Source organism: Hyphomonas sp., assembly GCF_041398385.1.
Classification (GTDB): domain Bacteria; phylum Pseudomonadota; class Alphaproteobacteria; order Caulobacterales; family Hyphomonadaceae; genus Hyphomonas.
Genome location: NZ_JAWKUW010000005.1, coordinates 168,375 through 212,628 on the forward strand (window position 1 = coordinate 168,375; position 44,254 = coordinate 212,628).

Below are 44,254 nucleotides of genomic sequence, written 5' to 3' on the forward strand. Positions count from 1 at the left end.
TCCTGCAGGCCGGCACGCGCGCGGCGCACGGCATTCGACACGGCTTCGAGCGCCGGGTCCTGGCCGACAACGCGCTTGCGCAGGGCGTCTTCCATCTTCAGCAGCTTTTCGCGCTCGCCTTCCATCATCTTGTCGACGGGAATGCCCGTCCACTTGGAGACGACACCGGCGATATGCTCGGGCCGCACGACTTCGGAGACGAGACCGCCGGCCCCATCCTCGCTGCCTTCGGTATCCCGGATCAGCTTTTCGAGCGACGGAATGGTCGAGAATTTCAGCTCCGACGCTTTCGCCAGGTCGCCCTGACGCTGCGCCTCGGCCATGTCGGCATAGGCGCGGTCGAGCTGTTCCTTGGCCGTGGCGGCGCCTTTCAGCTTGTCCTTCTCGGCGCTCCAGGCGGTGGTGAGTTCGTCCGAATGCGCCTGCAATTCGCCGATTTCCTCTTCGACGCCCTTCAGGCGTTCGATGGAAGCGGCGTCCTTTTCCTTCTTGAGCGCTTCGGCCTCGATCTTCAGCTGCAGGAGGCGCCGGTCGATCTCGTCCAGCTCCTCGGGCTTCGAATCCACCTGCATGCGCAGGCGCGAGGCAGCCTCGTCCATCAGGTCGATGGCCTTGTCCGGCAGGAAGCGGTCGGTGATGTAGCGGTTCGCCAGAGTGGCCGCCGAGACGATGGCGGCGTCCGACACGCGCACGCCATGGTGCGCCTCGTAGCGGCCCTTCAGGCCACGGAGGATCGAGATCGTGTCTTCGACCGTCGGCTCATCGACAAAGACGGCCATGAAGCGGCGGGCGAGCGCGGCATCGCCTTCGACATATTTGCGGTACTCGTCCAGCGTGGTGGCACCGACGCAGTGGAGTTCGCCACGCGCCAGCGCGGGCTTCAGCAGGTTCGACGCGTCCATCGCGCCGTCCGACTTGCCTGCCCCGACCAACGTGTGCATCTCGTCGATAAAGAGGATGACGCCGCCTTCGGCCTGCTGCACTTCGTTGAGCACGGCTTTCAGGCGCTCCTCGAACTCGCCGCGGAATTTCGCGCCGGCGATCAGCGCGCCCATGTCGAGCGCCAGAAGTTTCTTGCCCTTCAGGCTTTCGGGCACGTCGCCATTGACGATGCGCAGGGCAAGCCCCTCGGCAATGGCCGTCTTGCCGACGCCCGGCTCACCGATGAGGACGGGATTGTTCTTGGTACGGCGCGACAGGACCTGGATGGTACGGCGGATTTCCTCGTCGCGGCCGATGACCGGATCGAGCTTGCCGTCGCGCGCGTCCTTGGTCAGGTCGCGGGCATATTTCTTGAGCGCCTCGTAGCCTTCCTCGGCATTGGCGCTGTCGGCGGTGCGGCCCTGGCGCAGCTGGGCGATCGCGCCTTCGAGGGCTTTCGCAGTCACGCCGGCATTCTTGAGGACGTCCGAAGCCGGATCGCCGGAGAGGCCGGCAATGGCAAGCAGGAGGCGTTCCGTCGTGACGAACGAGTCGCCGGCCTTCTTGGCCTGCGCTTCGGCGTCCTGGAACAGTTTGGCGCCAGATTGCTCAAGGCGCAGGCCCGAGCCGGAGCCTGAGACTTTCGGAAGTTTCGCAAGCGCTGCATCGACGCCCTGCACAGCGAGTTCCGGCCGGCCGCCGCTCGCACGGATGAGGTTCACGGCCATCTGGTCGCGATCCTCCAGCATTTCTTTCAGGATGTGGGCCGGCGTCAGAACCTGGTGACCGGCGGCGAGCGCTGCGGTCTGTGCGCCCTGGATGATCGCACGGGCGCGCTCGGTATATTGCTCAATATTCATCGTTATCCCCTTTCGAAGGCAGATCGGTCATGGGAGGCCTCGCCCCGCTCAGCGGCAGCACCCTCCCGGCTTGACCCTCATGTGGGAAGCATGTGGCGGGGATGCAACTCCCCTGCGGCGCGATGGCCATAGCCAAAAAAAAGCCCGGCGGGCCAGAGGCGCGCCGGGTCATAATTACGGATATAAGAAGCCGCTTATTCGGTCGCTTCGGCCGAGGTTTCGGCGCCTTCGTCAGCGGCCTTGCGGCGGCCACGTGACAGGGTCTTCATCACGCCTTCGGCCGGATCGGAGGAATCGGCAGCAGCCGTCTCGTCCTTGTCGCGGCGGGTGTATTGCTTGCGGCGGCCACGGCCCCGGCGGGACTCGTCCTTGCCGCCCTTGTCGCCATCGTCGGAAGCTTCAGCCTCGGGCTCGTCGGCATCGATGACGCGCATGGCGTCATCGCCACCTTCGGACGAAGCGTCTTCAGCCTCACGGCGCTCGACGCGAGCTTCCGTCTCGGCTTCTTCGCCGCCATCGGCAGACTCGTCATCGCTGTCGTTGCGGGACGTGTCGCGGTCGTCGCGGCGGGACTGGTCGCGATCGTCGCGGCCGCCGCGCTGTTGCTGCTGCTGGCGGTCACGCGTTTCCTGCTGTTTGGCAACGATACGCTGGTAATGTTCGGCAAACTGAAAATAGGCTTCCGACAAGACCCGGTCGCCGCTGGTCTGGGCGTCCCGGGCATATTGCAGGTATTTTTCGAGAACCTGCTGGGCCGAGCCGCGAATCTTCACGTCCGGGCCGACCGATTCAAAATGCCGGTTCGGATTGTTAAAATTGTTCTGGTTGTTACCGCCTGACCGGCGGTTGCGCCCGCGTGAGCGTTTCATGAAGTCAGTCCCATGTTCATGCGCCTGCTGTTTCTGGCAGGCAGTTCCCGTCGCGCTGGCCGTTTCAATTTAGCTGGCCCAAGCCCCGAATTTGCGCGAGTGTCTGACCGAGAAGTGGCTCCATCCGGAGACGCTTTTATCGATTCACGTAATTCTTCTAGCCTGTAATGCCTTGGCCGCCAAGCGGAAATGTAAGTATCAACCGGCCGGCCGACGGCCCCAGACGACACGGTCGTTGCGGCCCAGATCCTGCGCCGCCCCGATCATGGTATATCCCGCGCCGCTCATCAGCTTGCGGACCGCTGCATCCTGGTCATGGCCAATTTCAAAGACCAGCCAGGCCCCCGGTTTCATGTGCCGGGCCGCCAGCGAGACGATCTCCCGATAGGCGTCGAGGCCATCGGCCCCGCCATCGAGGGCCGACAGCGGATCGTGCGCCCGCACTTCCGGGGCGAGCGTGGCAATTTCCGCCGCCGCGATGTAGGGCGGATTGGACATGACGAGGTCTGCCGACGGCCAGCCGTCCCACTCCGTCCACGAACCTTCGAACAGGCTCGCCCGGCCGGAGAGGCCAAGGCGTGCGAAATTCTCGCGTGCGAGACTTGCAGCGGCGGGGCTTGCCTCCACCCCCTCCCCGCGCGCCATCGGGCGGTGCGCAAGCAGCGCTGCCAGCAGGCACCCGCTGCCGGTGCCGAGGTCTGCAACACGCAGCGGCACACCTGCCGGCAGGAGGTGCAGCGCGGCCTCGACAACGCATTCGCTGTCCGGACGCGGAACAAGGGCGCGCCCATCACACAGGAATTCGAGACCGTAGAAAGATGTCGTGCCGAGAATGTGTTGGAGCGGGCGCCGGGCGCAGCGCTCTGCCAGCATCGCCTCAAAGCGCTCAGCATCCTCAGCAGGCATCGGATCACGCTCGATGGCGATGTATGCCGCCGCGGACAGACCCGTCGCGCCGAGCACCAGCAGGCGCGCTTCCTGCGCCGCGCCATCGATGCCCGCAGCGCGCAAACGCTGCGCGCCGGCGCGTACAGCATCAGCATAGGTTGGAAGGCCGGAGGCGTTGGTCATGCCGGACAGGTAAACGATGGCCGGGCCGCTGAACAGGCACGCGATGCGGCAAAATCGGTCACTGCAAGGGTGTCGGTACGGTGACTTACTGATATGGGCTGTTGTGGAGCTTTTCTAAACTCCAGGTGCATCAACCATGGAGGGGGTCCATGCACGCAATTGAACACCTGACACTGATCTGGGCCGGGGTGTTCGTCGCTGTGTTCCTGGCGCGGCTGACGCGCCTCACGCCGGTACTTTACTACCTGGCGGTCGGCTGCCTGTTCGTGAACATCGGCCTGTTGCCGAAAGAGGAAAGCGATTTCATCCGCGGCTTCTCGGATGTCGGCATCGTGCTCATCATGTTCGCGCTGGGATTTGAGGAGAATGCGAGCCACTTCCTCGCCAGCATCAAGCGCAGCTGGGGCATCGCCTTCTTCGGCGCGGTGGCACCCTTCCTCGCCGCGTTCGGATCGGTCTGGTTCTTCACCCACAATTTCAATGTCGCCCTGATTTCCGGCCTCGCCATGACGGCGACGGCGGTGTCGCTGACCATGGTGTCGCTGAAGAGCGAAGGCCTCAGCCAGACCGAGGCGGCGACCGGCATCATGACCTCCGCAATTCTGGACGACATCGCCTCGCTGGCGCTGGTCGCCATCCTGATCCCGGTGGCGGCCGGGGATACAGCGCCGTCGCTGCTGGAACTCGCCGCCATTGTCGGCAAGGCGATCCTGTTCTTCCTGCTGGTCGTTGTGATCGCTGTCTGGGTGCTGCCGCACCAGATTGCCGGCCTGTGGCGGGGCCTGCGCTTCCTCGATCGCTGGGGCATCAAGCAGCTCCTCTCCTATGATAGCGGGCAGCACGCCGTTCTGGCGGTCCTTCTGTTTGCGGCGCTACTCGGCCTTGCCGCGCATGTGCTGGGCTTTCATCCGGCGGTCGGCGCCTACATGGCCGGCCTGATCCTCAAGGAAGACTATTTCGAGGGTAAAGGCGCGCCGGGCCAACAGGAGTTCCAACGCGTCGGCCGGATCGTCGAGAATGTCGCCTTCTCATGGATCGGGCCGGTGTTCTTTGTGTCGCTCGGCACCAAGATCGTGCTCGACTGGGACCTGCTCGTTTCCGTCATTCCGGAAGTCGCGATCCTCACTGCTGCCGTCTTCCTTGCACAGATCTTTTCGGCGGGGATTGCCGCGCGCTATACAGGCGCCTTCCCCTGGCGCGACAGCGTGATGATCGGCTTCGGCATGCTCGGCCGGGCGGAGCTTTGCTTCGTGGTGCTGGACATCGCCTATGTCCAGTCGAACATCATCTCGACGGAAGTGTTCTACATCCTGATGCTGACCGCGTTCTGGCTGAACGTCGCCGTGCCGGTCACGATCAGCTGGTGGAAGCCTTATTATACGGGCGAGAAACCGCTCGGCGGCAAAGCCTGACAGGTCAGGCCGCGTCCATCGCGGCGAGCTTGCGGGCCTGGTCCTCGGTGATCAGCGCCTCGATCACATCCTGCAGCTTGTCGCCGGAGACGATGCGGTCGAGCGAATAGAGCGTCAGGCCGATGCGGTGATCGGTGACGCGGTTTTCGGGATAGTTGTAGGTGCGCACTTTCTGGCTGCGATCGCCGGAGCCGATCTGACTGGCGCGCGCTTCGGCACGGGCGGCGTCCTTCTCGGCGCGCTCGCGCTCGTAGAGGCGGATCTTCAGCTGTTCCATCGCCTTCTCGCGGTTGACGTGCTGGGACTTCTCCGAGCTGGTCACCACGATGCCGGTCGCGAGGTGGGTGATGCGGACGGCCGAGTCGGTCGTGTTAACGTGCTGGCCGCCTGCCCCGGACGAGCGCATCGTGTCGATGCGGATGTCTTCGGGCTTCACGTCGATCTCGATATTCTCCGGGGCCGGAAGAACGGCAACCGTCGCGGCGGAGGTGTGAATGCGGCCCTGCGTCTCCGTCGCCGGCACGCGCTGCACGCGGTGGACGCCGCTTTCCCATTTCATGTGGCCGAACACGCCGTCACCGGAAACATTGGCGACGATTTCCTTGTAGCCGCCTGCGTCGCCGGGCGAGGCATCGACCACTTCGACTTTCCAGCCCATCAGCTGGGCATAGCGGGAATACATGCGGAAGAGGTCGCCGGCAAAGATGGCCGCCTCGTCGCCGCCGGTGCCGGCGCGCACTTCCAGCACGATGTCGGCGGCATCGTCGACATCCTTGGGAAGGAGGAGGATCTGCATTTCCTGTTCGAGACCGGGCAGCTTGTCCTTCAGGTCCTCGATTTCCAGTTCGGCGAGTTCCGCCATTTCCTTGTCGCTGCCATGGACCAGCGCTTCGGCCTCTTTCAGGCCGCGGCGCGCTGCGACCAGTTCGCGGGCCTTGGTGACGACGGGCTTCAGCTCCGCATGTTCCTTCGACAGGGCGATGATCTCGGCGGTGTCGCTGGCCGCGCCCATGCGCGCCTCGACTTCGTCGAAACGATCGATCACCTGTTCGAGGCGGGAATCTGAAATGCTTGCCATGGGGCGCCTCTTTAGAGGCGTTCCGGCGCGCTGATAAGCCCCCAGCCGCCGTTGCACCTTGCAATTGGGTTAACCATGAACGGAGGATTTTCCGCTCGGATTAGCGTCAAATTTCATCGGTCCCGGTAGATTAGGCTGAATCTGACTCCATGCGCCAACAAGGGACCACGGCATGAAAGCGGAACTGGGCATGCTTGCGATCAGCCTCGTCGTCGGGATGAGCACCTGTTCGTTTTCCGTCTGGTCTTTCGACAAGGCCAGTCCTGAGGAGCGCGTGGCCTTCATCGGGAAGGAAGCCCTGAAGCTTGCCGGCAAGGCTTCGATCCGCCAGCAGGATTTCGCCCGGATCGTGCAGGTGAACCCGCATGGCAATGCCCGCTCGGTGGATGTGCAGGTGCTCCTGCCGGCCGGGCTGAGCGGTGCCGGCAATGGCCAGAGCCGGGATGAGCGCCTGCGCAAGGCCTGCGCGGATTACGTCCGCACGCCGCTGAAGAAAAACGATGTCGAAGTTGGCGTCGTGCTGCGCACGGCCCGTGGCGTGCTCAGCACCTCCGACATGCAGAACCCGCAAAAGGTCATCGGCAACAGCTCTGCAGTCGCCTCGTTCAAGCTGACGCCCGATGCCTGCGAGCGGGTTCTGGCGGCCGGCAACTAGAGCAGTATCCGCAGCACTTCCTTGCCCGCCAACACAAACAGGGCGAGCGAAGCCAGCACGAACACACCGAACCGCAGCGTCACCTTCGGCGACAGGATCTGCACGAAGGAATGGAGGATCCGCAGGCCGACATAGGCCCAGGCGATCATCGTGGCTGTATTGTCGCCACCGCCGGTCAGCGCTGCAAAGAAGACCAGCGCATAGAAAACGGTCGGCTGCTCATGCAGGTGATTGTAGTTGTCGGCCACAGCCCGGATGTTCGGCGGTATCCTGTCATTGTAGCCGCTGCCGGGATGACGGGCATCGTCCGGATTGATCTGCGCTTTCTGCATCGCGGGAATGCGCGTCGCATACATCCACAGCCACATCACCAGCGTCCACACGACCAGCGCGAGCACGGGGTACAGGAATTCGACATTGATCGGCATTGGCTTGGCCCTCCCTTCAGCCTTTTGTGCAGACGCTAGAGCGCAATCCGGGCTTTGGCCAGAAGCGAGTCCGCCCCCTGCCGCGAGGTCAGGATGCCGGTTTTATGAGGCTCAATGGCGGCTGGCCGCTATGTCTGCACGATCGGCCGGACCAGCCGGATAAAAATGCGCATCGAGGAACGAGATGAAGGCGTCGATGTCTTTGGAGACAAGGCTGTGCCCACCCGGACGTAACCACCATGCAAGCCCGGCCGAAGGGTCAAACGCACGCATATCGGACGACGTCAGCCCTGCGACGCCGTCGGCTTCATAGACCGGACTCGCCGCCTCGGCCGCGCGGAAAGAGGAATTGGGATCGGACCAGACGTCCCGGCGCCCATTGCCGAGCAGGACCGGGGTGGGCGCGACGAGCGCCAGCAGCTCGTGCTGGTCGACCGGGATCTCGTCGAGCTTGTCCAGCCAGTCCTGAACCTCTGGTGCGAGCCAGTGCGGATAGGTCCGCGCCATGCGGTCAAGCCGCTCGCCGGTGTGCGAGCGCGACAGTGACGCGCCGGCAAATCCGGCCTGATGCGCAACGACCGCGCCGATGCGCCGGTCCCAGGCTGCCGCAATGAGGGCGGATTTTCCGTGCCGGGAATGGCCCATCACGGCGACCTTCTTCGGGTCGATGCGCGGATCAGCGTCCAGTACGTCGGTGGCGGCGGAGAAACTGTAGGCCCAGGCCATAAGGGCAGACGTCGGATTGATCGGCCCGCCGAGCTGCGCCATGGCCGCGGGGCCGGCTTCCTTCCGGTCGGGGATGAAATCCGAGGCGTAGAAGCTGGCATAGGCGAGACCCGCATCGAAATAGCGTTCCACCGGGGCGAGGGCGATATAGGTGCCGAAGATCTGCGTCGCCACCCAGCCGGGAAAGCCGTCCATCATGCCGCCATCGCAGATGTTGCCGTCGGCATCAGTTACGGGCTCGTCGGGAAACACGGAACACGTGTCTGCAAAGGTCTGGCTGATGACGACCGGAACGGGGCCGGCGGCGTTCGGAAAGGCTGTGACCATGTGGAAGGTGCGGGCGCCCTCGCCGCTGCCGATGGTGATGGCGACCTCTTCCAGCGTGCCGCGGCCGTCGAGGTATTCCGGGTCGATCATGGTCCAGTCGCCGAAGCTGACCGGCATATTGTAGGGCCACGGGCCGTAGAGCACTTCCTCGAATGTGTGCATCAGGCGGTTGCGCTCGCGCCCGTCCGGATTGTTGAGCGCCGACACATCGATGGGGGGAATGGCGGCCGGCTTGTTGTCTACTTCGAGGCTCGCATAGTTCATGCCCAGCATGGTGCAGCTCGACATCATCAGCGCGACCACGAAGATCAGGACCAGCAGCGGCAGCCGGGCGAGGAACCAGAGTACCTGACGATGCATGTGAGCTTTCCGATCAGTTGCAGACCGGGCGGAACCTAGCCCGATTTCGGCGTGAAGCCAGTCCCCTCACGGGAATGTGGCCGGCCGGGAAGGTCAGGCGGCCGGCGCGAAGCGGTCGCGGTAACGGCGCGAGCCGGGTACGGTCTCGCCTGTATCGAGTTCGATCACGGCGTCCCCTTCCCCGGTCGGAGAGATCGCGCGCACCCGGTCGAGATTGACGATGTGCGAGCGGTGGACGCGGGCATGGGACGAAATCGAGCTGCATTCCGCAGCAGCAAGGCCGTTCCTGTCTGACGGCCAGAGGCAGCAGCTGCAGGATTGGTGGCTGGTGAATAAGCGTGGCGCCGGCACGCCGGTCTGGGATGGCGTTGTTTCCGCCGAGATCCAAGGGCGGCCCGGCCTCATCCTGATTGAAGCCAAGGCGCATTCCAAAGAGCTGCATCGGGACGGAAAGACGCGCGGTGATCCGGCAAACCATCAGCGCATCGGGGATGCCATACACGAAGCGTCGGAGGGACTGAATGAATCCTGTCCCGGCTTTGCGCTCAGCCGCGACAGCCATTACCAGCTGGCCAACCGCTTTGCGTGGGGATGGAAACTCGCCAGTATTGGGTGTGCCGGTCGTGCTGGTTTACCTCGGATTTCTGGAAGCGGCAGAAATGAAGAGCAACACCAGCGACCCGATCCGCGATGGCGCGCACTGGAACGGCATTCTTAAGGAGTATTGCGCCGGTCAGGTTCCGGAAGAAGCCTGGGACAGGGAATTCGACATCGACGGAACCCCCTTCTTCGCGCTTCGCCGCACCCTGCGGATCGACCTGCCCGACTGATCTCCAGCAGCAATCACCTCTTGCGAATGCGTCTCATTTAAGCAAGACAGGGCGCAGCAATGGAGGCACTGGCTCATGGAATTCCGTATCAGGCACTGGACTCATCTCGGACTTGGCGCTGCGCTCGCGGCCGGGTCGCTGGCGGCCTGCAGCAAGCCAGCCCCCGCTGAAACCGCGCCTGCTGGCGAGGTCAGCGCGCCGGCCGAGACGGCTCCGGCGGCTGAAGTGACCGACACGACCGAAGTCGCGGCCGGGCTGGCCAGTTCCGGCGGTGAAGGCGAAGGCGGCGTCGCCATCGAAGTCGCAGCGACCGATCCGGTAATCTATAACGTCGCCCTCGCCGTTGCCGAGGCGCATGTGCGCGCGGCACGCGATGCATTTGCCGCCGGCGAGACCGACGCAGCCGGCGAAATGTTTGCGCACCCGGTCTCGGAAGTCCTGTTCGACATGGGGCCGGTGTTCGAAGCGCGCGGCGTAGCCGATTTCACCGACCTGCTGACCGCGGCATCCGCAGCGGTCTATGCCGGCGAAAGCACCGAACAGATCGACATTCGCACCGACACGATCCTGTCGGCCCTGAAGGATGCCGCAACCAAGGCACCGGACAATGGCACCGACAGTGCCGGCATCGCACTGGGCGTCATTTCCGACATGATCGACCGCGCCTCGAAAATGTATCGCGGCGCAGCCAGCACCGACCTGTATGAGCCCTATCTCGACGGGTACGGCTTTGCCCGCACCGCCGAAGCGACATTCGTGCGCAGCGAAGACCTGCTCGGCGCGGAACACGCCAGCGCGGCGGTCGCGATCCGGGAGGCGCTGCGCCAGCTGAATGTCGCCTATCCAACCGCGACCCGCCCGGATGTGCTGGACGCCGATCAGGCCCGCCTGACGGTTGCCGCATCGAACGTGATGCTGGCCCTGAACGAATAGGCCGCCGGCCGAGGCCGCCTGGCATTGGTTTCAAATAAAATCAGGCTGCTTGTGCCCCGTTACGGGGTGCGACAGCCTGTCTTGCTTGCTTTTTGTTTGCACTACAAACATAATGGCTATGCAAACGGAGTTTGTTATGTCGTCAGGTACACTGGAATCCCGCCTGTTCCGCCGGAGCTTCGATGATGGCTGGCTTGATGTTCTGGTTGGCACCGGAATCGCCCTGACCGGGCTTTTCTGGATCCTCGATTGGATCGCACCGAGCGCGGCGATCCCGGCGGTGCTGATTCCCTTCTGGAAAATCGGACGCGACCGCATTGTCGAGCCTCGTCTCGGGCACGTTGCTTTCACGGCGGAACGCAAGGCAGAGACACGCCGGTCCCTGACCGGATGGGCGGCATTTGGCGTGGGCGTCCTCGCCCTCGAAATCTGTCTGATTTTCCTGCTTCCGCGTCAGGGCGGCGTGAGGACCGACCTGCTCTCGAATGCGGCCGTAGCGATCCCGGTCCTGCTGATTGCCGTTGGCCTGCTCGCAGGCCTTATGATCGGCGCCCGGCGGTTCGCAGTCTATGCGGTGCTGGCCGGAGCTGTCGGGTTCATTGGCGCGCTTCTGGGCATTGGGGAACCGGGTTATCTGATCCTTTCCGTCGGCCTTGTCATTCTCGCTGCGGGATGCGGGAGGTTGTTCCGCTTCCTGCAGACGCATCCGGCGACTATCGAGGCCGGCCGTGGATAAGCTGACCAGACTGCCGGAGATTGCCCGCGCGCTGGACCTCGACCGGACGATCCATGAGCCGGCCCGGCTTGTGATCCTGTCGATCCTTCATTCGGTCGAAAGCGCGGACTTTTCTTATCTCATGGCCGAGACGGGACTGACACAGGGAAACCTGTCGACGCACCTGACCAAGCTGGAGGATGCCGGCCTTGTGGACATCCTCAAGGAGTTCCAAGGCAAACGCCCGCGCACCGTCCTGAAAATCACGGCAGCGGGGCGCACAGGCCTCGCGGCGCACGGCAAGGCGCTGACTCAGTTGTTCCGTATGCTGGGAATTGGTTGATACGGCCTATTTCGGACGTATCCGGACTTTCTGGTAGGCTTGAAGGCCGAAATCCCGCTCACCCTGTTTCTGGTTGGCAGCGCGGTATTCGCCCGCTGGCGTCGCTGTGAAGCCTTCGGCTTCAAGCCGTGCGGCCACGGCCTGCGCCCGACGGAATGCGAGGGAGCGGTTGTCGAACCGTTGCAGTTCGCCCGATGTCGACGCATGGCCGACGGCCTCAACCTCCTGGGTGCCCCAGCGGCGCAGGGCCCAGACGCAATCGGCCAGAACGCGGCCGGCATTCTCATCCAACTCTTCCGAACCATCCGAGAAGGGAATGGGCGGCAATTCCCCGACCGGCGGAACGACGGCGATCTTCCAATCCCCGAAATTCTCCGACATACGCGCCTCCATCGATCTGTAGGCGGAGATTGAAAAGGCCGGATCGGATGCCGCGAACAGTGTGGCGGTCATGGTGTCTGCGTCGATGTCCGACCCGGCAAGCGCAAACGTCGCAGCGGCTTTCACATCTGCCTCCTGGCGGCGCTTGTCTGCCATGACTTCGATGCGCGAGATTTCCTCCCGCAGCGGCGCACCGAGGGAAGATTCCGCGAGGTCGAGGATCTTTGCGGTTTCGAGATCCTTGTCTTCGTCGATCAGCACCTGGGACAGCGTTACCTCGACATTGCGTTCGAGCTTTTGCGACAGGAGCTGCTGCACCTGCGCTTCGGCATCCGGCGTGCGGGTGCGGGTGAGGATGGTCGCCTCGACCTGCACGGGACGGCCGCGCGGGAAGGACACGAAATAATCGGACACGCGGGCCTGCACGCCGTCGAATGGCGCAAGCAGGTTCTCGCGCACGAGATTTGTGGCGCGCGTCTCGTAGGCGATGTCGCGCAAGGCAAGGCCGAGCGGAATCGAGAGCGCTGCAAACACGGCAACGATCAGCGCCGACTGGAGATAGCCGCGCCTCGGACCATAGCCGGTCCCGAAGCCATAGACCCGGGCAAGGACTGTCACCGACAGCGCGATCGCCAAGAGGTTCGTCATGAACAGGAAGAAGGCCCCGCCCGCCACCGGCATCGATCCGACGGCAAGACCGAAGCCCGTCACCGCGAGCGGCGGCATCAGGGCGGTGGCGATGGCGACGCCGACAATCGTGCCGCCCTTGCCGGTGATCACGGCATAGCCGCCGGCAAGCCCGGAAAAGATCGCGACCAGAAGGTCAAAGAAATTCGGCCGCGTGCGCGCGAGGATTTCCGGGGTCGCATCGTTCAGCGGCGACAGTTTCACGATCAGAAAAGAAATGATCAGTGCGCCGGCGGCGCCTGCCGCAAGCGTCACGATCGCGCGGCGGAGCGAATGGAGGTCCAGGATGGTGAGCGAAAATCCCATCAGCATGATGGGCCCCATGAGCGGAGAAATAAGCATGGCGCCGATGATCACGGCCGGAGACGACAGGAGCAGGCCGAGCGTCGCAATGGCGCACGCCATCACGATCATGAAGATGTAGCGGCCGGACAGAACGCCATCCTCGCGCACGGATTTGACCACGGCGGCGTGATCGATCTTGGACGAAATCAGGAACTGGAATGCGAGCAAACGGCGCATCGCTCGCTTCGCGATCCGCTTCGCCATCGCGGCGGGCGTCTCTCGCGGGGAAATATCTTCGGTCAAGTCAGTATCCGGATCGGGGCTCGAGCGGCGCGAACCTCACATACTTCGGCAAACGGAACGCTAAGGAAACCGCATTCACCTGCAGGATGTGCCCGGCGCCGGGGCTGTCCTAGACGGGCGAGCGCGGCAGGGAAAGCTTGAACACGATGGCCAGCGCCCGAAGGACGAAAGCGGAGACCAGGCCCGTGCCGAACGCAAGCATCTCGTCGCCAGTCCGCACGCGCACGACAAAATAGACGCCGGAGCCGAGCAGCGCGGCGGTCGCGTAGATTTCAGACTTCATCAGCAGGAGCGGCTCTTCATTCGCCACCACATCGCGAAGCAGGCCGCCGGCACTCGCCGTCATCGTGCCCATGATCAGCACGACCGGCCAACCAAAGCCGAGCGCGGCCGCCTTGGCCGCCCCTGTGACGGCGAACAATGCCATGCCGAATGCATCGGCCCAGCGCAGCGGCCGGAAATTCTCCAGCCATTTGTGGAAGAAAAAGGCCGTGAGCCCGCCTGCAACGGCAAGGCCCAGTGCCTGCGTATCTTCCAGCCAGAACACCGGCTGGGACAGGATCACATCGCGCAGCGTACCACCGCCGATCGCGGGCAGGAAGGCGAGCACGATGACACCGAACAGGTCCATCTGCTTGCGCACGGCCATGATGCCGCCGGAGATGGCGAAGACGAACACGCCGGCGCGGTCTGCAAAGAGAAGCAGGAGGTCAGGAGTCATGAAACGCCTTCGCCGGCCTACTCGGCCGCAACGCCCTCGGCCGCCTCGCGCTCTGCTTTCAGGCGCTCGGCCTTGGCTTCCACCAGGGCCACGATGTGCTCGATCATGTCGGCATTCGAGACATTGTGGTCGGGCCGTCCGGCCACGAACATCTTGCCGCTTTCCTTGCCGCCGCCGGTGAAGCCGAGATCGGTCAGTGCCGCCTCCCCCGGTCCGTTGACGACGCAGCCGATGATGGACAGCGAGATCGGCTCATGGATGTGCGCAAGGCGCTGTTCGAGGATTTCGACGGTCCTGATGACGTCGAAGCCCTGCCGCGCGCAGCTCGGGCAAGCGACGATGTTCACGCCCCGGGTGCGCAGGCCCAGCGACTTCAGCATCTCGAAGCCGACCTTCACCTCTTCGACCGGATCGGCCGAGAGCGACACACGGATCGTGTCGCCGATGCCGGCCCAAAGCAGTGCGCCCATGCCGATGGAGGATTTGACCGTCCCCGTCCGCAGGCCACCCGCCTCGGTAATGCCGAGATGCAGCGGCGCGTCGGTCGCCTCGGCGAGCTGCTGGTAAGCCGCCACAGTGAGGAACATGTCCGAGGCCTTCACCGAGATCTTGTATTCGTGGAAGCCGAGGTCATCGAGGATGCGCGCATGGTCCAGCGCGCTTTCCACCATCGCGTCCGGGCATGGCTCGCCGTATTTTTCGAGCAGGTGCTTTTCAAGGCTGCCGCCATTGACGCCAATCCGGATGGAACAGCCATTGGCGCGCGCGGCTGCAACGACTTCCTTCACGCGTGCTGCAGAGCCGATATTGCCGGGATTGATGCGCAGGCAGGCGGCTCCGGCGTCGGCCGCCTCGATACCCCGCTTGTAGTGGAAATGGATGTCCGCAACGATCGGCACCGGCGAGGCCTTGCAGATGGCCGGCATGGCAGCCGTCGACTCTTCCGTCGGGCAGGACACGCGCACAATGTCGGCCCCGGCCTCGGCCGCGCGGAGGATCTGCGCGATGGTCGCGTCAGCGTCCTCGGTCGGCGTGTTGGTCATGGTCTGCACGGCAATCGGCGCATCGCCGCCAACGAGAATATTGCCCACGCGGATCTGGCGGGACTTTCGCCGCGTGATGTCGCGCCAGGGACGGATCGCATTGTGGCTCATCGGGAGTGCCTTTGCCGTTTCACCGCCCTAGATGGCGCGTCCGGGCCGCCGGGGCAATGCGTCAACGCTGCTGAGGCCTCTTAGCGAGTGGCTTTCGATCCGCCATTCGCGGCAACGGTCGGCGCGGCGGCTTCGGCGGCGCGGACGAGTTGTTCGTCGACGCTGACCGAGAAGACCTGCGCACCATCAGGGCCGAGCGGGCCGACCGCGATGTCGCCGACGCGCCACTTGAAGGCGCCGCCATCGCGGGCCGAGACGGTCCAGCCGGCGTTGAGGCGCGGGAAGTAGGACTCGCCTTCGACCATGGTACGGTTGCGGAAGATGGTGCCGTCGGCGCCGCGCACTTCCAGCCAGCCCTGACGGACCGCCACGAGTTCAAGCGGCAGGGATTCCGGCACCGGATGGTCGTCGGAGTCGGCAAACAGGCTGTCGCGCGCGCCGTTCACCGCCACAATGGCCGGGCCATCGATGGCTTCTGGGGCCGGCCGCAGCATCTGCGACACGCCGATGGCGCTCGCCGCGAGGACGACCAGCGCAGCCGCCGAGGCCAGCATCAGCGGCCAGCGGGCGCGTTCAGGCCCGATCCGGCCGATCTTCTCGACCGGGGCAGCCTCTTTCACTTCGTCGACGGCGCCACACTCCTTGGTGTAGATCGCGATGACGTCTTTCTTGGGCAGGCCCAGATAGGTGGCATAGGTGCCGAGAATGGCGGTGAGGTAGCCGCCCTTCGGCAGCTCGCCCACTTCCATCCGCTCCACCCACATCAGGAATTCCTTGCGCAGGCGCGTGTCGGCGCTGATCTTGTCGAGATCCAGCCCGCGCGCCTCGCGCACGCGGCGCAGCACCTGGCCCATCCGCAGCTCTTCGCCCTCGAAGGAGCGGGTGCGGAAGATTTCGCTGGCCAGCGCGAAGCGCTCACCCTCAGACATGGCTCGTCCGTCCGTCTCAGGGGCAGAGTCGGTCGTTTCGGGAGGGTTGGTCTCGTCGTGTGCCATGTTTGTCCAGTTCCGCCCGTTTCCGGCGGTCATATGAGCGACTGCGCAAGATTTAGTCCGACAGAGAGGTTAACCCAACGGGCCGATCCATCAACCTTCCGGCAGCTCGACGGCATGTTGTGCCGCAAGCCCTAACAACTGGTTACGGAACGATCCGTTCGGAGCATCAAGCGCAGCCAGAAAATCGGCCTGAAACGCCGACATATCAAGGCTTCTTATCATGCGTTTGACAGGACCGATGGACCCCGCCGACATCGACAGGTTGGTAAACCCGAGCGCAACGAAACAGAGCGCCGAAAGGGCCGACCCGGTCGCCTCACCGCAGGCAGAGAGGCGGATTCCATATCTGGCACAGTCTTCGGCAACGTCCTTCAGGAATCTAAGGGCGCTTGGAAAAACAAGGTCGTACCGATCAGAGACATGCGGGGTCATCCGGTCGGCAGCATAAAAGAACTGCATCAGGTCATTGGTGCCGACGGACAGGAATTCCGCCGCGCCAGCCAGTTCCTTCAGGCTGTAGGCGAGCGCCGGCGTCTCCAACATGACACCGATTTCAAGTTTCGAGGGGCGTTTTCCGGTCCTTTCGGCGGTCCATTCGACCTCTTTCAGGAGCAGGTCGCGCGCCTCGAAAAATTCTTCCGGAACCGTAACCATCGGGAACATGACGGTCAGCGGGTTGTTCCCGGCCGCCCGGACGAGCGCCCGCAGCTGGCGCCGGAAGAGGCCTTTATGGTCGAGCGCGAAGCGGATGGAGCGCCAGCCGAGTGCCGGATTCTCCTCGCGCTGGAGATTGAGCGCCGGCAGCACCTTGTCGCCGCCAAGGTCCAGCGTACGGAATATCACCGGCTTACCTGCCGCCTTGTCCAGCACACGACGGTACAGCGTGATCTGATCCTCCATGCTAGGCAGGGTCTCGGAGACAAGAAACTGGAATTCAGTACGGAACAGGCCGACGCCATCCGCCCCGGCGGGAGCCAGCATGTCGAGATCGAGGTCGAGGCCGGCATTCAGCATCAGGCGGACGGTGTGGCCGTCCTTGGTCTTGGCCGGCAGGTCGCGCAGCGCGGCATAGGCGGCCTGCCGCTCCGACCGGAGCGCGACGCGGGCCTTGTAGGCGTCATACAGGCTGTCATCGGGGCGCACATGCAGCACCCCCTCTTCCGCATCAACGATCAGCCAGTCGCCCTGGTCGATCCGCGTGGTCAGGCCTTCGATGCCCCCCAGCGTCGGGATACCGAGGGCGCGCGCCACGATGGCAGCATGGGACGAAGCCGCCGCCTCTTCCATCAGGATGCCGCGCAGGCCCGCATTGGCGTATTCCAGCAGTTCTGCCGGGCCGAGGCGGCGGGCGACGAGCACGCTGCGCTCCTCGCTGATCTGCGGCTTGCCTTCGTCGCCACCGAGAATGCGCAGGAGGCGGTTGTCGAGGTCTTCGAGGTCGTGCAGGCGCTCACGGAGATAGGGATCGCGCGCACTTTGCAGGCGGGCGCGGTGCTCGCGCCGGGCCCGGTCGACCGAAGCCTCCGCCGAAAGGCCCGAGCGCACGCCTTCCTGCAGCTTTTCGGCCCATGACGGATCGTGGGCCAGCAGACGGTAGGTTTCCATCACATCCCGCGGGTCTTCCCCAAGGGCAGCGCCGTCAATCGCCATCATCCGGTCGATGGAAGCCCTCAGGCCCACCAGCGCCTGGGTGAGGCGGCGGGCCTCGATTTCCTGGTCTCCGGCGAAGAATTTGGCCGCGGGGACCACCGGGTCGTACAGCACGGCGCGGCCATAGCCGAGGCCTTCGCAGAACACCCGGCCCTTCAGCGTCGCAAGGTTGCGGGCGCGCCTCTGGACGTCGCCGCTGCCGAGATGTTCCGGATCGATCCGGTCGACGATCTCGGCCAGCACCATGGCAATGGTCTGCAGCGTGTCGATTTCCTCGTCGCCGTAGAGGCGCTCGGTCCGGTTCTGGACCGTCAGGACACCGATAACCCGCCCACCGCGCAGGACCGGCACACCGAGAAAGGCGTGGAACGGGTCTTCCCCCGTCTCCGGGCGATATGAGAAGGCCGGATGACGCGGCGCATCCTGGATCGCCATGGGCTCGGCCCTCCGGGCGACGAGACCGACCAGGCCCTCATTTGCGGAAAGGCGCGTATTGCCGACGGCTTCCGGCTTCAGGCCCTCCGTGGCGAGCAGGATAAGCGTGCCGCCGCGATGGCGCAGGTAGATGGAGCACACATCCGCCACCATGGTGGAGGCGATCAGCTGTACCACACTATCGAGCCGGGAACGTGTTTCACCATCCTCCGCCATCATCTGGCGCAGGCGGTTCATCAACAGGCGAGTGGCAGGCAGGTTGTAGGCCATCTAGACCCTGACTGTGGCAAGCGCCCTCACTCGGCGTCAAGGCCGAAGGCTGTATGCAGCGCCCGCACGGCCAGTTCGGTATAGGATGCCTCAATCAAAACCGAAATCTTGATCTCCGAGGTCGAAATCACGTCAATGTTGATGTTCTTTTCGGCAAGCGCCCGGAACATGGTTTCGGCAACGCCGGTATGGCTCTTCATGCCGACGCCGACGATCGAGACCTTGGACACGTCTCGCGTCACGTCCATCGATTCAAAGCCGATCTCGTCCTTCAGCTTTTCCAGCGTTTCGCGGGCGAACGGGCTGTCCCGGTCGGTGCAGGTGAACACCATGTTGGCGCGCTCGGGCCCGCGGGCGTTGGCCTGGACGATCATGTCGACATTGATCCCCGCCTGGGCCAGCGCCGAGAAGATCTTGGCCGACACGCCCGGCTTGTCCGGCATGCCATAGAGCGTGACCTTTGCCTCGTCGCGCGAATAGGCGACACCGCTGACAACCTGCTTTTCCACGATTTCTTCCTCTGCGCAGACTAGGGTTCCGGGGCTTTCCTCGCCGGGCTTCACGAAGCTGGAGAGGACGCGCACCGGCACGTTGTGGTTCATGGCCATTTCCACCGAGCGGGTCTGGAGGACCTTGGCGCCCAGCGAGGCCAGTTCGAGCATCTCCTCGAACGAAATCTTGTCGATCCGGCGCGCCTTGGGAACGATGCGCGGATCGGTCGTGTAAACGCCGTCGACGTCGGTATAGATGTCGCAGACCTTGGCATTCAGCGCGGCCGCGACCGCGACAGCGCTGGTATCGGAGCCGCCCCGGCCGAGCGTGGTGACCCGCTCGTCATCGGTCACGCCCTGGAAGCCGGCGATCACGGCGATTTCGCCAGCATCGATGGAATCCGGCAGCTTGGAATCGTCGAACCCGGCGATGCGTGCGCGGCCATGGCTGGCATTGGTCTTCAGGCGCAGCTGCCAGCCGAGCCAGGAACGTGCCTTGAGGCCGCGCTTGCGCAGCGCCAGCGCCAGAAGGCCGGCCGTCACCTGCTCACCCGAGGCCACGACGACGTCGTACTCGTCGTCGAACTTCTCGCGGGCCATGCCCTCTCCGGCGGCCCCTTCTGCCAGCGCGACCAGCTTGTTGGTCTCGCCCGCCATGGCGGACACCACGACCGCCAGATGCTCGCCCTTCGCCGCGCGGGCGGCGACAATGTCGGCCACGTTCGCAATACGATCGAGGTCTTTCACCGAAGTGCCGCCAAACTTGAGTACCGTGCGCGCCATTTCGCCCTATATCCTGTCCGTGAGGGGTGTGCCCCCATTCAGAGCGCCCTATTAGGGGCAGATGTCGCGCGGATCAAACGAGATTAAGTCGCATGGTGAAAACAATTGAAGGATCCTCCGGCGCGCCGAAGACGCCGAGCATCGATCCGGACGAGGTTGCAAAATTTTCGGCCATGGCGGCCGACTGGTGGGATCCGAAAGGCAAGTTCCGGCCCCTGCACCGGTTCAACCCGACGCGCCTGAAATTCATCCGCGAGACGGCGGAGCGCCATTTCGGCATCGAAGCCGGCAAGGTGAAGCCGCTGGAAGGCCTGAAGATGCTGGATATCGGCTGTGGCGGCGGGCTGGTCAGCGAGCCGATGGCCCGACTTGGCGCTGCAGTGACCGGAGTCGATGCCTCCGAGGCCAATATCAAGACGGCCCTAACCCATGCCCGTGAGCAGGGTTTGGAGATCGATTACCGGGCCGGTACGGCCGAAGGCCTGATCGATGCTGGTGAAGGCCCGTTCGACCTCGTCCTGAACATGGAAGTCGTCGAACATGTCGCAGACCCGTCCCAGTTCCTGAAGGATTGCGCCAGCCTCGTGCGCCCCGGCGGCCTGATGATTGTGGCGACGCTGAACAAGACGGCGAAGGCGCTGGCGACGGCGGTCATCGGCGCGGAATATGTGCTGCGCTGGCTGCCGCCCGGCACGCATGACTGGTCGAAATTCCTTCCTCCGGAAGACGTCAGCGGCCCGCTATCGGATGCGGGGCTGAACCCGGAACCTGCGGTCGGCGTGTCCTTCTCGCCCCTGTCCGGCAGCTGGAGCCTAAGCGACGATGTCTCGGTCAACTACATGATCGTGGCGGCGAGGCCGGCGTCATGAGCGGCCTGCCCACCCCCGAAGACGTGCTCGGCTACTGGATCGGCGCAGCCGCGGAGTCCGCAGAAGCTGCAGGCGAAAAGAACAAGCTCTGGTTCGGCAAGTCCGAGGCCACCGACGCGGACATCCGCGAGCGGTTCCTGCCGCTGCTGGAAGTCCTGTCGCACTTGCCCGCCGCCGAGGACTGGGCCGCAAGGGGGCCACGCGGGCGGCTGGCCGCGATCATCGTGTTGGACCAATTCAGCCGCAACCTGTTCCGCGGCGAGCCGCGTGCCTTCCACCAGGACGATCTCGCGCTCCTCCTCTGCAAGGACGGCCTGGCGCTGGGTGAGGACAAGGAATTGTCCGAATGCGAACGGATCTTCTTCTATCTGCCGCTGGAGCATTCCGAGGCGCCTGAGGACCAGACCGAATCTGTCGCCCGGTTTACCGATCTCCTCGCCAGCTCGCGTGAGCCCTTCCGCAGCCTGATCGAGAGCACGCTCCGATATGCCCACGCACATAAGGACGTGATCGACCAGTTTGGCCGGTTCCCTCATCGCAACGAGGCGCTTGGCCGTGCGTCGACCGAAGCTGAAATGGAATGGCTGGCTGAAGGTGGCGGTTTCTAGTCCAGCGGTTCAGTCCAGTGGCTCTGGCCCGCGCGGGTCGAGGCTGCGGCTGACTTCCTGTTGCATGGCACGCGTGAAGGGATAACGGCTGGAGACCAGCGCGGCGGCGAGATACAGCAGCCCCGGCAAGAGGCAGAAGACGACCAGAAGGCCATGAATGGTCTCGGGCGAGTTTTCCTGGCTCGGATGGAACCCGGCCACCTGCCCGACAATGAAATAGCCGACGCCAAAAGCGAGACTGTTGCCGATCTTGTAGGCGCTGGTGATCAGCGAATAGTAGATGCCGGACCGGTTCTCGCCGGTCTGGGCCGCCTGCCACTCTACCACATCCGCCGTCATCGATCGGGTCAGCACGATGGGCGCACTGAATGCGGCGCCATTGAGCAAGGCCCCGATCATCAACGGCCAGAAGCCGCCAATCTGCCCAGCAATGTAATAGATGACGAAGCTCGCCATGGAGGTCAGCACGGCGGCGCGGAAGGCGATATTCTTCTCCGTCCGCTTGGCGAGATTGAGCCAGAACGGCAGCGCCAGCACCGCCATCAGGAAAAAGATCATCAGCACCAGACTGGACAGGCCGTCCGAGAGGCCGAACACGAATTCAGCAACGAACAGGTAATTCGCCGCGGTTACCGCGATCGCCGTCCCGGTCAGCAGCTCCATGACCAGGACGCGCCCGAGATACTTGTTCTTCAGCGCCGCCAGGAACGGTCCGAACCGGAACCGCATCCCTGCGCCCGTGTCGCCGCGCATCGGATCGTCCGGCACGAACAGGCAGGCGAGCGCGGCAGTCACCGGAAGCGAAAGCAAGAGCAGCCAGCCCATCACGGCCACCTGCATGAACCGCCCGGTTGCGATGCCTGTCAGATCCAGGATGGCTGGGATCGCCAGCAAGACGAGCATGAACAGCGTACTGACGATTTCCGACCACTGGAAAAACCGGGACCGGTCGTCATAGTCCGCCGCGATGGCCGGCACCCAGGCCGACCGCGCGGTCTGCAACAGGGTAAAACCGACATAGAAGAGCAGCATCCAGCCGATGAAATATCCGGGCCCCGCCCCCTTGCTCGGCATGTAGACGAAGAAGGTGGCGAGGCCGAGGATCGGCACCGACAGCACGACCCAGTGGCGCACCCGCCCCCAGGGCGAGCGGTAGCTGTCGACGAGATATCCCATCACCGGATCGGTGAAAATGTCCCAGAAGCGGAGGAGCATGAACAGGAGGCCGGTCAGCTCCAGGCCAAGGCCGACATCGCGCGCATAGAGTGGCGCAAGGTAAACCCCGACAGGCAGGCCAACGCCAGCCAGCGGCACGCTCAGCGACGAGAATGCAAGCACTCTTGGAAAGGACAGGCGCTTGGCCGGGGCGTCGGTCATTGCGCCACCTTGTCGCGCAAAATCGTGACGGGCAAGTCATTTTTTTGCTGCGCTGCGGCTTGACGAAGCGGAAGCGAGCCGCAACCGTCGCGTCAGGATGCGCGGTATCGCGCGCAAGAGGGCTTCGTCATGTTCAGGAAACTTCTGTTGGGTCTTCTGGCCCTGATCGTGGTCATCGCCGCTGTGGTGCTCTATCGTACCTTCACCTATGGCGGCGCCCCGGTCGGCGCACGCATCGACCTGCCGGCAGCGCCTGCAATTTCGGCCGATGAGGCTGCGCAGCACCTCTCCGAAGCCATCCAGTTCCGGACCATCACGCTGGCGAACGGCGACCCCCGCCCCGGCACGGAAGGCCCATGGCTGGAGCTGCATGACTGGCTGGCGACGACCTATCCCGCGTCCCATGCCGCAATGACGCGCGAACTCGTGCCGGGCACGCTGACATTGCTCTACACATGGCAGGGATCTGATCCTTCCCTGAAGCCCCTGATGCTGATGGCCCACCAGGATGTGGTTCCGGTGAATATCGGCACGGAAGGCGACTGGACCGGCGCGCCGTTCGCCGGTGAAATTATCGACGGCTATATCTATGGCCGCGGAGCGCTGGACGATAAAAGCAACCTCATCGGCATCATGGAAGCAGTCGAGGCACTGGCAAAATCCGGCTTCCAGCCGAAACGCACGATCATCCTGCAATTCGGACATGACGAGGAAGTCCTCGGTTCCGGCGCGCATGCGGGAATCGCGCTGCTCAAATCCCGCGGCATCGAACCCGTCATGGCCGTCGATGAAGGCTTTGCCGTGCTCGACCCCTCCCCAATGACGGGCAAGCGCATGGGCATGATCGGTGTCTCCGAGAAAGGCTATGTCACGCTCAGTGTCACTGCGATCGGCGAAGGCGGGCATTCTTCCATGCCGCCACGCGATTCCGCGAACGTCAGGCTCGCGAAGGCCATCATCGCCCTCGACGAAAACCAGATGCCGGCCGATTTCTCGAAACCTCCGGTGTCGGATCTTTTCCGCGCAGCCGCGCCGGACATGCCCTTCATGCAGCGTATGGCGCTCTCCAATCTCTGGCTGTTCGGCGGCATGGTGGAAAGCTCCACGGCGAAATCCGGCCCGGGGAATGCGATGATCCGCACAACCACGGCGCCGACCATGCTGACAGGCTCGGTGAAGGAAAACGTGCTACCGCAGCGGGCTATCGCAACGGTCAATTTCCGCGTTCATCCCAACGACACGGTTGCCGATGTTGTTGAGCATGTGAAGAAGGTCACCGCGAACATTGAAGGCATCGAAGTCCTGCCGCCACCGGAGGGCGAAGGCAATGCCTCCCCCGTTTCGCCCACCGACGGGCGGCCCTATGCCGTGCTGGCAAGCGTCGCGGAAGCCACGGGCGAAGGCGCCCCGGTTGCCCCGGCACTTGTGGTCGGCGCAACAGATGCCCGCTACGCCACCGCGATCACGCCGAATGTCTACCGCTTCTCGCCGGCCATTCTGACCCCGGACGATTTCAAGGGCTTCCACGGCACCAATGAGCGCATGAGCGTCGCAAACATGGGCCGCATCTCGACCGGCTTCGCCCAGATCATCCTCGGCATGGATGAGGGGGATTGATCAGCCCCCATTGAAATGCCCGTGGATGCGTTCGGCGAGGGCTTCGTTGACGCCTTCGACTTCCATCAGGTCCGCCACCTTGGCGCGGGAGACGCCCCTGGCGGATCCGAAATGGTGGAGCAGCGCTTTCTTGCGCGCAGGGCCAATGCCTTCGATTTCGTCGAGCGGTGATTTCGCGATGTCGGCCGAGCGCTTCTGGCGGTGCGCACCGATGGCCCAGCGGTGGGCCTCGTCGCGCAGGCGCTGGAGATAGTAGAGCACCGGCGCGGTTTCCGGCAGCTTGAACGGCGCAAGGCCGGGGCGGAAGAACTGCTCGCGCCCCGCATTCCGGTCGACACCCTTGGCGATTGAGACGAGCGTCACATCCTCCGGGGTCAGACCTATTTCGGCAAGCGCCTCGATTACGGCATTTAGCTGGCCGAGGCCGCCATCGATCAGAACGAGGTCCGGCCAGTTGGAGGCGTCTCCCTCTTCCCGTTCCTTCTTGGCGCGGGAAAAGCGCCGCCGCATGACTTCGCGCATCATGCCGTAATCGTCGCCGGGCTCCAGCTTGGAATCCTTGATGTTGAACTTGCGATAGGCGTTCTTCAGGAAGCCGTCAGGGCCCGCGACGACCATGCCGCCTACGGCATTCGAGCCCTGGATGTGGGAGTTATCGTAGATCTCGATACGCTCCGGCGGCTTCGGCAGGTCGAACACCTTGGCCACTTCGCCGAGGAGGCGCGCCTGGCTCGCGGACTCGGCGAGCTTGCGCGTGACCGCCTCGCTGGCATTGCGCGCCGCCTGTGCCACAAGATCTTTCTTGCTGCCGCGCTCCGGCCTGCGGATCTCGACTTTCCGGCCGGCCTTCATGCTCAGCGCTTCGGCAATCAGGTCGGCCTGTTCAGGCTCGTGCGAGACAAGGATCAGGCGCGGCGGCGGGCGTTTGTCATAGAACTGAGCGAGGAAGGCGGCGAGCACTTCCTCCGTCGTCTGATCGCGCTCATGGCGCGGATAATGCGCGGTCGCGCCCCAGTTCTGCCCGGCACGGATAAAGAAGACCTGTACGCACGATACGCCGCCTTCCATGGCGATGGCGAAGATGTCAGCTTCCTCGATGTCTTCGGGGTTCACATCCTGGCTGCCGCGCACATGCGCGATCGCGCGGATCCGGTCGCGCAGGGCGGCGGCGCGTTCAAAGTCCATCGCGTTGGAGGCCTCTTCCATCTCCGCCGCGAGGCGCTTTTGCAGGTCGGCCCCCTTGCCGCGCAGGAAGTCCGCCGCTTCATCGGCCAGCTCCTGATAATCCGGAATTGAAATCAGGCCGACGCACGGCGCCGCACAGCGCTTGATCTGATGCAGCATGCAGGGACGTGTGCGGACATTGTATACGCTGTCCTCGCAAGTGCGCAGCAGGAAAGCCTTTTGCAGCGTGTCGAGTGTGCGCATCACCGCCCCGGCGCTGGCGAAGGGGCCGAAATAGTCACCTTCGTCATGTTTCGAGCCGCGATATTTCCGGATCTGCGGCGCCTCGTGCGTGCGGCGGATCAGGATGTAGGGGAAGGATTTGTCGTCCCGCAGCAGAACGTTGAAGCGGGGCTTCAGGCTCTTGATGAGGCTCGCTTCCAGCAATAGCGCCTCGGTCTCGCTTTCGGTAACGACGAATTCCATCCGCCGCGTCATCGAGATCATGCGGGCGATGCGCTGGGTGTGACCACCGAGGCGGGCATAGTTCGACACCCGCGCCTTCAGGTTCCGAGCCTTGCCCACATACAGGACTTCGTCGACGTCCCCGAACATGCGGTAGACGCCGGGCTTCGCCGGCAGGCGGGTCAGATTGTCCTTGATGACGTCGACGCCCCGGAGGGGGGCCGCGCCGGGCGATTCGGTCTCCATCGCCTCAAAATAGGCGAGGCCGGCGCCTTATGCGAGCGCTACAGGAAGTTCCGGGGGTCGTAGGGGCTGTCGATCAGCAGGCCGGCGACGAAGCTGAACGTAACGATCAACAGGAAGGCGCCGGTGAAACTGCGCGCCTTGCCGGGTTCCTGCTCTCTCTTGGAAGAGTTCACAATCGTCAGAAGGAACAGCAGCAGAATGAAGATGCATAGGCCCATCAGGCGCTCGACATCCGTGAGACCGTTCAGCCAATCCGTTGTGTCATCGACGAAATCCTGTGCCACAATCAGGAATTCGTCCCATGTCGTCTCATAAAATGAGCCGCCCTGCCTGGTGCTCATTGTTGCCTCCCTTCCCGTCCTGGGAAGATCCAGATGCGCCCCCGCGCCATCCGCTTTTTTCGCATTTCCGGCTGAAAACTCCCCGAAGCACTGGCCGGAAACTTTCGGGCGGCTGCCAACGCTCCATTAACCACCGGATTGTCCGAAATGCCGCGGGTTTCGCCCTTGCGAAGCAGGCGCCTGAAGCGTAAGGCGGGCGCGGCCCCGGCGCTGGTGCCGGGTCGGTTGCAAGGAATGCCCCATGGCCGCTGACCTCCGCCTGTCGGACGCGCTTGAGCGCGTCAAACCCTCCGCTACGATCGCCGTCACCACCAAGGCTGCCGAGCTGAAACGTGCAGGCCATGACGTGATCGGCCTCGGCGCAGGCGAGCCTGATTTCGACACGCCGGACAATATCAAGGACGCTGCCATCAAGGCGATCCGCGACGGCAAGACCAAGTACACGCCGGCCGACGGCATTCCGGAACTGAAGGAAGCGATCTGCGCCAAATTCAAGCGCGAGAACGGCCTGACCTACACGCCTGCGCAGATCCACGTTGCCCCCGGCGGCAAGCCGGTCATCTACAATGCCCTCGTCGCAACACTGAACCCCGGCGACGAAGTAATCTGCCCTGCCCCGTATTGGGTGTCCTACCCGGAAATGGTGCTGATGGCGGGCGGCGAACCGGTGAAGGTCGAATGCGGCCAGAACACGGCTTACAAGCTGACGCCGGAAGCGCTGGAAGCCGCCATCACGCCGAAGACCAAATGGCTGATCCTCAACTCACCGTCGAACCCGACCGGCGCCGCCTATACGCGCGCCGAGCTGAAGGCGCTGGCCGATGTGCTGCTGCGCCATCCACAGGTCTGGGTGATGACCGACGACATGTACGAGCATCTCGTCTATGACGATTTCGAGTTCACCACGATCGCCCAGGTCGAGCCCGCCCTGTGGGACCGGACGCTGACTATCAATGGCGTATCAAAGGCTTATGCCATGACCGGCTGGCGCATCGGCTATGCCGGCGGGCCGGACAAGATCATCAAGGCGATGGGAAAAGTCATTTCCCAGACCACTTCCAACCCCTGCTCGATCAGCCAGTGGGCCAGCGTCGAGGCCCTAAACGGCCCGCAGGATTTCCTTCCCGTTATGCGCGCGGCCTACAAGAAGCGCCGCGACATGGTGGTCGCGGGCCTCAACAAATGCCCCGGCCTGCACTGTCCGATGCCGGAAGGCGCCTTCTATGTTTATCCCTCCTGTGCGGGCGTGCTCGGCAAGACAGCCCCGTCCGGCAATGTGATCGAGACGGACGAGGATTTTGCCCGTGAACTTCTGGAAACGGAAAAAGTTGCGGTCGTCTTCGGTGCTGCCTTTGGCCTGTCGCCGGCCTTCCGCGTATCCTACGCCACGTCGGATGCCGCACTGGAAGAGGCCCTTGTCCGCATCCAGCGCTTCTGTGAGGCTTTGAGATAGATTTTTCCTATAGGTCGGCCGGGGCCTTTCAATTGGCGCCGGCGGCAACGGGGGCCCATCTCTTGGGCATAACCAAGAGAGAGGATATTCCCATGCCTATGGATATCGGACTGACTGATGCCCAGCGCGAAAGCTCGGTCGAAGCACTGCGCAAGCTGCTGGGCGAAACCTACGCACTCTATGCCAAGACGCACGGCTACCACTGGAACGTGACAGGCCCCAGCTTCAACAGCCTGCACGCCATGTTCATGACCCAGTACACCGAACTCTGGGCCGCGCTCGACGAGATCGCGGAGCGTATCCGCGCCCTCGGCCATTTCGCCCCCGGCTCGCCCGGCGAAATGATGGACCTCGCCACGATCAAGCCCGACAACGGCATCCCCGATGCCCAGGACATGATCGGCAACCTGGCCAAGGGCCATGAAGCGGTCAGCCGCGCCGCCAAGGAAGGCATCAAGGTCGCCGAGGCGAACGGCGATGCCGTGACGGTCGACCTGATGACCCAGCGGGCCACGATTGCCGAGAAGACGGCCTGGATGCTGCGCGCCAGCATCTGAACCGCCGTCCGGCACGCCGCTCACCGGAACAAGTTGACACTGTCTGGCCGTCAGTCATCACTGGCGGCCATGACGTCCGACCTTGAAGATGACCGCACCAGGCCTGCCGGCCCCGGCCTTGTCGCGCGCTATATCGAGCGCGCCGAAAGCCCCTGGCTGCCGGCCTTCTTTGCCGCCTATGACGCGGCCTTTATCCTGGAAGACGAGAAGGAAGACCTTGAAGGCTTCCGCGCCTGCCTGCGGCTGAACCAGGGCTCTGCCCACGAGACCCTGAGCGCACGGTACGGCGACTACCGGGAACTTATCATCGCCCTGTTCGAAGACGGCGCCATCCGGCCGGTTGCGGCGGCGAATTTCATTGTCTTCGCCGGCACGGGCGGACCGGTGACGGTGTCGCTCAGCTACATCTTCGTCGAAAAGAGCCAGCGGCGGCGGGGCCTGTTCGGCAAGCTGCTGCACCTCGTCCGCGAGGAAGCCGAGGCCTTGTATGGCACAGGCCGCACCGGCCCGCTCATCTTCATCGAAATTAACGACCCGGTCGAAATGAGTGCGGAGGACTATGAGCGCGACAGCGGGCATGCCGGGCTGGATCAGGTCGAGCGCCTGAGGATCTGGGACCGGCGCGGCGCCCGGCTTGTCGCCTTCCCCTACCGCCAGCCGCCGCTGTCCGACAGCCAGTCATCGGAGTCGGACCTGCTGCTCGGCGTCATGGGCGCCGCATCGAACGCCCTGCCCGCCTGCGAATTTCTCGCGCATCTTGAGCGATTCTTTGCCGTCACGGTGCTGAAGGGAAACGACCCTGACGACGTGCCCGTCGCGGCGCACCAGCTGGACCTCCTGCGCGAAGCCTGCCGCAACGGGCAAGAGATCCCGCTCAGGGGATTTGACGATGTCTTTGCCCGCGCAGCCACGCTGAAGACAGCCCCATGAGCGAGGACTCCTACTCCATGCAGAACGGCGCCGCACTGCTAGACGACGACGGCAACGAGCGATGCGAGGACAGGTCGCTCTACATCACGCTGTCGATGTATATTTCAGAGGCAAAGGTGGCCGCGACACTCGGATCACGGCTGACGCCAAGGAGCGTGGAACAGTTCCAGCCAGGCTATCTCAATTCGGCGAAGCTGCGCGATGCCGTCGATCCGCTGTTCAACGATATTGCCGACCGGGAGCGGCGCGGACGCATCGACGATTTCCTGCTTGGCGCGCTCGGCGGCCAGAGACCGGAATTTGTCACCGTTGACGTGCCGGACACGATCATCTGGAAAACCGAAGGCGCCCAGTCGGTCAATTCGCTCGAAGGGCTCAACCGGAAACGGTCCCTGCGGGTGCGCCGGTTCTGGTATGCCCATGTCAACGGCGCGCTCTCGTACCACCTGTCCATCCGGTACGACTACACCCATTCGATTGCTGACCTCTATTTCCTGTCGCTCCTGCAGAAGGTCGCTGCGCCAAAGGAGTTCCCGTTCGCTGCAGATGCGCCGGCACATGACGGCCCCGCACGGGTCACAAACAGCAGGACCGGAATCCAGGCGATCGACGCGGTCACAATTTCAACGGACGGCAAAGACATGCCATTCTGGCATTATGTCCGGACCTGTTTCGATACAGATGCAGCGCATCTCTTTGCTGCGCTCAGCCGCCATGTCGCCAGGCCCGCCGGAGGCAAGGCGAAAGGCTCGCCGAAGAAGGCCTTGCCGGCGGCCAGTTTCGACACCCTGATCCAGCAGGCCCCCTTCATCGAAGTTCCGGGCCTCGAAATGCCGGTCTCGCGCCTGCTCTTCTTCTTCCAGGACAAGACCTTCTTCGACCAGCTTCTGCCCGTTGACCCGACAACGCTTATGCCGGTCCAGCGTGGCACGCGCATGGACGAGGAATTTGGCGCCCATTGCGGCGCTTGCCTGGAAGACGCCCTGCAAAGCGCTCCGAATACCGACCAGACCTACCGGCTCGATGCCGCGTTCTGGTCGAAACTCCTGTCCTACAAGCTGCCGGATGGCACGCCCCTCTCCGCGACCGCGGACGCGCCCGAAGCGCTGCGCTACATGTTCCTCGCCGGCTTCAACCAGAACATCATCGACTTTCTTAACCAGGATGCCTCGGAAGTCCTGGACTCGCTCGATCCAATCTATCCCGAGAACGAAGCACAGGAAGCCGAACGCAAGTTCATCCGGTATGCCAATCCGCGCGCGATGATCACTTATGTCCAGTCGTCGCGCAGCCTGGAGACGGCGAACGACTATATCGGCACCTGCCCCTACGCCTTCCTCATCCACATCCTGTCGATGCACAATGAGTTCCTGACCCGCGAATATGAGGATGCCGCGCTGCAGCTGGTCAGCGATGTGCGGGCGGATAACGCTTCCAGCCTGCGCGAGGCCGCCCGGCACTTCTACGATTTCCGCACTGGCCCCTACGAGGCCTATTACCGGGACCGCTACATGAACATCTTTCGGTACGATACCGAGGGCGATGTGTTTGAGAAGATGACCCAGCTACGCGGTATCGCCCGGCGTAACGACTACGTGGAACGCCTCGTTTCTAATGTCGAAAGCCAGACGCGGGACCGGGAAGCGCGCATGTCCAAGCGGGACGAGTCGGCGATGAGTGTCCTGCTCGGCGCGCTCGGTGTGTTTGGCCTGTTCCAGCTGATGTTCAACTGGGCCGACGTGCTGAACAACAAGCTGTCGCTTGCGAATCCGGGTGACTGGATGGCCCTGTTCGCCTTCGGCATTTCGGCCCTAACGGCCCTGGTCCTGGTCGTCGGGTTTTCGGTCTGGTTCTTCTTCTTCCGAAACCGCGGCTGAACAATTGGCAGAAAAAAAGCCCGGCTGCGTAGACCGCGCCGGGCTTTGAGTATCGGGTCCCGAAGGGGGAGGAAACGCCCAATCGGAGGAAGGATCGGGTTAATGCCCGGGACCCTTGGCATGACTGAAATGTAGTCTCTTTTCGCAGGTGCACAACACCCAGTGCGTCAGATCACCTATGCAATTATGCAGGATGAACACTTGTTAAGTGGCGGATTGTCGCATGGCTGACCGGCGCAGGGACTCGGTTTCCGCCGTCACGAAATCCCGGAAAGCGGCAACCCGCTTCGAACGGCGCAGGTCGCTGGGGTAGATGAAGTAAAGATCGAAGACCGGGCCGACATTCTCCGGCAGCACTTTGACGAGCCGCGGCATGGTCGAGGCCATGTAGTCCGGCACGTCGGCGATGCCGAGCCCTGCATCCACCGCACGCAGCATGGCAAATACGTTATTGACCTTCAGCGTCGCCGGGCGCGGCGGGGCATCGTCCCGGCCGACGCGGCAGGCAAAGCTCATCTCATGCAGCGGCGAGGACTCGTCGCCATAGGCAATGATCCGGTGATTATCGAGATCCTGCGGCGTGCGGGGCATGCCGTTGGCCTTGAGGTATTCCGGCGCCGCATAGAGGTTCGTCGCAACGGTGCCGAGCTTGCGCTGGATCAGGTCCGCCTTGTCGGCCGCCCAGAGGCGGATGGCGCACTCTGCCTCCAGTTTCAGGAGGTCATAATCGCGCTGGTCGTCGAGGCGGAGGTCCAGGTGCAGGTCCGGATGCTTGCGCACAAACCCACCAAGGCGCGGCACCAGCCAGGTAGACCCAAACGCGACCGGCGCCGAAACGATCAGCTCGCCCTGTGGGGTTTCCTGCTGGTCGCGAAGGGCGGTGTTGGCGGACTGGGCTGCCTGCGCCATTTCCATGGTCGAGCGGAACAGGGTGTGGCCGCTGTCGGTCAGCACAAGGCCGCGCGCATGGCGCTGGAACAGGGAGACCCCGAGCTGTTCCTCCAGCGCCGCGATCTGGCGCGAGACGGCCGATTGCGAAATGCCAAGCCGGTCCCCGGCAGAGGTCAGGCTGCCGGCTTCAGCGGCGGCGTGAAAGGATCTCAGTTTGCCCCAATCCATGGCGGAGACTTGTGACGCTTTCTTGCCGGTGCGGCAAGCGGAGTCTCGCCCCTTACTGCTGCACGGCCTTCAATGCCTCATCCTTCACAGCCGCCACCTCATCGGACGCCGCGATGCGGATGACTTCCTGCAACAGGATGTCGAGGTCACGCCGCGCGGTGCGGTGGTTGGTGATGTTGACCCGGATGGCGAGCCGGCCCTTGAGGCGCGTGGTGGATGGCGCGGCGATCCCCTGCTCCTGCAGCTGGATAACGATCTCGTCGTTCATCGCATCGAGCACGGCATCCGGCAGGCCCGGTTCGACATGGCGGAAGCAGCAGATGTTGAGTGCGACGGGCGCCATCAGTTCAAGGCCCGGCGTCTGCTCAACCTGCTCACCGAGATAAGACGCCTGATAACAGTTGCGGGTTATCATGCGGCCGAGGCGATCGACACCGAACTCGGCGAACTGCGCCCAGACCTTCAGCGCACGGAACCCCCGGCTGAGCTCAGGACCGTATTCCACCGGCCACGGATTGCCGCCGGCAAGGCCGCGCTCCTTGGCTTTCAGATAGTCGGGACGATCCGTAAAGGCGGCGCGGTGCAGCGTCTCGTCGCGGATGAGGGCGAAGCCGGCATCATAGTTCACATGCAGCCATTTGTGGAAATCGAAGGCGAGCGAGTCGGCCCGCTTCACCCCGGTCAGGCGGCCTGCCACCCGTTCGCTCAGGACACCCAGCGCGCCAAAGGCCCCGTCAATGTGGAACCACATGTTTTCTTCCGCACAAAGATCGGCCAGGTCTTCCAGCGGGTCGATCGCGCCGACATTCACCGTGCCGGCCGTACCGATGACGACAAAGGGCGTAAGGCCCGCTTCGCGGTCTTTCGCGATGGCGACCTTGAGGGCATCCATGTCGATCTCGAACCGGTCATCGGCCGGGATGCGGCGCAGGGCATTGGTGCCGAGGCCGATCAGGTCGAAAGCGCGGGCGACGCAGGAATGCGTCTCGGTCGAGGTGTAGCCGACGAGGCCGTGGCCGCAGACGCCGTCCTTGCGGCTTGCAAAGTTCAGCCGCGCGTCACGGGCGACTTTCATCGCAATGACAGTGGCCATGGAGGTGCCGGAGACGACGATGCCGCTGGCGGTCTCGGGGAAGTCGAACAGTTCGCGGCACCAGCGGATGACCTGCTTTTCGACATAGATCGCACCATGGTCGCGGCCGCCGACATTGGCGTTCATGGCGGAGGCGGCGATGTCGGCGAGCAGGTTCGACGGGGTGCCAGAGCCGTGGACCCAGCCGAAGAAGCGCGGATTGGTGTTCCCGGCCCCATAAGGCAGCAGGGTTTCCATCCGCTCCATCACGTCCTCGGTGCCCCAGCCCTCATGCGGCAAGGGGGATTTCAGCTGGTCCTTGATGCCCTCCGGCAGCTCGGTCCAGACCCGGCCCTGCCGGCTGCCCTGCATCCGGTCGATTGCGGCGTCCAGCATGCGGCGGGCCTGGGCGCGGAATTCTTCCCAGTTTTCCGGGTCGAGGGATTCCTGCGGGGTGGGTTCGTCGTAAGGCTTGTCAGTCATGCTCGCGTATTCGCCCGGTTTTGCAGACTTTGCAAAGCATGATGTGTCATAGGGATGTCAACAAAGTCTATTGGCTGGCCCAGAGGATGCGGGCGATCCAGGCGATCTCGTTCGGACGGAACTCCCGTGTGGGATAGTCGGGATTGAGCGAAGCGAGGGCGACGAGGCGGGAATTGCGCCGGGCGAGCACCTTGGCCATGACTTCGCCGCCCACGGTTTTGGCGACGACGCGGTCGCCGGGTTTCACCTCGGCGCCGGGGGCGACGATGATGCGGTCGCCCGCGCGGTAGGCGGGCTCCATGGAATCGCCGCTGATTTCAAGGGCATAGACGGTCTCAGTGCCGAGGCCGGGGAAGCGGACTTCGTCCCAGCCGCCGCCGACGGGGAAGCCGGCATCATCGAAAAAGCCGTCCTGCCCGGCCTGGGCGAAGCCGATCAGGGGAGCGATGGCGCCGCGGCGGCCGTCGACCAGGGCGGCGAAATCGTCAAAGCCCGATCCGACCGCCTCCAGAACGCGGGCGAGGCTTTCGGTGCTGGGCCAGCGCGGGCGGCCATCTGCGCCTTCCCGTTTGGACGGGTTGAAGGCGGTGGGATCGAGCCCCGCGCGGCGGGCAAGGCCGGAAGGCGTCAGGCCGTGATGGGCGGCGAGCTGGTCAATCCCGCGCCAGATATCCCGATGCTGCATGGGGCGATGCTCCGCATTTCCTGCGGAAACAGCGCTATAGGATTATTTGCCTAGGGTCAAGCGAGGGAGGAATATTGTCCTATGGTAAAGTACGCCCTTTGCATGTTGGACCTTCGCGACCCCTCACCCCCAGCCCCTCTCCCGGAGGGAGAGGGGTGCGCTGCGGACCGGACACGCCGTCTGGCGCTCCGGCGGGAGGCGAAATTGTCGCGCAGGTCAGCCCGTGTCGGGCCAGACGCCGAGGGCCATGTCGAGCCGGGCAGTCACGGCCCCGGCGATGAGGCCGAGCCGCGGCGTCAGGCGATGCACTCCTTCCAGAGGCCGCACAGCCGGCCGCCCTTCCCCGGCTGCCTGCCAGCGCTGCAGCGTGCGGGCGAGCCGCCGGGCGCGGCGTTCCCGATGATGCAGGGCGTAGAACAGCTGGCCCCAGCGCTCGATCACCGGCGCGGCATCCGCCGGGCCGGGCGAGAAGACACCGGGAAGGCTCCGCAGAAGCTCCGGGAAGGCTCCGGACACGGAGGGCACGAGGCGGAGGCCGCGCCAGCGCGGCCGGGACGCGGTGTCTTCGGCGTCGAAATAATTGCGCCCCTCACGCGGGGCGACGGGCGCAAGCTCAACCGACAGCGCCATCAGGAAGATCAGACGACGGAGGATGAGGGCGAACAGGCGCAGCTGGTTGAGGCACCGCCGCCGCGCCGATTTGAGCAGCGTCTGCGGCGCACGGTAAAGCCCCTCGCGCTGGCCAAGCGCCTCCACCGCACCGATGAGGGCGGCGACGGCTTCCCGGTAGAAGGCGGCGAGGTCTATCATGGGCCGGAGTGTGGCGCGGGTTCGCGGCCTGCCGGATTGAGGGGCGGGTTTCTGGCGGGATGTGGTTAGGTTTGGGGGGCGGGGTGTTGGAAAGGCGGCCGATTAGTCCCCGCTCCAGCGTCCCCTCTCCGAAGACCCCTGCGAAGGCAGGTATCCATCTCCGGATCGCACCGCCCATGGGTGCAGATTGGAATGCCTGCCTGATTCCGGAATCAGGACATTGGCGATCCGTATCTCGAAAGGCAAAAATTCGCCGGAAGTGGTCACACAGCTGTTTGCTTATGTAGCTAACGCAAACAGCGAGAACGTGCGCAAACCGATGGCCCAGCTGGATGCCAGCGCTGCAACCAGCACGGCCGGCGCCCACAAGTTGCGCGGCCCACCCATTAGTTCTTTGCCTGAGTGCGCCACAGCCAGCGCAATGGTGATGGAGCTGAGTGCGTAGGCAAACAGATAGACCGTATGCACCGTGAACGTGATTGCCTCGGCCGCCAGATACACGCCTAGGCCGAGGACAAGCGTCCCTTGTGACGACGGCTTCTTGGCCGCCGCGTTGCGCGGTTGAGACTCAGCCGGCATGACTCAACTCCCGGACTTCCACCTGTACGGCACATTAGGCTCCGCGGTTGAAGATCGAGTAAACTCGCACACAACAATTCTCTGCATTTTTCCTTTTGGCGCGCCCGCCTCACGCGCGAAGCACGCAAATGTACCGATGCCTTATTCCTGACCCTGGAATTGAAAGAAAAGAACCAAGAGGCCGCCTTGATTTCTCAGGGCGCTGGCGCATGCCGGACTGTGGAATTCACAAAGCCGACGCATCCCGCGAACGTCGTCTATGACGCTGTCAGCGACAAGATTGTCGGTGCCTTCAGCGCGTGCGCAGATCTGTTCGGCGCAACCGAAGGCGTTGCCGCCAGCGGCGTCGCGCTTGTTCGGGAAAAACTGATACGGGGTGCCGAAGAGATACTGGACCTGTCCTGGTACCTGGCAGACGCCTATCGCCTGATCACATTCTAGGCGCGAGCCGTCTGGGGGCGGGTCAGAGGTTGTTGCCGCGCCTCTTGCCAAATTCGCTCAAACCGAAGATTGGGCCAACGGCCGAAAAGGGCCAATCTGCGCCGGTGGCTGCCTGAGACGCGAACGGCAGGTTCGTTTCAATCGAGACACTTGGTCCCTGGCGATTGCGGTGCATGCCGGAGGCTTTGCGCAGCCTGGGTTCGTTGGGGTCGGAGGATCACAACTTCCACCTCACCCCACTCGGCACGTCCCCAAGCAAACTTGCGCCGGAGAGCACGAAGACCTTGTCTTCGCCGAGGGCAAAAGCCGTGAGGCTCCCGTTGGCGAAGGCTTCGTCCAGCACGTTGAGGCCGCAGGTGAAGGCGCCGAGGGCGCGCTTGACTTCAGCTGGTTCTCTGTTCGTTGCCACAACGCCGTAAGACAAAAAAATTCGACCGCCTCTTATTCCGAAGACCCCTGCGAAGGCAGGGGAGTATAGTGATATCTGAAATTGAATCGCTGAGGCTTGCGTTGCCTGAAGCGCGCCTCTTTTTTTGGGAATCGGAATGGCTCAATCATCCTAAAACAAGTCATTAGCCGCCCGGCAGGAAGTTCCTAAAAGCGGACATTCGCGAGAGCGCTGATTGATCCCAGCAGCAGGCGCTGGTGTGGTATCCGTTTCACCCCCATCGTCTTTGCCCGATCAAACCGACCACGTCTAAGGGCGGATTTTTGCGTTTGGTATGAACACTGCGTTTTGCGTCAAACGTCTTCAAGCTTTCATCGAAGTTTCAAGTGGTCTATCAAAAGCTTAGTTTTTGAAGGGATAAACGCCGCACTCGATGGAAGATGATCGCGCCACAGCTGACGACCTGCCTTCCACCGAGGGGTATACCGTTTTTCTCAGCTATTCTCGAGCAGATCGGGAACAGGCGGTGGCTTTAATCAAAATTCTGGAAGACGCCGGTTTCCCGACCTGGTGGGATGGCTTGCTCGAAGGTGGCGCGCAGTATTCGAAAATCACGCACGCCGCACTCGAAAACGCCAGGGCGGTCGTTGTTCTATGGTCGAAGACCTCCCGGGAGTCCCACTGGGTTCAGGATGAAGCGAGCCGCGGCCGGGACACAGGTCGGCTCGTGCCACTTTCCATCGATGGGAGCCTGCCACCGCTCGGCTTTGGACAGTTTCAGGCGATCGACATATCGGGGTGCCTGACAAGACCGGATAGCGGTCCGATCCAGAATGCTCTGCGCGCCCTCGAAATTTTGCACGACCAAAAGGCCCGCCCATTTGTCACCGAGCGTAAAAAACGCCTCAAGATCAGCCGGCGTGATCTGATGATTGGATCCGGCGCTACGGCAATGGTTCTTGTTGGCGGAATGCTCACATTGCGGGGGACAAATGTGTGGGGCAGCGATCAGGAGGTCGGCGTGGCCGTTTTGCCCTTCGAGAACCTGAGCGGCGATCCGGATCAGAACTATTTTGCCGATGGTTTGACCGCGGAAATCCGTAACCAGCTTATCAGGCGTGCCGGGCTTCGCGTCGTGGGGGCAGCATCTTCTGAAATTGCGGCGCGGGATTATGACGACCCGTCCGATACGGCTCGTGCTCTTGGCATTACGCATCTTCTGTCGGGCAAAATACAGAAGATGGAAAATATCGTGAAGATAACCGCCGAATTATCAGAGGGAAAAACGGGCCTGACCCAATGGTCGGAAAACTATGAGCGCTTTCTCACCGATATTTTTGCTTTGCAAAGTGAGATCGGTAATTCGGTCACGCAATCGCTTGTCGCGCTCATGGGGAAAGCTGCTGAATTGGAAGGGGCCAACCGGCCTGGCGGCACCGATAATTTTGCAGCCTTTGACGCCTGGCTGCGCGGGAACGATCTGTATGCCAATCCGGTAGATGAAGCGAGCGACAGAGCGGCTCTGGCCTACTTTGATCGCGCAATCACCCTCGACCCGACCTTTGCGGACGCGCACGCCTCACGCGCGCAGGCTTTGGTCATGATTGCCAATCTGTACAGTGATACTGAAGAGCGCACCGATTACTATGATGCAGCTGTCACGTCCGCGCGCCTGGCAACACAATTGGCGCCCGATTTCGCCAACGCTTACACCGTTCTGGGGTATACGTTTGCAGCGGCAAAGCTGGATTTCAGGTCACCGACCGAGCCTTTCGCCAAAGCATATGACCTTGCGCCAGAAGACCCGCTTATCCTCAACCGATATGGCACTTTTCTTTCCCGCAAGAGGCAATCGAAGCAAGCCATACCAATTCTTGAAACATTGAAAGAAGTCGATCCCATCGATCCCCTCTCCTTCCGCGCGATTGGCAACGGCTATTATGAAGCCGGACTCTACGACGAGGCCATCAATGCGTTTGAATATGCGCTGGCGCTATCGCCGAACTATCGTTCCATATATGCGCGTCTGGGTTATTCTTACATGTTCAGCGGCAATCTGGCCGCTGCTGAAACAGCGTTTAACAAGGCCGAAGTCCCCGTGCGTCGCCTTCCCGGATTGGCCATGCTGGCGCATCGCAAAGGCGATGTGGATGGGGCGCAGGCTCTGCTGGAAGAGTTAATCTCGACCCAGGGTGATGACTCCCACTACCAATACGCACAAGTTTACGCCGATTGGGGAGAAACGGAAAATGCGCTGAGCGCACTTGAGACAGCCTATGCGCTGCGCGATGGCGGCATGGTTTTGATGTACAGCGACCCCATTCTGCGTTCGCTCTACGACGAACCGCGCTATCTCGCTATCGCAGAAAAAATGGGGTTCGTCTGAACGCACTTCCGGATCCCTACCCCAACCAAATTTGCTCGCGCGGCAGGATCGGCGCAAGCTCAACCGACAGCGCCATCAGGAAGATCAGACGGCGGAGGATGAGGGCGGCGATGGCTTCGCGGCAGAAGGCGGCGAGGTCTGTCATGGGCGGGAGCGTGGCCCGGGTTCACGGCCTGCCGGATTGAGGGGCGGGCTTCTGGCGGGATGCGGTGAGGTTTGGGAGGTGGGGTGTTGGAGAGGGAGCCAAGTATTCCCCGCTCCAGCGCCCCCTCTCCGAAGACCCCTGCGGAGGCAGGGGTCCATCTCCGGATCGCACCTGCAGTGCGAAAGGAAAGCTCAGGAGATGGATACCCGCCTGCGCGGGTATCCTCGGAAAAGGGAGATCGCCCCCCGTGGTCTTACCGTATTCCGGAAATGCCGCATCCCGTTTAGTCTGACGTAAACATCCGGAAGGTTCAGAAGGCATGTCATCGCGTCTCGTTGAAGTGATCGTGCGAGATGCCGATGTCGAACGGACCCGGAGCCTGCTCAAAGGTTGCAGCGCGCGGCTCTGGCAGGAGAGCGTCCCCGACGGGCGCGAGAAATTTTCCGCCATCGTGGTCAGTCATGACGTCGAAAACCTGCTGGCAGGACTGAGCGAAACTCTGGGAGACAGCGAGGATTATTCCGCCCTTGTGCTGGAGCTTCAGGCGATCATACCGCCGCTTGTGGAGCCCGAAGTGGCGGGTGCTGTAGATGGGACGCCTGCCCGTGAACCGACATCACTTGAGAAATTCCTGAGCCGCGACCGGCGGAGCACGGACGAGATTTACGACGATGTGGTCGACTCGATTGCGCTGACGCCCGAATACCTGCTGACGGTTGTCCTGTCGGCCCTGATCGCTGCGCTCGGCATGCGTAGCGGCCAGACGGCCATCGTCATCGGCGCCATGGTGATCGCACCCCTGCTCGGGCCAACCCTGTCGCTGGCGCTCGCCGGCACTGTCGGCAATGCCGCCCTGGCCTGGCGCGCGGCCCGCACGCTCGCTGTGGGTGCGGTCAGCGTGCTCATCTTTACCACATTGCTCAGCATCATGATCGATTTCGATCCCCTGACGCCGGAATTGTACAGCCGCACCATGGTTCATCTTGGCGACATCGCACTCGCGCTCGCCTCCGGCGCAGCCGGCGTGCTGGCCCTGAACAAGGGCGCCTCATCCTCTCTGGTCGGCGTGATGATCGCGGTGGCGCTTGTCCCGCCTCTCTCCGCCGCGGGCCTGTATTTCGGGGATGGCCACCCGGCGCTTGGCCTGCGGGCCCTGTTCCTGTTCGCCAGCAACCTTGTGTGCATCAACATTGCCGGCATCGCGGCGTTCCTGATTCAGGGATTGCCGCCGAAACGGTGGCGGATCACGCTGGGCGTCCTCGCCACATGGATTGTCGTGCTTCTACTGTTCATTGCCATGATCACAGGCCGCCTCTTTCTCGGAATCGCCTGGACGGGTGAGCCTGCCTAGAGCTTCCACCTGACGCCGGTCGGCACGTCTCCCAGCAAACTCGCGCCGGAGAGGACGAAGACCTTGTCTTCGCCGAGGGCGAAGGCGGTGAGGCCTTCGGGGAAGACTTTGGCGAAGGCGTCGTCCAGCACGTTGAGGCCGCCGGTGAAGGCGCCAAGGGCGGGCATGACGAGGCGGGCGCCGTCGCTGGCGAAGCATTTGCGGCGCACGGTTCGGCCACGGCCTTTGACTTTCGCAACGGGGTGGAGGTGGCCGGCGATCTCGCCCGCCTCCCCTTCCGGCTCATGCCGGAAGACGAGCGGGCCGAGGCGCAGGGTTTTCGCCGCCCGGCCGCCGAGATGGGCGGGCGGGTCGGGGTCGTGGTTGCCTTCCACCCAGACCCAGTCATGCGCGGCGGTGAGCGCGCGGATGCGGGCGGCATAGGCTTCCGGCAGGCGCAGATCGGCCGCGCGGTCATGGAAACTGTCGCCGAGGGAGAGGATGGTTTCGGGCTGCAGCGCGGCCGCGAGGCGCTCGACCACGGAAAGGGTCGCGCCGGTGTCATAGGGCGGCAGCATCTGGCCGCGGGCAGCATAGGCGCTGCCTTTCTCCAGGTGCAGGTCAGACACCACAAGCAGGCGCCGGGCCGCCCACCACAACGCCCCTTCCGGCAGCGGCGTCAGCAGCTCACCCGCAACGTGCAGGAAGGTGGAGGTGGATTGCGGGGCAAGGGCGGTCATGTCGGGGGCGAGTCTCGCGCCAGCCGGGCGCAAAATCAATCGCCCTGATCCCTACCGCAAAACATCCAGAAAGCTGGAGGCGCCTCACCTTCAGGGGGAGAAGTTCTATTTCCGGTATCCTGCAGTGAATAAAACAGGCGGCATTTCAGGGCACTCATCCGTGAATCAGGTGTTAACCGCGGCGCGGAAACTAATTTTCCGGATTAGCGAGCCTCTCATCTTCCCATGTCATAGTCGCCGGCATGAGATGGAATATGACCCTTTCCCCGCGCCGCGACGGCGGCCTGGTGCAGGCCTTCATCAAGGATCGTCGCGCCAATACCGCCATGATGTTCGCCATTATGTTGCTGCCGCTGCTGGTCGTGGCCGGTGCAACGATCGATTTTGCGCGCCAGAGCGCGATGAAATCCAAGGCGCAGTCGGCGATCGACGCCGCCATCCTGCAGGCGGCGCTGCAGCCGGAGAACACCAACAATAACGACCTGACGGCCGGCGCCCGCGCCTATTTCGATGCAGAGATGGGAGGCGACCTGGTCGTCGTCGACAATTTCTCGGTCAAGCGCGTGGGCGACACGTTCCAGGCAACCATGAGCGGCTCAACCGATGCGACGCTGCTCGGCCTGATCGGCATTTCCGCGCTGCCGCTGAGTGCATCGTCGGAAGTGAAAATGTCGGAGCGCAAGTTCGAAGTGGCGCTCGCCCTCGATACGACCGGCTCGATGACCGGCAACAAGCTGGCGAACCTGAAAACCTCGGCAAACCAGCTGGTCGACCGGCTGAGCACGGCGACGACGGCGTCGGACGGCGTGAAGTTTGCCGTGGTGCCGTTTGCCGCGACGGTTCGCGTCGGATCCGGCAAGGAAGCCGAACAGTGGATGGACGATGCCGGCAAGTCGAAGCGCAGCGCCGACAACCTCATCCCGAACGTCAACCGCTTTGCCCTGATGAAGCACCTGAAGAAGGACTGGACGGGCTGTGTGGAAGCGCGCCTTCCGCCTTATGACGTGACGGATGAAGTGGCCACCAATTCCGATCCGGACACGCTGTTCGCGCCGGTCTTCGTGCCGGACGATCTCGACAACAAGTGGATGTATCCGAACACCTATGTGAACGATGTGGCGACCTGGGGCACAATGCTCGACAAGATCGGCAATGTGAAGAAGTACGGCATCAATTCGACCGCCGACGCCGCGTTCCCGAACAAATGGTCAAACGTCAGCACACAGACGCCGTACAAGTTCTTCGTCGACTCGAACAATTACAGCGGCCCGAACTCGCTGTGCGAGTCGGAAGAAGTCCTGCCGCTGACGACCAGCGTCAGCAAGACAAAAGCCAAGATCGGCGCCCTGACGGCGGCCGGCAGCACCAACACGACTGAAGGCATCATGTGGGCGTGGCGCATGCTGAGCCATGGCGCTCCGTTCTCGGAAGGCGCGCCGAAGTCGAACAAGAATGTCGACAAGATCATCGTGCTGCTGTCGGACGGCAACAATCATGTGAACTATCGTTCCGACGCGCGCGGCTCCGACTATTTCGCCTATGGCTATATCAACAATGGCAACCTGCCGGGGGCCCCGGCCGGCGCGACCCAGCAGCAGATCTGGGACGCCATGGACGCCCGCACGCTGGAGGCCTGCAGCAATGCCAAGGCCGATGGCGTGACGATCTACACGATCCGCCTCGAACTGGCTGACAGCCGGTCCGACAACCTGCTGCGCGGCTGTGCTTCGTCGGATTCGCATTATCTCGACGTGCCGGATGCCGACCAGCTGGACGCGGCGTTCGCCAAGATCTCGAACGACATCCTGCAGCTTTACCTGTCGAAGTAAGCGTCAGACGCGCATGGCGTCGCGCACGAGGTCGCTCTCGGCCTCGCCGAGAATGGCGTCCTGCACGCTGGCGCCGAACACCGGCTCCTTGCCGATCTCGAGCATGACCGGCACGGCGAAGGGGCTGATCCGGTCGAGCGGGATATGGTCGATACGGCCCTCGATGCGCACCAGCATCTCGCCAAGGCGGCGCACGTCGAGGAGGCCCGTGGCGGCATCCTGCCGGGCGGCCTGCAGCAGGATGTGGTCCGGCTCGTGGCTGCGCAGCACGTCATAGATGAGATCGGTGGAGAAGCTCACCTGGCGTGAGTTTTTCTCCTTGCCCGGAAGGTTGCGGTGGATGAGACCGGAAATCTGGGCGCAGTGCGCAAAGGTGCGCTTCATCAGGGCGCTCTCGTCCAGCCAGGCTTCGAGGTCGTCGCCCAGCATGTCCGGATGGAACAGGGCGTTCATGTCGAGGCCGCCCATGTCCTCCATGCCCCAGACAGCCATGGCGTATTCGCTGGCGACAAAGCCCGTGGGCCTGGCGCCGATGCGCTCCAGCCGCCGCGTCAGCAACATGCCCAGCGTCTGGTGCGCGAGGCGCCCCTCGAAGGGATAGGTGACAAGGTAATGCCGGTCGCCGCGCGGGAAGGTCTCGACCAGGAGATGGTCCGGCGGCGGAATTTCGGAGCGCAGGCGCTGGATTTCGAACCATTCGCGTACAGGGTCCGGCAGGCCGGTCCATTGCGCCGGGTCGTGGATCATGTGGCGCACGCGGTCAGCGAGGAAGGTCGTCAGCGGGAACTTGCCGCCATTATAGGACGGGATGGCCGGACGATCCCCCACGGCGCGGACGACAAGGGCATCGAGCCCGTCAATGCCGACGAGGCGCAGCACCTCGCCGCCGAAGAGGAAGGTGTCGCCGGGCGTCAGCTGCGACAGGAAATATTCTTCCATCTCGCCCAGCTTGTGGCCGGCGCGGATAGTTCGGCGTTCTCCTCCCCCGCTTGCGGGGGAGGTGGCAGACGGCGAAGCCGGCTGACGGAGGGGGGAGCCGCCACGAGTCCGCAATCCCCCC

41 protein-coding genes and 1 pseudogene (1 of these 42 running past the window's edge) are annotated in these 44,254 nt (G+C 63.4%); 17 read left to right on the forward strand and 25 right to left on the reverse strand.

Features of this window, described 5'->3' with window-relative positions; all coding sequences use genetic code 11:
- The 3 genes from clpB to prmC form a co-directional block, all read right to left on the reverse strand.
- Positions 1 to 1,781: the 5' portion of an ATP-dependent chaperone ClpB gene (gene clpB, locus R3C13_RS11640; protein WP_371310995.1), read on the reverse strand. 835 nt of this gene lie to the left of the window's left edge; 1,781 of the gene's 2,616 nt are visible here — the first part of the coding sequence; its start codon is at positions 1,779 to 1,781; its stop codon lies beyond the left edge, outside the window.
- Positions 1,782 to 1,975: 194 nt separating this feature from the next.
- Entirely contained in the window at positions 1,976 to 2,650 is a 675-nt protein-coding gene (locus R3C13_RS11645) for a DUF4167 domain-containing protein (RefSeq protein ID WP_371310996.1), read from the reverse strand.
- A 198-nt stretch (positions 2,651 to 2,848) separates the two neighbouring features.
- Positions 2,849 to 3,721, reverse strand: a complete 873-nt coding sequence (prmC, locus tag R3C13_RS11650) for a peptide chain release factor N(5)-glutamine methyltransferase (RefSeq protein ID WP_371310997.1) — start codon at positions 3,719 to 3,721, stop codon at positions 2,849 to 2,851.
- Between the two features lie 149 nt (positions 3,722 to 3,870).
- Here prmC and R3C13_RS11655 point away from each other — a divergent pair, with 149 nt between their 5' ends.
- Positions 3,871 to 5,133: a cation:proton antiporter gene (locus tag R3C13_RS11655; RefSeq protein WP_371310998.1), complete on the forward strand. Its 1,263-nt coding sequence runs from the start codon at positions 3,871 to 3,873 to the stop codon at positions 5,131 to 5,133.
- A 4-nt stretch (positions 5,134 to 5,137) separates the two neighbouring features.
- On the opposite strand, the gene prfA is transcribed toward R3C13_RS11655, so the two are convergent.
- Entirely contained in the window at positions 5,138 to 6,211 is a 1,074-nt protein-coding gene (gene prfA, locus R3C13_RS11660) for a peptide chain release factor 1 (protein WP_371310999.1), read from the reverse strand.
- Positions 6,212 to 6,383: 172 nt separating this feature from the next.
- On the opposite strand from prfA, the gene R3C13_RS11665 reads away from it, so the two are divergent.
- Positions 6,384 to 6,866: a hypothetical protein gene (locus R3C13_RS11665; RefSeq protein WP_371311000.1), complete on the forward strand. Its 483-nt coding sequence runs from the start codon at positions 6,384 to 6,386 to the stop codon at positions 6,864 to 6,866.
- Here the strand turns inward: R3C13_RS11665 and R3C13_RS11670 are convergent.
- From R3C13_RS11670 to R3C13_RS11680, 3 genes are all read right to left on the reverse strand, one after another.
- Positions 6,863 to 7,294, reverse strand: coding sequence for an MAPEG family protein (locus R3C13_RS11670; protein ID WP_371311001.1), 432 nt, complete (start codon positions 7,292 to 7,294; stop codon positions 6,863 to 6,865). The genes R3C13_RS11665 and R3C13_RS11670 overlap by 4 nt on opposite strands.
- A 111-nt stretch (positions 7,295 to 7,405) precedes the next feature.
- Positions 7,406 to 8,707, reverse strand: a complete 1,302-nt coding sequence (locus R3C13_RS11675; RefSeq protein ID WP_371311002.1) for an alpha/beta hydrolase family protein — start codon at positions 8,705 to 8,707, stop codon at positions 7,406 to 7,408.
- A 93-nt stretch (positions 8,708 to 8,800) separates the two neighbouring features.
- Positions 8,801 to 9,058 (reverse strand): LytTR family DNA-binding domain-containing protein, encoded by a 258-nt coding sequence (locus R3C13_RS11680; RefSeq protein WP_371311003.1) that lies wholly within the window; start codon positions 9,056 to 9,058, stop codon positions 8,801 to 8,803.
- Between the two features lie 170 nt (positions 9,059 to 9,228).
- Here R3C13_RS11680 and R3C13_RS11685 point away from each other — a divergent pair, with 170 nt between their 5' ends.
- The 4 genes from R3C13_RS11685 to R3C13_RS11700 all read left to right on the forward strand — a co-directional run bounded on the left by R3C13_RS11685 (position 9,229) and on the right by R3C13_RS11700 (position 11,528).
- Positions 9,229 to 9,537, forward strand: coding sequence for a hypothetical protein (locus R3C13_RS11685; RefSeq protein WP_371311004.1), 309 nt, complete (start codon positions 9,229 to 9,231; stop codon positions 9,535 to 9,537).
- 75 nt (positions 9,538 to 9,612) lie between these two features.
- Positions 9,613 to 10,470, forward strand: a complete 858-nt coding sequence (locus R3C13_RS11690) for a hypothetical protein (protein ID WP_371311005.1) — start codon at positions 9,613 to 9,615, stop codon at positions 10,468 to 10,470.
- Positions 10,471 to 10,606: 136 nt separating this feature from the next.
- Positions 10,607 to 11,206 (forward strand): hypothetical protein, encoded by a 600-nt coding sequence (locus R3C13_RS11695; protein WP_371311006.1) that lies wholly within the window; start codon positions 10,607 to 10,609, stop codon positions 11,204 to 11,206.
- Positions 11,199 to 11,528 (forward strand): winged helix-turn-helix domain-containing protein, encoded by a 330-nt coding sequence (locus R3C13_RS11700; RefSeq protein ID WP_371311007.1) that lies wholly within the window; start codon positions 11,199 to 11,201, stop codon positions 11,526 to 11,528. Before R3C13_RS11695 ends, R3C13_RS11700 begins: the two co-directional genes overlap by 8 nt.
- Positions 11,529 to 11,534: 6 nt before the next feature.
- On the opposite strand, the gene R3C13_RS11705 is transcribed toward R3C13_RS11700, so the two are convergent.
- The 6 genes from R3C13_RS11705 to R3C13_RS11730 all read right to left on the reverse strand — a co-directional run bounded on the left by R3C13_RS11705 (position 11,535) and on the right by R3C13_RS11730 (position 19,683).
- Complete coding sequence (locus R3C13_RS11705; RefSeq protein WP_371311008.1) at positions 11,535 to 13,184, reverse strand: DUF389 domain-containing protein; 1,650 nt, start codon at positions 13,182 to 13,184, stop codon at positions 11,535 to 11,537.
- 109 nt (positions 13,185 to 13,293) lie between these two features.
- Positions 13,294 to 13,905: a trimeric intracellular cation channel family protein gene (locus tag R3C13_RS11710; RefSeq protein ID WP_371311009.1), complete on the reverse strand. Its 612-nt coding sequence runs from the start codon at positions 13,903 to 13,905 to the stop codon at positions 13,294 to 13,296.
- A gap of 17 nt (positions 13,906 to 13,922) precedes the next feature.
- Positions 13,923 to 15,059, reverse strand: coding sequence for a flavodoxin-dependent (E)-4-hydroxy-3-methylbut-2-enyl-diphosphate synthase (ispG, locus tag R3C13_RS11715; RefSeq protein WP_371311010.1), 1,137 nt, complete (start codon positions 15,057 to 15,059; stop codon positions 13,923 to 13,925).
- A gap of 80 nt (positions 15,060 to 15,139) precedes the next feature.
- Positions 15,140 to 16,054, reverse strand: coding sequence for a helix-turn-helix domain-containing protein (locus tag R3C13_RS11720; RefSeq protein ID WP_371311011.1), 915 nt, complete (start codon positions 16,052 to 16,054; stop codon positions 15,140 to 15,142).
- 90 nt (positions 16,055 to 16,144) lie between these two features.
- A complete protein-coding gene (gene ptsP / locus R3C13_RS11725; protein WP_371311012.1) occupies positions 16,145 to 18,409 on the reverse strand; it encodes a phosphoenolpyruvate--protein phosphotransferase in 2,265 nt (754 codons plus the stop codon).
- Positions 18,410 to 18,435: 26 nt separating this feature from the next.
- Positions 18,436 to 19,683: an aspartate kinase gene (locus R3C13_RS11730; protein ID WP_371311013.1), complete on the reverse strand. Its 1,248-nt coding sequence runs from the start codon at positions 19,681 to 19,683 to the stop codon at positions 18,436 to 18,438.
- A 92-nt stretch (positions 19,684 to 19,775) separates the two neighbouring features.
- On the opposite strand from R3C13_RS11730, the gene ubiG reads away from it, so the two are divergent.
- Complete coding sequence (gene ubiG / locus R3C13_RS11735; RefSeq protein WP_371311014.1) at positions 19,776 to 20,552, forward strand: bifunctional 2-polyprenyl-6-hydroxyphenol methylase/3-demethylubiquinol 3-O-methyltransferase UbiG; 777 nt, start codon at positions 19,776 to 19,778, stop codon at positions 20,550 to 20,552.
- Positions 20,549 to 21,160 (forward strand): DUF924 family protein, encoded by a 612-nt coding sequence (locus tag R3C13_RS11740; protein WP_371311015.1) that lies wholly within the window; start codon positions 20,549 to 20,551, stop codon positions 21,158 to 21,160. Before ubiG ends, R3C13_RS11740 begins: the two co-directional genes overlap by 4 nt.
- Before the next feature lie 9 nt (positions 21,161 to 21,169).
- Here R3C13_RS11740 and R3C13_RS11745 read toward each other — a convergent pair whose 3' ends face one another.
- Positions 21,170 to 22,537 (reverse strand): MFS transporter, encoded by a 1,368-nt coding sequence (locus R3C13_RS11745; protein WP_371311016.1) that lies wholly within the window; start codon positions 22,535 to 22,537, stop codon positions 21,170 to 21,172.
- Between the two features lie 129 nt (positions 22,538 to 22,666).
- On the opposite strand from R3C13_RS11745, the gene R3C13_RS11750 reads away from it, so the two are divergent.
- Positions 22,667 to 24,154, forward strand: coding sequence for a M20 family peptidase (locus tag R3C13_RS11750; protein ID WP_371311017.1), 1,488 nt, complete (start codon positions 22,667 to 22,669; stop codon positions 24,152 to 24,154).
- Here R3C13_RS11750 and uvrC read toward each other — a convergent pair whose 3' ends face one another.
- Positions 24,155 to 26,029 carry an excinuclease ABC subunit UvrC gene (uvrC, locus tag R3C13_RS11755; RefSeq protein ID WP_371311018.1) on the reverse strand — a complete coding sequence of 625 codons (1,875 nt, stop codon included), beginning with the start codon at positions 26,027 to 26,029 and terminating at the stop codon, positions 24,155 to 24,157.
- Between the two features lie 38 nt (positions 26,030 to 26,067).
- Positions 26,068 to 26,370 (reverse strand): hypothetical protein, encoded by a 303-nt coding sequence (locus tag R3C13_RS11760; protein ID WP_371311019.1) that lies wholly within the window; start codon positions 26,368 to 26,370, stop codon positions 26,068 to 26,070.
- Between the two features lie 241 nt (positions 26,371 to 26,611).
- Here R3C13_RS11760 and R3C13_RS11765 point away from each other — a divergent pair, with 241 nt between their 5' ends.
- The 4 genes from R3C13_RS11765 (at position 26,612) to R3C13_RS11780 (ending at position 31,187) form a co-directional block, all read left to right on the forward strand.
- Positions 26,612 to 27,823, forward strand: a complete 1,212-nt coding sequence (locus tag R3C13_RS11765) for a pyridoxal phosphate-dependent aminotransferase (RefSeq protein ID WP_371311020.1) — start codon at positions 26,612 to 26,614, stop codon at positions 27,821 to 27,823.
- Positions 27,824 to 27,915: 92 nt separating this feature from the next.
- Positions 27,916 to 28,380, forward strand: a complete 465-nt coding sequence (locus tag R3C13_RS11770) for a Dps family protein (RefSeq protein WP_371311021.1) — start codon at positions 27,916 to 27,918, stop codon at positions 28,378 to 28,380.
- Between the two features lie 69 nt (positions 28,381 to 28,449).
- Positions 28,450 to 29,310, forward strand: a complete 861-nt coding sequence (locus R3C13_RS11775) for a hypothetical protein (RefSeq protein WP_371311022.1) — start codon at positions 28,450 to 28,452, stop codon at positions 29,308 to 29,310.
- Positions 29,307 to 31,187 (forward strand): hypothetical protein, encoded by a 1,881-nt coding sequence (locus tag R3C13_RS11780; RefSeq protein ID WP_371311023.1) that lies wholly within the window; start codon positions 29,307 to 29,309, stop codon positions 31,185 to 31,187. Before R3C13_RS11775 ends, R3C13_RS11780 begins: the two co-directional genes overlap by 4 nt.
- A gap of 204 nt (positions 31,188 to 31,391) precedes the next feature.
- Here R3C13_RS11780 and R3C13_RS11785 read toward each other — a convergent pair whose 3' ends face one another.
- The 5 genes from R3C13_RS11785 to R3C13_RS11805 all read right to left on the reverse strand — a co-directional run bounded on the left by R3C13_RS11785 (position 31,392) and on the right by R3C13_RS11805 (position 35,935).
- The gene (locus R3C13_RS11785) at positions 31,392 to 32,306 is read right to left on the reverse strand and encodes a LysR family transcriptional regulator (RefSeq protein WP_371311024.1); all 915 of its coding nucleotides are present in this window, start codon (positions 32,304 to 32,306) and stop codon (positions 31,392 to 31,394) included.
- Between the two features lie 52 nt (positions 32,307 to 32,358).
- Positions 32,359 to 33,861 carry an aspartate aminotransferase family protein gene (locus R3C13_RS11790; RefSeq protein ID WP_371311025.1) on the reverse strand — a complete coding sequence of 501 codons (1,503 nt, stop codon included), beginning with the start codon at positions 33,859 to 33,861 and terminating at the stop codon, positions 32,359 to 32,361.
- Positions 33,862 to 33,928: 67 nt separating this feature from the next.
- Positions 33,929 to 34,546, reverse strand: a complete 618-nt coding sequence (locus R3C13_RS11795) for a helix-turn-helix transcriptional regulator (RefSeq protein ID WP_371311026.1) — start codon at positions 34,544 to 34,546, stop codon at positions 33,929 to 33,931.
- Positions 34,547 to 34,762: 216 nt separating this feature from the next.
- Entirely contained in the window at positions 34,763 to 35,356 is a 594-nt protein-coding gene (locus R3C13_RS11800; protein ID WP_371311027.1) for a hypothetical protein, read from the reverse strand.
- Between the two features lie 279 nt (positions 35,357 to 35,635).
- A complete protein-coding gene (locus tag R3C13_RS11805; RefSeq protein WP_371311028.1) occupies positions 35,636 to 35,935 on the reverse strand; it encodes a hypothetical protein in 300 nt (99 codons plus the stop codon).
- Between the two features lie 219 nt (positions 35,936 to 36,154).
- Here R3C13_RS11805 and R3C13_RS11810 point away from each other — a divergent pair, with 219 nt between their 5' ends.
- Positions 36,155 to 36,376 (forward strand): hypothetical protein, encoded by a 222-nt coding sequence (locus R3C13_RS11810; protein WP_371311029.1) that lies wholly within the window; start codon positions 36,155 to 36,157, stop codon positions 36,374 to 36,376.
- A 217-nt stretch (positions 36,377 to 36,593) separates the two neighbouring features.
- On the opposite strand, the gene R3C13_RS11815 is transcribed toward R3C13_RS11810, so the two are convergent.
- On the reverse strand, positions 36,594 to 36,785 hold the full coding sequence (locus R3C13_RS11815; RefSeq protein ID WP_371311030.1) for a hypothetical protein: 192 nt from the start codon (positions 36,783 to 36,785) through the stop codon (positions 36,594 to 36,596).
- 412 nt (positions 36,786 to 37,197) lie between these two features.
- On the opposite strand from R3C13_RS11815, the gene R3C13_RS11820 reads away from it, so the two are divergent.
- Complete coding sequence (locus R3C13_RS11820; RefSeq protein ID WP_371311031.1) at positions 37,198 to 39,150, forward strand: TIR domain-containing protein; 1,953 nt, start codon at positions 37,198 to 37,200, stop codon at positions 39,148 to 39,150.
- A gap of 16 nt (positions 39,151 to 39,166) precedes the next feature.
- Here R3C13_RS11820 and R3C13_RS11825 read toward each other — a convergent pair whose 3' ends face one another.
- The gene (locus R3C13_RS11825) at positions 39,167 to 39,295 is read right to left on the reverse strand and encodes a hypothetical protein (protein WP_371311032.1); all 129 of its coding nucleotides are present in this window, start codon (positions 39,293 to 39,295) and stop codon (positions 39,167 to 39,169) included.
- Between the two features lie 319 nt (positions 39,296 to 39,614).
- Here R3C13_RS11825 and R3C13_RS11830 point away from each other — a divergent pair, with 319 nt between their 5' ends.
- Positions 39,615 to 40,646 (forward strand): TIGR00341 family protein, encoded by a 1,032-nt coding sequence (locus R3C13_RS11830; RefSeq protein WP_371311033.1) that lies wholly within the window; start codon positions 39,615 to 39,617, stop codon positions 40,644 to 40,646.
- On the opposite strand, the gene pdeM is transcribed toward R3C13_RS11830, so the two are convergent.
- Positions 40,643 to 41,365 carry a ligase-associated DNA damage response endonuclease PdeM gene (gene pdeM / locus R3C13_RS11835; protein WP_371311034.1) on the reverse strand — a complete coding sequence of 241 codons (723 nt, stop codon included), beginning with the start codon at positions 41,363 to 41,365 and terminating at the stop codon, positions 40,643 to 40,645. The two genes, R3C13_RS11830 and pdeM, sit on opposite strands and share 4 nt — an antisense overlap.
- Positions 41,366 to 41,619: 254 nt before the next feature.
- On the opposite strand from pdeM, the gene R3C13_RS11840 reads away from it, so the two are divergent.
- Complete coding sequence (locus tag R3C13_RS11840) at positions 41,620 to 43,194, forward strand: pilus assembly protein TadG-related protein (RefSeq protein WP_371311035.1); 1,575 nt, start codon at positions 41,620 to 41,622, stop codon at positions 43,192 to 43,194.
- A gap of 3 nt (positions 43,195 to 43,197) precedes the next feature.
- On the opposite strand, the pseudogene R3C13_RS11845 reads toward R3C13_RS11840, so the two are convergent.
- Positions 43,198 to 44,254, reverse strand: a pseudogene (locus R3C13_RS11845) (DNA ligase-associated DEXH box helicase); the annotation flags it as partial.

Bases quoted from the DNA above. Each gene is read 5' to 3' on its own strand.
- R3C13_RS11775 (WP_371311022.1), top strand. From the start codon at position 28,450: ATGACGTCCGACCTTGAAGATGACCGCACCAGGCCTGCCGGCCCCGGC.
- R3C13_RS11790 (WP_371311025.1), bottom strand. From the start codon at position 33,861: ATGACTGACAAGCCTTACGACGAACCCACCCCGCAGGAATCCCTCGAC.
- R3C13_RS11765 (WP_371311020.1), top strand. From the start codon at position 26,612: ATGGCCGCTGACCTCCGCCTGTCGGACGCGCTTGAGCGCGTCAAACCC.
- R3C13_RS11670 (WP_371311001.1), bottom strand. From the start codon at position 7,294: ATGCCGATCAATGTCGAATTCCTGTACCCCGTGCTCGCGCTGGTCGTG.
- prfA (WP_371310999.1), bottom strand. From the start codon at position 6,211: ATGGCAAGCATTTCAGATTCCCGCCTCGAACAGGTGATCGATCGTTTC.
- R3C13_RS11805 (WP_371311028.1), bottom strand. From the start codon at position 35,935: ATGCCGGCTGAGTCTCAACCGCGCAACGCGGCGGCCAAGAAGCCGTCG.
- R3C13_RS11820 (WP_371311031.1), top strand. From the start codon at position 37,198: ATGGAAGATGATCGCGCCACAGCTGACGACCTGCCTTCCACCGAGGGG.
- ubiG (WP_371311014.1), top strand. From the start codon at position 19,776: ATGGTGAAAACAATTGAAGGATCCTCCGGCGCGCCGAAGACGCCGAGC.
- R3C13_RS11770 (WP_371311021.1), top strand. From the start codon at position 27,916: ATGCCTATGGATATCGGACTGACTGATGCCCAGCGCGAAAGCTCGGTC.
- R3C13_RS11745 (WP_371311016.1), bottom strand. From the start codon at position 22,537: ATGACCGACGCCCCGGCCAAGCGCCTGTCCTTTCCAAGAGTGCTTGCA.
- R3C13_RS11840 (WP_371311035.1), top strand. From the start codon at position 41,620: ATGACCCTTTCCCCGCGCCGCGACGGCGGCCTGGTGCAGGCCTTCATC.
- R3C13_RS11645 (WP_371310996.1), bottom strand. From the start codon at position 2,650: ATGAAACGCTCACGCGGGCGCAACCGCCGGTCAGGCGGTAACAACCAG.
- R3C13_RS11750 (WP_371311017.1), top strand. From the start codon at position 22,667: ATGTTCAGGAAACTTCTGTTGGGTCTTCTGGCCCTGATCGTGGTCATC.
- uvrC (WP_371311018.1), bottom strand. From the start codon at position 26,029: ATGGAGACCGAATCGCCCGGCGCGGCCCCCCTCCGGGGCGTCGACGTC.
- ispG (WP_371311010.1), bottom strand. From the start codon at position 15,059: ATGAGCCACAATGCGATCCGTCCCTGGCGCGACATCACGCGGCGAAAG.
- R3C13_RS11785 (WP_371311024.1), bottom strand. From the start codon at position 32,306: ATGGATTGGGGCAAACTGAGATCCTTTCACGCCGCCGCTGAAGCCGGC.
- R3C13_RS11825 (WP_371311032.1), bottom strand. From the start codon at position 39,295: ATGACAGACCTCGCCGCCTTCTGCCGCGAAGCCATCGCCGCCCTCATC.
- R3C13_RS11695 (WP_371311006.1), top strand. From the start codon at position 10,607: ATGTCGTCAGGTACACTGGAATCCCGCCTGTTCCGCCGGAGCTTCGAT.
- R3C13_RS11675 (WP_371311002.1), bottom strand. From the start codon at position 8,707: ATGCATCGTCAGGTACTCTGGTTCCTCGCCCGGCTGCCGCTGCTGGTC.
- R3C13_RS11800 (WP_371311027.1), bottom strand. From the start codon at position 35,356: ATGATAGACCTCGCCGCCTTCTACCGGGAAGCCGTCGCCGCCCTCATC.
- R3C13_RS11720 (WP_371311011.1), bottom strand. From the start codon at position 16,054: ATGGCACACGACGAGACCAACCCTCCCGAAACGACCGACTCTGCCCCT.
- R3C13_RS11665 (WP_371311000.1), top strand. From the start codon at position 6,384: ATGAAAGCGGAACTGGGCATGCTTGCGATCAGCCTCGTCGTCGGGATG.
- R3C13_RS11655 (WP_371310998.1), top strand. From the start codon at position 3,871: ATGCACGCAATTGAACACCTGACACTGATCTGGGCCGGGGTGTTCGTC.
- R3C13_RS11710 (WP_371311009.1), bottom strand. From the start codon at position 13,905: ATGACTCCTGACCTCCTGCTTCTCTTTGCAGACCGCGCCGGCGTGTTC.
- prmC (WP_371310997.1), bottom strand. From the start codon at position 3,721: ATGACCAACGCCTCCGGCCTTCCAACCTATGCTGATGCTGTACGCGCC.
- R3C13_RS11730 (WP_371311013.1), bottom strand. From the start codon at position 19,683: ATGGCGCGCACGGTACTCAAGTTTGGCGGCACTTCGGTGAAAGACCTC.
- R3C13_RS11830 (WP_371311033.1), top strand. From the start codon at position 39,615: ATGTCATCGCGTCTCGTTGAAGTGATCGTGCGAGATGCCGATGTCGAA.
- R3C13_RS11795 (WP_371311026.1), bottom strand. From the start codon at position 34,546: ATGCAGCATCGGGATATCTGGCGCGGGATTGACCAGCTCGCCGCCCAT.
- R3C13_RS11740 (WP_371311015.1), top strand. From the start codon at position 20,549: ATGAGCGGCCTGCCCACCCCCGAAGACGTGCTCGGCTACTGGATCGGC.
- R3C13_RS11780 (WP_371311023.1), top strand. From the start codon at position 29,307: ATGAGCGAGGACTCCTACTCCATGCAGAACGGCGCCGCACTGCTAGAC.
- R3C13_RS11760 (WP_371311019.1), bottom strand. From the start codon at position 26,370: ATGAGCACCAGGCAGGGCGGCTCATTTTATGAGACGACATGGGACGAA.
- R3C13_RS11685 (WP_371311004.1), top strand. From the start codon at position 9,229: ATGAATCCTGTCCCGGCTTTGCGCTCAGCCGCGACAGCCATTACCAGC.
- ptsP (WP_371311012.1), bottom strand. From the start codon at position 18,409: ATGGCCTACAACCTGCCTGCCACTCGCCTGTTGATGAACCGCCTGCGC.
- R3C13_RS11690 (WP_371311005.1), top strand. From the start codon at position 9,613: ATGGAATTCCGTATCAGGCACTGGACTCATCTCGGACTTGGCGCTGCG.
- pdeM (WP_371311034.1), bottom strand. From the start codon at position 41,365: ATGACCGCCCTTGCCCCGCAATCCACCTCCACCTTCCTGCACGTTGCG.